Origin of the sequence: Leisingera sp. M523 (assembly GCF_025141335.1) — a bacterium.
In the GTDB taxonomy this organism is placed as follows: domain Bacteria; phylum Pseudomonadota; class Alphaproteobacteria; order Rhodobacterales; family Rhodobacteraceae; genus Leisingera.
On record NZ_CP081036.1, the window covers coordinates 1,613,538 to 1,670,153 of the forward strand.

The following is a 56,616-nucleotide window of genomic DNA, read 5'->3' on the forward strand; positions in this document are numbered from 1 at the left end:
CATTTCGGTGTTGAACTGGTCGCCGGTGTTATCGACATAGACGTTTTCGGTGCCATCGTTGATATTGCCGATCGAGGCGGTGCCGTTGCCGATGGAGACCTGGGCCTCGACCCCGTTCACCCATACGCCGACCACGTCATTGTATTGCGAATTGGCGAACTCGGGGTATTCCTCGGACGACAGCACAAAGTCGATGGTCAGCAAGTCGCCTGCAGGAGTGAAGTCGATCTCCAAAAACGAGGCATCGCGGGTGGCGGCACCGGCCAGAGCGTTGAAATCCGCGTCGTTGTTGGCGCCGGTGGTATTGGTGCTGGTGTTGCCGCGGACGTTTGTGTTGGTGGTGCCGCTGCTGTTGGTAAAGTCGCGGGCGTAACCGGTTGACAGGATCACGCCGGAATCTGCGGGCGCCACGCCAGGTGTGGTTGTATCAGCGCCGGAATAGATGCCCGATGACAGGGCATCGCCGCTGTAGCTGGCGTTTTCAACCGTGACGCCGTCGCCAAAAATTTCCTCCGCCATCTGGGTGGCAGTCGCAGAGGAGTTAATGTTCAGTTCCGTTGCCGTGGCCATAACAGACAGCGCGCCTCCGGGTGTGCGAGAATTTACGATCACTTACCGGAATGCTGGGGAACTGAGACAGAACTGTGGCGGACTGGCGCCGAAATCCTGGAGTTTACTCGAATTTTAGGGATATTTTAAGAAAGCCGGATAGCAAGAGGCGGCCCGGAACAGGCCGCCTGACAGGTCATTTGTTCAAAGCCTGCGGTTGAGGAGGCAGGCCTCAGCCGTTGCGGCTGCGTGTCTCAAACCGGGGCAGCATGGCGGAAAAGTCCATGCCTTTGCCGTCTTCGTCCTCGACGAATTTCTTGTACAGCGCCATGGCCAGTTCACCCATCGGCGTGTCGGCGTCGGCGCTGGCCGCGGCTTGCTGGCTAAGGCCCAGGTCCTTCAGCATCAGCTCAGCCGCAAATCCGGGCTGGTAATTGTTGTCGGCAGGCGATTGCGGGCCGACGCCGGGGGCGGGGCAATAGGCGTTCATGGTCCAGCTATAGCCGGAGGAGGTGGAGACCACATCGAACATCTTCTGCCGGTCCAGACCCAGCTTGTCCGCCAGCGCAAAGGCTTCGCAGGTGGCGATCATGGTGACGCCGAGGATCATGTTGTTGCAGATCTTGGCGGCTTGGCCAGCGCCGGCCTCGCCGCAATGCACAGCCTTCTGGCCCATGATATCAAACAGCGGTTCGGCGGCGGCAAAGGCATCAGCCGAGCCGCCGGCCATGAAGGTGAGCGTGCCGCCGGCCGCACCGCCGATGCCGCCGGAGACCGGGGCGTCCACGGACAAAAGACCTGCGGCGTCGGCCTGTTCGGCCACCGCGCGGGCCGAGTCCACATCAACGGTGGAACAGTCGATAAAGGCGCCGCCTTTGGTCATTGCCGGGATGATTTCGGCAGCAACAAGGCGCAGGATGGCGCCGTTGGGCAGCATGGTGATGACGGCCTCTGCACCTGCCGCGGCCTCGGGGCCGGAGGCGGCCATGGTCACGCCTTCGATGCTGACATCGGCCATATCAAAACCGGTGACCTCATGGCCTGCCTTGGCCAGGTTGGCGGCCATCGGCCCGCCCATGTTGCCAAGCCCGATAAATCCGATTTTCATTTGAGTTCCTCCTCGAATGTCAGCGCATCGGCGCCGAGCGGCGCCAGCATGTCTTCAATCGCCTGGGCCGGCACCGGCTGGCCCGCATATTGCCATTTCGGATTGCGGTCCTTGTCAATGATCTGGGCACGGATGCCCTCCAGGAAATCGCTCTGGTCCATGGCGCGGAAGGTGAAGCGGTATTCCAGATCCAGCGCCCGGCGGATGGCAGGGCCATCAGCACGCAGGCGGCGCAGCATTTCCAGCGTGCAGGCCATCGACAGAGGCGAGTTGCGGCTAAGAGGCTTCAGCGTCGCGGCGGCAAAATCGCTGCCCTCGGCCTGGAGGCTGGCTTGAATGTCTTCCAGTGAGTCCTTGGCGAAGTGGCGGGTGATATCCGCCAGTGCCGGGCGCAGCTTTCCTTGCGGAGCGGGCAGGGCGGCGTCCTCCACCAGTTTAGCGGCGCCGGTTTCTTCCAGCGCGGATATCAGCGCGGGCCATTGCTCTTGCGGGATGAAAAAGTCAGCAAAACCCGCAAGGATCGCGTCATCCGCGCCCATCCGGGCCGCTGTCATGCCAAGATATTCACCCAAATGGTCCGGCGCCAGCGCCAGCATCAGTGAGCCACCCACATCCGGCACCAGGCCGATGCCGACCTCGGGCATGGCGATCTGACTGGTCTCATTCACAATCCGGTGGGTGCCATGGCAGCCGATGCCTACGCCGCCTCCCATTGTGAAGCCCTGCATGAAGCTGATCACCGGTTTCTTGTATTCAAAAATCAGCGCGTTCAGCCGGTATTCATCCCGCCAGAAGGTGCGGCCATAGCTGTAGTCGCCCTTGGTGCCGGTGTCATACAGCTCGGCAATGTCGCCACCGGCGCAAAAGGCCTTGTCGCCCTCGGCGTCGATCACTACCAGCTTGACACTGTCATCCTGGGCCCAGCCGCGCATGGCGGCATCAATCGCCATGCACATCTCATAGCTCATCGCGTTCAGCGCCTTGGGGCGGGTAAAGGTGATGCGGCCGGCCTGGCCGGTCTTGCGGATATGGATATCACTCATCCTGGGTGCTCCATCGTGGTGTTGCGCCGGTGTAATTCTGTCGGCTGCAGGTTACTCAGCTATCAGCTGGCGGGCGACAATCAGGCGCATGATCTCGTTGGTGCCTTCCAGGATCTGGTGCACCCGCAGGTCGCGGACGATCTTCTCGACACCGTAGTCGGCCAGATAGCCGTAGCCGCCGTGCAGCTGCAGGCAGCCGTTGGCCACGTCAAAGGCGGTGTCGGTGACCATCAGCTTGGCCATGGCGCAAAACTTGGAGGCATCATGCGCGCCGGTGTCCAGTTTCCACGCCGCCTGGCGCAGGAAGGTGCGGGCAGCCTGCAGGCGGGTTTCATATTCCGCCAGCCGGAACTGCAGGGCCTGGAACTGGTTGATGGATTTCCCGAACGCCTTGCGCTCGGACATGTATTGCACGGTCTGGTCCAGCGCCGTCTGGGCGCCGCCTAGAGCACCCGCCGAAATGTTCAGCCGCCCGCCGTCGAGGCCTGCCATGGCGTAGGAAAAGCCCTTGCCTTCCTCGCCGATCAGGTTGTCCGCCGGGATCGCGCAATCGTCGAATTGCACCTGCGAGGTGGGCTGCGCCTTCCAGCCCATCTTGTCCTCCAGCGCGCCGAACGACAGGCCCTGTGCGCCATCCTCGACCACCACGGTAGAGATTCCCTTGGGGCCATCCTCGCCGGTGCGGCACATCACGACATAGGCGTCAGAATAGGAGCCGCCGGAGATGAACGCCTTGGTGCCGTTCAGCACATAGCCCTCATTGCTGCGCTCGGCGCGGGTTTTGAGGGCGGCGGCGTCGGAACCGGAACCGGGTTCGGTCAGGCAATAGGAGAAGATCTTCTCCATCGTGCAAAGCGCGGGCAGCCATTTCTGCTTGGTCTCTTCAGAGCCGAACTTGTCGATCATGCCGCCGCACATGTTGTGGATCGACAGGAACGATCCAATGGCGGGGTCCGCCATCGCCAGTGCTTCGAACACCAGGGTGGCATCCAGGCGGGACAGGCCGGAGCCGCCGTATTCCTCGGAGACATACAGCCCGCCAAATCCCAGCTCTGCCAATCGCGGCCACAGTGATTTGGGGATGGTGCCGTCTTTTTCCCACTGCCGGGAATGCGGCGCGATGTTTTCCTGGCCGAACGCATGGGCCATATCGAAAATGGCCTGCTGTTCCTCAGTCAGCGCGAAATCCATAAGCAGCTCCTCCCGTCGCTCAGATGAATTGAACAGTTGTTTATTTAATAGCGGGCAGGCGGCGCTGAGGCAAGCTGCGCAAATGCAAAGCTGCCGTGCAGTTGTAGCGGTGTAGCGGGACACTTCGCGTTGCAGTGCGGGACACTTCCTGTTGCAGCAACGTGTTTTCGCGAATTCCCTGATTTTTAAGCCTGAAACCGGGGTGTTGCTAGTCCGGAAATCCGCCGGTTCCGCGTTTTGACGCTGTGGTTTTGGGACACTTCCCGTTGCAATGCCCGGTAATCCGCCGCCCAAAACGTAAAAAAACGCCGGGCGGCGGAGGGTTTTAGAGGGTGTTTAAAGGGGTGTTGTAAGGCCGATTAGGACCGAGCCGCCGGTCACCGTATACCTAGCTTGGGCGACAAAAGCTGCCGCTCGGCGCATCTTTTGATCTTTGCAGACTCGGGTGGTTGCCCCACAGCGGTCTTTGGCAAGGGTGCAACTAAAGCTCGGTGAGATGAAGATTTTTCGACGCGGGCCATTGCGAGCGGCTTCAGCTGGGCGTGAGTGTGGCCCGCGTTGACAAACCTCTCAGGGAGGAAGCCGCGGGGTCTGGTTGCGGCCTATGGGGAAAGAGTGCTGTCCGCTGAGCTTGTGACTGGTAGGGATGCGCCCGCTCGGAGGATGAGGGCCACCGATTCCAGTTTCGGCCAGAGGGTTTGACCTGGATTTGATCCAGATCGAAGCCGTTTTGCGCCGTCCTTGCAACTTTCCGGACCGCTCCTGACGGGCGGGCTCGGCCGGTGTTGCTGAAGCAACCGGTGAGCGGTGGATGGGATGATCGGGCACTCGGTCATGCGGCCTGTTTCCTCGGTGGAGCGCGAGATTGCGGAACCTCGCCGCGCCGGAAAGTCTCCACGATGCGCATCGGCCCGCCGCAATCGGGGCATGGCTCTCGCAGGGTGAGCGGGACGATCTCGACCGAGGGTGCGTGTTCCTGCCTGGTCGTTTCCGCGCCCAGCAACGTGCGGATCTTCGCGATGCTGGTCTTGCGGGCGGCACTTGCCAACAAGCCGTAGTGCCGGATGCGGTGGAAGCCATCCATTGCCCGGCAGGCGATTTGGCGGCGCCAAATCTGCCGAGAGGGGGGAGCACATGGATCAGGAACCGGCGGATGAACTCGCCCGTGGACAGGCGCATAACCTTCATCCTGTCGCCGCGCTTGATGCGGTAATCTTTCCAGCGGAAAGCCACGGTGTCGGCATCGGCGCTGATCAGGCGGCTGTTCGAGATCGCCACCCGGTGGGTGTATCGGCTGAGATAGGCCAGCACCGCCTCTGGTCCGCCGAAGGGCGGTTTGGCATAGACCACCCATTCGGCCTTGCGCAGCGGTGCCAGCCAGGCTGCGAAAGCGCTGGCGTCGGTCAATCCGGCGAGGTCGCCGAAGAAGGAGAGCCGCCCGGCGCGGTGTAAGTTGCTCAGGCCCTCAAGGAACAGCCGCCGAAACAGACGCGACAACACCCGCACATGCAGGAGGAACCCTGGTTTGCAGCCAATCCAACGGGTGCCGTCCAGCGAGAGCCCGCCACCTGGGACGATCATGTGGATGTGGGGATGGTGCGTCATCGCTGATCCCCAGGTATGAAGCACGCTGGTCATTCCGACACGAGCACCGAGGCGCTTGGGATCGGCGGCGATAGTCATCACTGTTTCCGCAGAAGCGCGGAACAGCAGTCCATAAACCGCCCGCTTGTTCCAGTAGGCGATGCGGGCGATCTCGGCCGGGAGCGTGAACACCACATGGAAATACTCCACAGGCAGCAGGTCATCTGCCCGCGCCGCCATCCAGTCGCGCGCGGCCGGTCCCTGGCATTTGGGACAATGCCGGTTCTTGCAGCTGTTGTACGCGATATGCTGGTGTCCACACTTGGTACAGGCCGCCACATGTCCGCCGAGCGCCTCCGTTCGGCAGGCCTCGATCGCCCCCTCTCGGGATCTTGCTTTGCAAGACCCTGCCGGGCAGTGGACATCACCTTGAGCTGGCTCAGGCTGACATGCCCCTCATTGGCCCGCCTGAAAGCGGGGCCATGAGACCTGAAGATGTCCGCAATCTCCAGCGCGTGCCGTGGCACGCCAATCGCTCCGTCAGGTCACATCTCGCATATGTTCATACGGGCTGGCGACATTGCGCAACGTCTTGGTCGCCACGTGGGTGTATCGCGCCGTCGTGGTCAGCTTGGCGTGGCCGAGGAGCACCTGGATCACCCGCACGTCCGTATCGGCCTCCAGCAGATGCGTGGCAAAGCTATGCCTGAGCGAGTGCAGCGTGGCAGGCTTCTTGATCCCAGCCATGCGCTTGGCCGAGTTGAAGGCCCGATTCAAGGATCGGGGCGACATGGGCTCAACCCGGCTCTGGCCGGGGAATAACCATCCCTGAGGACGTGCCTCGCGCCAGTAGTCCCGCAGCAGCTCCAGCAACGACGGCGACAGCATCACGTCGCGATCTTTGCCGCCCTTGCCGCGCTCAACATGGATCAGCATCCGGTCGCTGTCGATGTCTCGCACCTTGAGATTGCTTACCTCGGAGGCGCGCAAACCTGCACCATAGCCGATCCCAAGCGCAGCGCGGTATTTAAGACCCGGCCCCGGTGCCGAGGCTAATACCGCAGAGACCTCCTCGAAGCTCAGCACAATCGGCAGCTTCCGTGGCTCGGTGCGGAACTGCATGTACTTCGTTTGGCGGGAAAATGATCCCCCGGATCATTTTCTACTCCGCCTGCACTTTCCTCCCGGTCACAGGTCATGCCGAAGAGTTGGAGGGGACCGTCGCCCCGGTGGGGCGGCGAAAGCCCCAGAAACGCGCAGCGCCGTAATCCGGGCGTTGTAGACCGAAGGCGTGACCTCCGTGTCGGTCATGTGAAGTTGATAGGCGCGCAACTCATCCGGTGTCGCCGTATTTGGCGACCGCCCCAGAAACGCAGTGAAATCCTTCAGCGCCCGGATATGCGCCTTCTGCGATGTCTCCGCCATCCCGCGAATGCGCATATCTTCGATCATCCGCGCACGCAGCGGGCTCATCTTCTCCTGTGTCATGGGACCCTCCTGTCCGATTGAGAAACCTCAATCGTCAGGCAGGTCAGTCACATCGCAAAATCCGAACACATTCAGGTGCGCGCGCTACAGCAGAAACAAGCGCCATTGCCGCGAGAGCGGCTTAGTCCGAGTCCGCCTCCTGGCCGATGGTGCATGTCGCTGCGAAGGTCTGCAATCATCGCTCCGAGATTCGGTGCCAGGGCCAATCCGGTCTGCGAACGGCCTTGCCTCCCGTTGCCGGGAGGCGGGTTGTTTCAGCTTTCAGCCACCGGGGCAGCCATGGCGGCATCAAAAGCAGCCCGCACGTCAAACGCCGCCAGTTCCGCATCGCTGAGTGCTGCAATCTGCGCCTCCACGGCTTCTTCCGCATCAAAGCAGCTCTGCACATGGGCCGCGACGGCAGCGGTGATCTGTTCCAGGTCCGCGCGCGTCAGCTTGATCCAGCCATCGGGGGCCTTCCAGGAGAACGGCTCGCTTTTGATGCCCAGTTGCAGAGCAAACAGCGCCTCAGTGAGGTCTTCGCGGGTTGTGCGGTCTGTGCGGGCGTGGAACCCGTTGGGCAGTGTGATGCCGCCGTTTTGGATCTGCCATCGGGTGTCGGCCAGATCGGACAGGAGCGCCGCGCGGGCCGCTGCAGCGACTTGCTCAGCCGTGGTGATTTTCAGGGAGAACGTCATGCTTCTGTTTCCTTTGTTTGCAGACGGATTACCGGGTCGGGGACCGGGCCACTGGCGACAGTGAACGTGGGCGGGACAGCAGGCTGGTGCGGTTCTGCCGTGGCCTCTGAATAGATCCAGCGCAGCTGAATATGCAGCTCGCCATTGATCCGCTCGATGCGCCCTATGAACGGATGGTTTTCGCCTTCCGGTTCGGCAAAGCCGCCATCGGGCACTTCGGACAGATCAAAGGGCACGCCGTCCACAGTGATCACATCGCCGCTCACGCTGGCGCTGGTTTCAGATTGGCCAGGAGTACCGGCCACGCAGATGCAGGTTACTTTCATGATGATCTCCTTTAATACCAGCGGCCTTCGGCCCTGAGGCTGCAAGGCGTTGCAGTTCGCACGCCAGCAGTGTCGTGCGCGTTCCAGGACACGGCCAAAACAGACGGCGCCCGCGCGCCACCAATGATGGCATTTGCAGAGGACCGGGCAGTGATATGAACGGTAAGATTTGTCGTCGTAGAGAAAGCTGCCGGGAAGTCCCAAACAGAGTCAGCGCCACTGTCCGCAGTGATGGCTTTAGTGCAGATCTGTGTCCCATCGGGGAAGCGCACATACTCGCCATTGGGGCCGCTGCCGCGCTCCGGGTCCATCCGCCGCCAAGCCTCGAACGAGACCGGACCCGCCCCGTCCTGAACGCGGATCCACATCTCGCCGTTGTTGCCGAACGCAATCTGGATCATGCCACCGGCAGCGCTGCTGGGGATCCGGTTCAGATGCATCACCACGCCCGCGGTGCTGGGCGCATCGGTGTGCGTGCTGGCATACCGGTAAAGGCCGGTGACAGTGATCGCCGAAAGCTCTGTGCCAGCAGCCGAGTTTGCCGATCCATTGGCGGCATCGTGCCCCCAGCCGAAAGCCCCCGCCGTCAACAGCTTTCCAATTGCCGCATCAAGCCAATGGTCCTGCACCGCCGCGCCGCTGGCAGCACCTTCCTTGAGGCGGAGCTGCCAGTCACCCCCGGCTTTCAGCGCCACCTCATTGCTGGACGGCCAGCCGAGGCCGGTGTCTTCATCGCCCAGCTTGACCACATCGGTGCTGAACTTGCCCTGTCCGGGGCCGTCCGCAACGGCTTGAAACGTGCCGGTCAGCGCCTGCACGCTGGCCACCACATCATGCGCGAGCGACATAGTGGGGAACAGCGCATAGATCTGCCCGGCCGCCGTTGCGCCCTGGTACACAGGGGTGATTGTCAGGAGCGTGCCGCTGCTGACCGCCAGCACCTCATAGACCCGCCCGTCCGGGCCGACAAAGCCCCAGCCCGCCTGCGCGCTGCCAAAGAAGCTGGTGCCGGTGCCGGTGACGATTGCGCTGCCGTTCACAACGCTGACTGTTCCTGCCTTTGGCCATGCCATAGGGCTGCTCTCCTTATGTTACCTGGAACACTGTCCATTCGATTTTCGGGTTGTTGAAATAGACGCCGCCCTGGGCCTCCAGATCGATTGCCAGGAACACCCGCTGATCGCTGCCGCTGGCCCAATGCGGATCCACCAGGGCGGAAGGGTCCTTGCTCCAAGACGCTGCCGGATCGGGGTTGGCGCCGCCAAAGCCATTCCAGCGCGCGCCGGGCTGGATTGATGTGTTGAGGGGGCGCTGTTGCACAAATCCGGGCCTGATCGCAGGGCCCCTTTCCCCGGACGGATTTACTCTACGGGCACTGTGACAGGTATACCGAGAGCGGTGTAGCCGTTTAGAACGGCGATGCGAACTTGCAGCTCGGCAACCTGGCGTTCGAAGTCTTTTGCCATCAGGGATTGGCCGAGCAGCTTGATGCAGTTCATCTTTGACTCGACCCGGCTCCGGCGGTGATATCCGCTCCACCGCCGCCAGATGGCGCGGCCGAGATACTTTGATGCGCGCAGGGCTTCGTTTCGTGCCACCACGCCCGGGCTCGTTGGCTTCCAGGGTGTGGCATTCTTGCGGGGCGGGATAACAGCGGCGGCACCACGGGCGGCGATCGCCTCGTGGCATTTGCGGGTGTCGCAGGCACCGTCGGCAGTCACCGAACCGATCTGCTCGTCAGCCGGGGTCTGGTCCAGGAGATCGGGTAAAATGGGCGCATCACCGATGTTGCTGCCGGTGACCCCGGTGGCCCGGACTTCCAGCGTTTCCTCATCGATTCCGATATGCATCTTGCGCCAGAGGCGCCGCTTGGGGCCTCCGTGCTTGCGCGTTTGTCGGGAAAACAGTCCCCCGGACTGTTTTCTGATCCTCCGCACTCCACTCACCTTCGCCTTCGGCCTTGATGCCGGTGCTGTCCGCTGCCCGGCAGTGCATCACGCAGTGATGTCACGAGAGGGGATCAGAAGGTTCAGCGGGCCCGCGCCACCGCGGAACGGGATACTCACGTTCCGCTTCCGCTGCCGACGGCACAGGGTGCTGAAGTCCGGCACGGCCCAGTCCAGACCGACCAGCCGCAGAAGGCTTTGCACGAAGCCCGTCGTCTGCCTCAGTGGCAACCCGAACAGTACTTTCAGGGTTAGACAGGTTTGGATCGCGGCGTTGCTGAATTGGCACCGGCGACCGCGCTTGCCAGTCGGCGGCGGCGTCCAGATCATCCTCGGATCAAACCAGATGGTCAGAGATCCGCGTTGCTTCAGTGCTTCATTGTAAGACGACCAGTTCGTGGTCTTGTATCTCGTAGCGGCCCAACTGCTCATGCATCCCAGCTACCACGCTGGATTCACGCAGTGAATCCCTCACCCGATTTGTGCAACAAGGCCGCGTAACTAACTGAAATCAGTCTCTGGCAAACCCGGTGCGGTTCAGGAGCATGCAGAGCCGGGTTGCCTGTTGTCACCAAAATTGGCAAACAGTTTGCGGCGCGTGTCGCTGCCAGTCTACTCCACAACGTTGGAATGCAGGAACTTGTAGCCAGTTCGCCTCAAAAATATCAGGCTCTTGCACTCAAACTGGCACGGGATCAAAAGTATCTTGCCGATGTGAAAGCAAGGGTCAAACAGGGGATCGCAGAAGGGCCTCTGTATGACACTCAAAAGTTTACTCGTAATTTCGAGGCCTTGATGGAAAAAACCCTTGAGAGGGTCAATGCAGGTCTGAAGCCGGAACACATCAGCTTGACCTGATCTCGGGTCAGCGGAATGCAACGGAGCGTAGTCACGTCTGCGCTCCGTTTGTTTTGCAATTTTGAACCCGGTCTTCTGGCTACAGCAACCGGACCTGGGTGCCGATCTGCACCATTTCAAACAGTTCCTCGGCGTGCTGATTGTACAGGCCGATACAGCCGGAGGAGCTTTGCCGTCCGATCTTGCGGGTGTCGTGGGTTCCGTGCACCAGATAGGCCGGCCAGTCCAGATACATTGCCCGGGTGCCCAGCGGGTTGCCGGGAACGCCGCCCTCGATCCGGACGGGCAGGGTCGGATCACGCTCGCGCATTGAGGCGGTCGGGGTCCAGGTTGGGTTTTCCCGTTTGCGCACCACTTTGGTATAGCCGCGTTTGGTCAGATCCTCGGTCATCGGCACAGAGGAGGGGAACAGCCGGTAGGTTTCCCCGTCCGCCCCCCAGTAGTGCAGCGCGCGGGAACTGATATCGGCGAGCAGGCAACCGGCGCCAAGCGTGTCGAAATGATCCTGCCAGTTCTGCTGGGTAAAGGCGGACAGGTTGCGCTGAACCGGCACTTCCTCACGGATTGCGGGTTCGTTTTGCGGAAAGGCGTCGGTGGATTGCGCGCGCAGGATGGCCGGGGTGGCCAAAGAGGCGCCGATGCCGGCCAGGGCGGCGCGGCGGGTGATGCGGAGTTTGGTCATTTTTCCTCTGCCAAGCTGCTCGAAAACTCCGCTGTAAGATAAGCAAGCGGACGGGTTTTCCTAGGGGCGGCATACTGGAATTGCCGCGCCTCACAAGCTTGTGTTGGGAAAAGCGGCGGAAGACCGCCGCCGGGGTCCGGGTTTCCCGCCTGGCTTCAGGCTTGCAGTTGGCGGGCCTGGGCGAAGGACAGCAGGCGCTTGCTGTCTTCATCCCACAGGTGCAGCCGCGCATTGGCCAGGCTTTCGCGGATGGTCATCCGGTTGCCTTCGGACAGTTCCGCATGATCGCGCAGCACTTCGGTCAGGCGGTAGAACGGGATGCGGCTGTAAAGGTGATGCACATGGTGGATGCCGATATTGGCGCTGATCCACTGCAGAACCGGCGGCAGCACATAGTGCGAGCTGCCATGAAGGGCGGCGTCATGCAGCTGCCAGTCTTCTTCCTGTTCCCATTGCGTGGTCTCAAATTGATGCTGCACATAGAACAGCCACATGCCCGCTGTTGCAGCGACCAGTGTTGCCGGCACAAAGATCAGCAGAAGCGGCATCAGACCGCCAAAGTACCAGATAATGCCGACAGCTGCGAGGATCACCGCATTGGTGCCCATCGCGCTGATCCAGTAGCGGGCCTGGTTCATCAGACCGTAGGGAATACGGTTTTGCAGGAAGAACAGGTAGCCGGGGCCAAAGCCGAACAGGGTCACAGGGTGGCGGTAGATCCGGTACATCAGCCGGTCCCAGCGTCCCAGTGCCCGGTATTCGGCCACGGTCATTGTGTGGATGTCGCCCATGCCGCGCTTGCCCAGGTTGCCATGGGTGCTGTGATGGATGGAATGCGTGCGGCGCCAAACGTCATACGGGGTGAGGGTCAGAACGCCGATGATGCGGCCGACCCAATCGCTGACATGGCGGTTGCGGAAGAAGGAACCGTGCCCGCAATCATGCTGAATGGTGAACAAGCGCAGCAGGAAAGCCGCGATCAGAATGGAGATCGCCAGCGTCAGCCAGTAGCTGACCGACAGCGACCACCAGGCCAGAGCCCAGAGCAGGAGAAAGGGGACAACCGTGACCGCCAGTTCAAACGCGCTGCGCCTGTGATCGGGTTCCCGGTACTGCGCGAGGACCTTCACCCAGTCGCGCGCCGTTTTCTCGGCCGCCTGCGGCCTGGTGGGGTCTGGGGAGTTGCTCATACGCCTGCCGTTTTATTTGTCTGATGCAGACCGGATAGACTACCAGACGCGTGGGGCAAGTGAAATTCTGCCGCAGGCCCGCCAAAACAGGGTCAATTCAGCCTAAACCGCAAAATAGTGATCGATTGGCCCCGGATTTTCGAAGTCTGATCAAAAAAATGAGGCCCCGGAAATCCGGAGCCTCAGAGTGTTTCCAGCCTGGCCGAAAGGTCAGTCCATCGCTTTGAAGTTGAACTCGCCGCCTTCTTTGATGCCCGAGGGCCAGCGCGAGGTCACGGTCTTGGTGCGGGAGTAGAACTTGAAGCTGTCGGGGCCGTGCTGGTTCAGGTCGCCGAACATGGATTTTTTCCAGCCGCCGAAGGTGTGATAGGCCAGCGGCACCGGGATCGGCACGTTGATGCCGACCATGCCGATGTTGACGCGGCTTGCGAAATCACGCGCGGTGTCACCGTCACGGGTAAAGATCGCGGTGCCGTTACCGTATTCGTGATCCATCGCCAGTTTCAGCGCGTCCTCGTAAGTTTCCGCGCGGACGGTGGACAGAACCGGGCCAAAGATCTCCTGCTTGTAGATCTCCATGTCCGGGGTCACGCGGTCAAACAGATGGGCGCCGACAAAGAAGCCGTCTTCATAGCCCTGCAGTTTGAAGTCGCGGTTGTCGACCACCAGTTCCGCGCCCTGATCGACGCCGGACTGGATCAGGCCCAGGATGCGTTCCTTGGAGGCGGCGGTCACAACCGGACCCAGATCCACGTCGTCGCCTGCGGTATAGGGGCCGACTTTCAGTTTTTCGATGCGCGGGATCAGCTTTTCGATCAGCTTGTCGGCGGTTTCCTCACCCACCGGAACCGCAACCGAGATCGCCATGCAGCGTTCGCCTGCTGCACCGAAGCCTGCACCGACCAGCGCGTCTGCTGCCTGGTCCAGATCTGCGTCGGGCATCACGATCATGTGGTTCTTGGCGCCGCCGAAACACTGCGCGCGCTTGCCGTTGGCGGTGGCGCGGGAATAGATGTACTGCGCAATCGGGGTGGAGCCGACAAAGGACACGCCTTGGATGATCTCGCTGTCGAGCAGGGTATCAACCGCTTCTCGGTCGCCGTTCACCACCTGGAACACGCCTGCGGGCAGGCCGGCCTCGACAAAGAGTTCAGCCAGCATCAGCGGCACCGAGGGGTCGCGCTCGGAGGGCTTCAGCACCACGGCGTTGCCGCAGGCAAGGGCCGGACCGACGTGCCACAGCGGCATCATCGCGGGGAAGTTGAACGGCATGATCGAGGCAACCACGCCCAGCGGCTGGCGCATGGAATACATATCGATGCCGGGGCCTGCGCTGTCGGTGAATTCACCCTTCAGCATCTGAGGCGCGCCAATGCAGTACTCGATCACTTCCAAACCGCGCTGCAGGTCGCCCTTGGCGTCGGGGATGGTTTTGCCGTGCTCGCGGCTCAGCGCTTCGGCCAGCTTGTCCATGTCGCGGTTCATCAGGCCGACCATGGCCATCATCACACGGGCGCGTTTCTGCGGGTTGGTGGCGCCCCAGGTAGGCTGCGCAGCGGCTGCTTTTTCAATGGCGTCAGTGGTTTCCGCAACGCTGGCCATCGGGCAGAGATACTGCACTTCGCCGGTTGCAGGGTTGAAGATATCGTCAAAGCGGCCCGAGGTGCCGGAGACCAGTGCGCCGTTAATAAAATGGCCGAGTTCTTTCATCGGATCCTCCTCTGTTCATCTTGCCTTAATCCTAGGCTTGCAAAAATCATCGGAAAAGAGGAAAGATTTCAAAGAGGCTTTGCAGGAACGCAAAAGGTTAACAGAACGTTAGCAGCAAGACGGAGGACCCGGGCCAATGGATCCGCAGTGGGATGATATGAAAGTGTTTTTGGCGGTGGCACGGGAGGCAAGCCTGTCGGGCGCCGGCCGTATCCTGAAAATGGACCCTGCCACGGTGGGGCGGCGGGTCGCCCGGTTTGAGGCCGCACTGGAAACACCGCTGTTTGTGAAATCGCCGCAGGGCTATGCGCTGAGCGCTGCGGGCGACCGTCTGCTGGTCCATGCCGAAGCGGCCGAACAGGCCATGCGCGCCGGAACCGAGGCGCTGAGCGGACCCAGCGACACCATGTCCGGGCAGATTCGCATCGGCGCCCCGGATGGCAGCGCCAACTATCTGTTGCCGCAGGTCTGCGCCCGGATCGCCGAGGAGAACCCGGATCTGGACATCCAGATCGTGGCGCTGCCGCGGGTGATCAACCTCAGCCGCCGCGAAGCGGATATGGCAGTGACCGTCAGCGCGCCGACAGCGGGCAAGCTGCTGGTGCAGAAGATCTGCGACTACCGGCTGCATCTGGTCGCCTCGCGCCATTACCTGAAGAACCATCCGCCGATCAACGGTCTGGCGGATCTGAAGGGCCACAAGATGATCGGCTACATCCCGGATATGATTTTCGACAAGGAACTGGACTACCTGAACGACATCGGTGTCGAACGGGTGGCGCTGGCGTCAAATTCCGTGTCAGTGCAGATCAAGATGGCAGCGCAGGGCACGGCGATTTGCATCGCCCATGATTTCAGCCTGCCGGCTCATCGGATGCTGCGCAAGATCCTGACCGACAAGGTCAGCCTCAGCCGCAGTTTCCATCTGGTGCGCCACCAGGGCGACCAGCGAAGCGAGCGGTTGAACCGCTTTGCCCAGGCGTTGTCGAAAGGCATCCGCGACGAGGTGGCCCGGCTGGAAGCCTTGACTTAAAGCTGCGTTGCGGCACACTTAATTGAAACGCGCCAATATTATGGAGGTCTGCAACGTGCTCGTTCAGGTCATTTTGAAGTCCAAAGCCACCAACGGTGTGGTCACGATCAAGCCGGATGCCAGCGTGTCGGAAGCAGCCAAGCTTTTGGCAGAGAACAAATTCGGTTCCGTTGTAGTTTCCGCGGATGGAGAAAAACCCGATGGCATTCTGTCTGAGCGCGATATTGTCCGCGAGCTTGCCGCCACCGGGTCCGGCTGCCTGAGCAAACCTGTCAGCGAATACATGACGCGCAAGCTGGTGACCTGCACCAGCCAGTCGAATGTCGGCGGTGTGCTGCAGCAGATGACCGAAGGGCGTTTCCGCCATATGCCGGTTGTCGAAGACGGAAAACTTGTTGGGATCGTAACACTTGGCGATCTGGTCAAAGCGCAGCTGGCGCAGGTGGCAATGGAGAAAGATGCCCTGCAAGGCATGATCATGGGGCACTAAGCCGCAGCGGCGGCGTCCGTATTTCTGCCCTCTTGCAATGATGGCCGCAAATATGTTTGCCTGTGCAAAAATTCTGACAAGGCAGGAGGCCGCCCATGCGTGTGGGTCTGTATCCCGGCACATTTGACCCGATCACCATCGGGCATATCGACATTATCCGCCGCGCCAGCGCGATGGTGGATAAACTGGTTATCGGCGTGGCAATCAACCGCGACAAGGGGCCGCTGTTTGACCTGGAAGAGCGGGTTGAGATGATCGAGGCGGAATGCGCCAAGCTCAGCACTGAAACCGGTACCGAGATTGTTGCGCATCCGTTTGAAAACCTGCTGATCAACTGCGCCCGCGACGTCGGCGCCCAGATCATCGTGCGCGGTTTGCGGGCGGTTGCCGATTTCGAGTATGAGTTTCAGATGGTCGGCATGAACCGGGCGTTGGACAGCTCGATCGAGACCGTGTTCCTGATGGCAGAGGCTCGGCACCAGGCGATTGCATCAAAACTGGTCAAGGAAATCGCCCGGCTGGACGGCGACGTGTCGAAATTCGTCACCCCGCTGGTCAATGACAAGCTGCTGGAGCGTCTGGGCAAGACCGCCTGAACCGGCGTGGCGCAATCCCGCTGCACAGTGCGGACCGCAAGCTGACCCGGCAGGGGCGCTGCCCCTCTTGGCCGCAGGCCAATTCACCCCGGGGTATTTTGGACCAGAAAGAAGCAAAACCGGCACAGGCGGCCGCGAAACCTGTGGCAGGCGGCCACGGGCCGGTCAGCGCCAGAAGGCGACCCAGTCGATCAGGGTAAACAGTTTCTTGCCCAGGAAGATCATGTGCTGATCGCCGAACATGGCAATGTCGATCACCGCGGCGGCAATCAGGAACACGCCGAGAGAAATGGCAATCCGGTTGGTCATCGGGGCTCCGCCGCAATAGAAAACGCCCGCCCAGATAACCTGAGCGGGCGTGAAGTCTCAAGGGGTTAGACCGAGATTAGCCCAGTTTGCCCATTGCAACGGCTACATCAGCCATGCGGACCGAGAAACCCCATTCATTGTCGTACCAGGCCAGCACCCGCACCATGCGGCCGTCCAGCACCCGGGTCTGATCCGGCGCAAAGATCGAGCTTTCCGGCGAGTGGTTGAAGTCGCAGGAGACCAGCGGCGCCGGCTCATAACCCAGCACGCCCTTCATCGGGCCTTCGGCGGCTTCCTTGACGGCAGCGTTGACCTGCTCAGCGGTCACATCGCGGCCTGCACGGAAGGTCAGGTCCACGGCGGAGACATTGGGGGTCGGCACGCGGATAGCAGAACCGTCCAGGCGGCCTTTCAGGTTAGGCAGTACTTCACCAAGCGCTTTGGCGGCGCCGGTTGAGGTCGGGATCATCGACATGGCGGCGGCGCGGGCGCGGTACAGGTCGCTGTGGCGGCGGTCCAGGGTCGGCTGGTCACCGGTGTAGGCGTGGATGGTGGTCATGATGCCATGCTCGATACCAAACGCCTCGTCCAGCACCTTGGCCAGCGGCGCCAGGCAGTTGGTGGTGCAGGAGCCGTTGGAGATCATGGTGTCGGCAGCGGTCAGCTGGTCATCGTTGACACCGAAGACGATGGTCTTGTCGACGTTTTTGCCGGGGGCGGACAGCAGCACTTTTTTGGCGCCGCGCTCAAGGTGCGCCTTGGCCTTCTCGCCGTCGTTGAACTTGCCGGTGCATTCCAAAACCACGTCGCAGCCCGACCAGTCCAGCGCGCCCATGTCGTAGGTGGAGAACATCTGCATGTCGCCGCGGCCCAGGTTCATGGTGCCGTCACCGATGGTGACCTCGCCGGGGAAACGGCCATGCACGCTATCGTATTTGATCAGGTGGGCTGCGGTCTCCAGCGGGCCGGTTGCGTTCACCTTGATCACTTCGATGTCGTCGCGGCCCGAGGCGGCGATATGCGACAGGGTGCAGCGGCCGATGCGGCCAAAACCGTTGATCCCGACTTTGATGGTCATGAGTTACGTCTCCAAGCGAGCAAAAACCTTTGACCGCCATATAGACCGGGGCTGATGTGGTCTAAAGAGGTAAAAGCGTCATTAAATGAAACTGTTAGCGCAAAAAGCGAGCGGTGGCGCTAACGGTTTGCGGCGGTGGCGTTAACGGAAATCTGCGGTTCGGCGGCGGTGGCGCTAACGCTTGTGCTGCGGCGCGGAAGCGGGCAGATTGCCCCCGAACGCGGACAGGATTTGAGGGATTTGGCATGAGCGGTTTGCTGGCGCTTCTGGATGATGTTGCAGGGATTGCCAAGGTTGCGGCGGCCTCGGTTGATGATGTGGCAGCGGCGGCGGGCAAGGCCGGCGCCAAGACCGCAGGCGTGATCATTGACGACGCGGCAGTGACGCCCAAATATCTGCAAGGCTTTGCGCCTGCGCGCGAGCTGCCGATCATCTGGCGCATCACCCGCGGCTCGCTGTTCAACAAGCTGATCCTGTTGATGCCGGTGGCGATGCTGCTGGCCAATTTTGCGCCATGGCTAATCACGCCCTTGCTGATGCTGGGCGGCTGTTACCTGTGCTTTGAGGGGGCCGAGAAGGTTTTTCACGTGCTGTTCCCCCATGCCAGCCACGCCATTGATGAGGACATGAGCATCAAGGATCCCGGCCATCTGGAGGAGCAGAAAATCAAGGGGGCGATCAAGACCGATTTCATCCTGTCCGCCGAGATCATGACCATTGCCCTGGCCGCTATCGAGGCGCCGAACGTCTGGATGCAGGCGGCCACGCTGGCTGTGGTGGCGATTGGTGTAACGCTGGCGGTCTATGGTTCTGTCGCGCTGATCGTGAAGATGGATGATGTTGGCCTGTATCTGGCGCAGAATGCGCCGACGCCCATCGGGCGCGGACTGGGGCGCGGGCTCGTCAAGTTCATGCCGGTGCTGATGTGGATCCTGTCGGTGGTCGGCACTGCGGCGATGCTGTGGGTCGGCGGCTCCATCATCATCCACGGGCTGGAGGTGCTGGGCTTTGGCTGGCTGGGCCATCTGATCCACGACTGGGCCTATGCCGTGGGCCACGCAGTGCCTGCCGCTTGGACCGGCTTTGCCGAATGGACCGTTAAGGCGGCAATGGACGGGGTGTTTGGCGTCGGGCTGGGACTGTTGCTGATCCCGCTGGCGACCAAGGTGATCGGGCCGGTTTGGGGGATATTTGGGAGCAAGAAAGCCGATCAATGAAAGCATCTTTTCCATGCTAGATGAGTGGCGGCATTGATACTGGAAACGCATTAAGTGGAACAATGCATGACTGGCGATTTTAAGATTTAGCACGACCACCATCTATTGTTTGCGACTATTTCATACCTTGAAGGTGAATCTGAATGTGTCGCCAAGTTCAAATTCAAATGAACCCAACTTACAATGAGGACGCTAAAAATTGCCGTGGCCTGTTGATGAAAGATACTTGGAGGAATGCGAGAAGGCACTGGGCCTTGCTTTGCCTACGTCCTACCGTTCATCGTTAATGTCTCAGAATGGTGGGGACGTTGTTTGCGATGGTGATATCTGGAAGATGCATCCTATTTGGGACAAGTCAGAAAAGAAACGACTTCAACGCACATCAAACGATGTGGTTCGCGAAACCAAAATAATGAGCGGCTGGTTTGGTTGGCCAAGTTCTGCTGTTTGTCTCGCGGCCAACGGCACTGGTGATGCGTTGGTCTTCTTAACAAATGAAGAGGTTTGCGGCCCTGAAGTTCATCGGTGGTTTCATGAAACTGGGCAAACAAAAAAGGTAGCAATCGATTTCTCGAAATTGAAACGAACCTAGCTCACGACGAATAATGGTTACTAAGTCGAGCCGCACGGTACATCAGAAAGAAAAAGGGCACCCAATTGGGTGCCCTTCTTTGCTTGCTGTTTTCGTTACTTAACCAAGCAGCTCTTTCACCTTGGCAACGGTGCCCTCGGCGGTGATGCCGAAGCGTTCGAACAGCTCGCCGGCGGGGGCAGACGCGCCGAAGCGGTCCATGCCGACAAATGCGGCCTTCTTCTCCTGGCCGCGCTCGCCCAGCAGCCAGCGGTCCCAGCCGCCGGCGCGCATGGCGGCCTCGATACCGACACGCACCGGGCCTGCGGGCAGGACCTTGCGGCGGTAGGCTTCGTCCTGCTGTGCAAACAGCTCCATGCAGGGCATGGAAACGACGCGGGTGCCGATGCCCATCGCTTCCAGCTTGGCCTTGGCTTCCATCGCGACGGACACCTCGGAGCCGGTGGCGATCAGGATCACCTGGCGCTTACCCTCGGCCTCGGCCAGAACATAGGCGCCTTTTTCGACCATGTTGGTCAGCTTGTGCTCGGTCCGGACGGTCGGCAGGTTCTGACGGGTCAGGGTCATCACCGACGGGGTGTCCTTGGAGGTCAGGGCGATTTCCCAAGCCTCGGCGGTTTCCACGGTGTCGGCGGGGCGGAACACATAGGTGTTCGGGGTCGCGCGGCAGATTGCCAAATGCTCCACCGGCTGGTGGGTCGGGCCGTCTTCGCCAACGCCGATTGAATCGTGAGTCATCACAAACACTGTCGGGATCTTGGACAGCGCGGCCAAGCGCATGGCCGGGCGGGCATAGTCGGTGAAGCAGAAGAAGGTGCCGCCGTAAGCCCGCACGCCGCCGTGCAGCACCATGCCGTTCATCGCGGCGGCCATACCGTGCTCGCGGATGCCCCAATAGACATAGCGGCCCTTGCGGTTGTCTGTGTCAAAGGTGCCGAGATCGCCGGTTTTGGTGTTGTTGGAACCGGTGAGGTCAGCCGAGCCGCCGACGGTTTCCGGCATCAAGGGGTTGATGACGGCCAGCGCCATTTCCGAGGATTTGCGGGTGGCAACCGATGGCTGCTCTTCGCTGACCTGCTTTTTCAGCGCCTTGATGGCGGCGGACAGTTTCTTGGGCGCGTCCAGCGCATAGGCGCGGTTGAAACGGTCCTGTTTCTGCGACGACAGCTCGGCAAAACGGGTTTCCCAGGCTTCACGCTCGGATTTGCCGCGCGCACCGATCTCTTCCCACTGGGACTTAATCTCGCTCGGCACTTCAAAGGCGCCGCCGGTCCAGCCATAGGCGTCTTTTGCCGCCTTCAACTGGTCCGCGTCGGTCAGCGCACCGTGGCCCTTGGAGGTGTCCTGCGCGGCGTGGCCCAAGGCGATATGGGTCTTGCAGGCGATCATCGACGGTTTCTTGGACTTCTTGGCGGCCTCGATGGCTTCGTCGATGGCCTTGGGGTCGTGGCCGTCGATTTCCAGCACCTGCCAGCCCGACGCCTTGAAACGCTGCACCTGGTTGGTACGGTCGCTGAGTTCAACAGTGCCGTCGATGGTGATGTTGTTGTTGTCCCAAAACACAATCAGCTTGCCCAACTGGTGGCGGCCGGCAAGGCCGATGGCCTCTTGGCTGATGCCTTCCATCAGGCAGCCGTCGCCGGCGATCACATAGGTGTGGTGATCGACAACCTTGCGGCCGTAATGGGCGCGCTGCATTTCTTCTGCCATGGCAAAGCCGACGGCGTTGGAGATGCCCTGGCCCAGCGGACCGGTGGTGGTTTCAACCGCGTCCAGCAGGAAGTTTTCCGGATGGCCCGCAGTCAGCGCGCCGGTCTGGCGGAAATTCTTGATCTGATCCAGGGTCACCTGGCGGTCGCCGGTAAGATACAGCAGCGAATAGATCAGCATCGAGCCGTGGCCTGCCGACAGGATGAACCGGTCGCGATCCGGCCACTGCGGGTTGGATGCATCAAATTTGAGGTGCTTTTCGAACAGCACGGTCGCCACATCGGCCATGCCGATCGGCATTCCGGTGTGGCCGGAATTGGCGGCGGCGACGGCGTCCAGTGCCAGCGCGCGAATGGCGGCGGCCTTGTTCCAATGGTCGGGATTGGCGGTGCGCAGGGCTGTCAGGTCCACTTGGATCGTCCTTTGGCGTTAACAGGCAATTGCTGCGCTCAATAACAGCGATGCCGCAAAGATCAAGCATGGTTGCGCCTATGTCTGCTATGTTGCGCGAAGTTGGCGCGGCAAGTGGTTGAAAGACAAGGGGGGGTGTTTTATCCCTGAAAGGGAAGAACTGGCCCATGTCGGCGGCAGATGCGCGATTCGCGCGGGCGCCGGAATGAATATGGCACTGATGTGGACGGGTGAGGGACAGGCATGAACCAGATTGAAGAATTGCAAGGCCGCATCCAGGCGGCGCTGGAACGTATCGGCACCGGCACGGCTGCGCTGCAAGAGGCGCGCGAAGCGGATAAGGTCAAGGCCGCAGAGGTTGCTGCCGAAGCCGCTAAGGCGGCGGAAGCGGCTGCTGCCGGGGCTGCGACGGCTGAGATTGAACAGGCGCTGGAAGAAGAAAAGCTCGCCAATGCCCAGCTTGAAGAGCGGGTGAAGGTGCTGCGCGCACGGCTGCAGGAAGCCGGAAACCAGGCTCCCGCCGCAAATGAAGATATTGCGGCGATGGAAGCCGAGCTGCAGTTGTTGCGCAACGAAGCTGGCGATCCGGCGGAAAAAGAAGCCCTGCGCGGTGAAGTTGCGCGCCTAAAGGGCGAGCTGGAGGCCGCGGCAAATACCGCCGCCAGTGACAAGGAAGCGCTGGAAGACCAGCTGTCTGAAGCCCAGGCTGCCACTGACAGCCTGAAGGCCCAGCTGGAGGAGGCGTCGGCTGCTGCGGCAGCACCAGCGGAAGCGGCCCCGGCCCAGGACAGGGGTGCAGAGATTGAACGCCAGAATGAAACCCTGCTGCGGCTTGATACGGAATTGCAGCAGTTGCGCCAGGCCAACGAGGAACTGCGGGCCTCCAACACCGCGCTGCGCGATGCAAATGCCCAAAGCCTGGGCGATGCCGGGCTGATCAACACCGCTATGGAAGCCGAAATCGTGGGGCTGCGCGCGGCGCAGGCCAGCGATCAGGCTCAGGTCAACGCGGTGCTGGCCAAGCTGGAGCCGCTATTGGCCAATGCCCGCAACCTGCCGGAAGGGGAGGAAGTCTGATGCCCGAAGTAACGATAATGATCGGCGGCCGCGGCTTTGAAGTGTCCTGCCAGGAGGGTGAGGAAAGCTATCTGCATTCTGCTGCCAAGATGCTGGACGACGAGGCGCAAGTGCTGTCGGACCAGATCGGCCGGATGCCCGAGGCGCGGATGCTGCTGATGGCCGGGCTGATGCTGGCCGACAAAACGGCGGCGGTTGAGGACCGGATCAAGGAAGTTGAGGCCGTCCTGGCTGAGCGTGACCAGGAGCTGGCGGATCTTCGCGCCATGCCGGCACCGGAACCCGAACGGATCGAAGTCCCGATCGTGCCGCCACAGGTCGCCGAGAGCCTAGCCGAACTGGCCGCCCGGACCGAAGCGCTGGCACAGGAAATCGAAGAAAAAGCCCAGCCTGCCGGTTGAGGTTGACCCGCGCCTGAGCAAGAGCGGAGGAAAGCGGCAAAATATTGTTCGTTTTCCGGCCTTTGCCGGACCCGCCGGAAACACTGTTTTTCATGTAATCAGGCCGCCCGGTGCTCGTCCGTGGCGGGTGTTTGCGGTAGCTTCATCGCACGGGCAGAAGTCCTGACGCAGTGGAGCCGCACAGAATGTACGAAGCATTGATCCTGGGAGTCTTGTTGCTGGCCGGCGCCTCGGCAAGTGCTTATGACTTTGACCTGCCGCTGCCGGAAGAAGAGCAGCCCGATACAGAACCCACGGAAAATTCCGACCGCCTGCTGCTTGGCGATGAGGCGGACAGCATTGATGCCGGCAGCGGCAATGACCAGGTGCGTGCCGGTGGCGGTGATGATACGGTCTCCGGCGGCCTGGGGCTGGACATCCTGCAAGGCGAGGGCGGCGCAGATCTTCTGTCTGGCGGCGAATTCCACGACATTCTGCTGGGCGGTGCGGGCGCGGATGTGCTGGACGGCGAAGGCGGCAAGGATATCCTGTTCGGCGGCACCGGCGACGACACGCTGATAGGCGGGGACTGGGATGATGTGCTGGCAGGCGGCGAAGGTTCGGACGACTTGTCCGGCGGGCGTGGCAACGACAATCTCTTTGGCGTCAGTGTTGACCCGGAGCCGGACGCCGGGACACTGAAATCTCTGCGCGACGGCAAGGTGCTGGCAGAGAATATTTTTGCCCTGTCCGCGGATGATGAGGCTGACACGCTGGACGGCGGCGATGGCAACGACTTCCTGGCCTTGGGGGCAGGGGATACCGCCATTGGCGGCAGCGGCAAGGACGTGTTTGAGCTGCACCTCGATCAAGGCACAACCGGCGTTATCACGATCGGGGATTTTGAGGCCGGCACCGATACCGTTCGGGTCGCTGGCGGCAATACCGGCGGCTTCAGCATCCAGCGGGAGGAAGACAGCGGCGATGCTCTTGTCCTGGAGAACGGCAAACTGGTTGCAAGGCTGCTGGGGGCCGGCGACAGTTTTGCCTTGGAAAACCTGGGCTTTTTGGGCAATGCATCCGCGAATGCAGGCTGACCCGGCCTGAATAGCCACCGGTTTCGCGGCTGTGATTGCAGACCTGATTTCACTGTTTCCCCTTGGAGAACAAACCGTTTACGGCAATTTTTAGGCAAAATAACAACAAAATCTGGACCAATTTGAAGAATTCCCGTAGCTGAGTTGTGATGTATTTCTGCTTTCTACTTTTGGGGGACTAAATGATTGGCGCACTTGTTCTAAGCACATTGGCAGTTGCCGGCCTGGCGATCAGCTTTGATGACGGCGATGATAACGCGCCCGAGCCGGATCCCATTGATGAAAACCCTGAACCTGTACTGCCGGGAACCCTTCCTACGGATGGGCCGGACGATCTGGTCCTGGGGGATGAAGACGATGTTCTGGACGCAGGAACCGGGGCCGACCGGGTGCAGGCCGGCGGCGGCAATGATCAGATCTCGGGCGGCGAGGGCAAAGACACAGTTCTGGCAGGCGACGGCAGCGACACGGTGTCCGGCGGCGCGTTTCATGATCTGATTTACGGTGGCAACGGCAATGACCTCCTGTCCGGCGACGGCGGCCTCGACACGATTTTCGGTGAAGGCGGCAACGATACGCTGGACGGCGGCGACTGGAACGACTCGCTGGTTGGCGGCCTGGGCTATGACAGCCTGACAGGCGGCATCGGAAACGACGTTCTGATTGCCGGCGCCGGAAAAGACGTGGCCTATGGCGGCGAAGGCAACGATACTATCTCCGGCGGCGAATTTCACGACATTGCCTATGGCGGTGCCGGAAACGACTCGATTTCCGGCGATGGCGGTATTGATGTTCTGTTCGGCGACGGCGGCGACGATACGCTGGACGGCGGTACCTGGGATGACGACCTGATCGGCGGCGATGGCGCGGATGTTTTGAATGGCGGCGCCGGCAATGATGCTCTGAGCGGGGTAAACCTGACGCGGGACCTGACACCGGAAGAGGTTGCCAGCCTGCGTGACCAGGATGAGGGTGCAACGCTTGAGGGCGTCGGATTCTCCAACGCGGCAGATGGCGCCGATACGCTGGATGGCGGTGCCGGCAATGACTTCCTGCTGATGGGCGCCGGCGATACCGGAACCGGCGGCGAAGGTCAGGATGACTTCGGCCTGTATATGTCGCAGGACGCAACCGGTGTCATCACCATCACCGATTACACAGCGGGCGAAGACGTGGTTCAGCTGGTTTTTGACAATGGCAGCGAAACCGTGAATGCCGACGACTACAGTGTTGAAAATGATGCGGAAACAGGCGATGCGCTGATCCTGCAGCAGGGCGAGGTTGTGGCCCGGTTGCAGGGGGCCGGCGATACCTTTACCGCCGATGACCTGGTGCTGATCGACGCGGCGTAAAACCCCGCATCCGTCACGAAACAAAAAAGGCCTGCCGCAACAGAATGCGGCAGGCCTTTGTGATGAAAAGAGCCTTCAGCTTTTAACCGTTGGCTTCGCGGATCTTGTCGGCAGCATCCTTGTCAAAGGCGATGCTGTTCTGTTCGAACATGCCGTCCAGCTCGCCTGACAGGGTCATCTCGGTGATGATGTCGCAACCGCCGACGAATTCGCCCTTGATGTAAAGCTGCGGAATGGTCGGCCAGTCGGAGTATTCCTTGATGCCGGAGCGGATGTCCTCATCCGCCAGCACGTTCACATCGGTGTAGTCAACGCCGATGTAGTTCAGCACGCCCGCCACGCGCGAGGAGAAGCCGCACTGGGGCATTTCCTTGGTGCCTTTCATAAAGAGCACCACGTCGCTGGCTTTGACGGTTTCGTCGATGCGGGATTTTACGTCGGTCATTGGTTCATGTCCTTTTCGTCGTGCCGCCGTGGGTGGACCGGCAGAAAGTCGTTGAGCGCGAGATATGCCACAATTGGCAGCAATAAAAGGGCCGCAGCCGGAGAAACTTGATTTCCCGCAAATTCAAGCAGCCAGCCCAAGCGGATTACTCCGGCGCTTTTGTCGTCAGGGCCAGGGCGTGCAACTCGCCATCGGGGCCGTCCATCTTGCCTTTCAGCGCGGCATAGACGGCGCGCTGCTGCTGGACGCGGTTCTTGCCACGGAAGCTTTCATCGACGACCATGGCGGACATATGCACGCCGTCGGTGCCAGCCACTTGGATTTCAGCGTCGGGGAAGCTCTCGCGCAGCAGTTCTTCGATTTCATGGGCTTGCATAGGCATCCGGGGAAGTCCTTTGTCTTGTTTGGTAAAAATGTAGGTTGGTGCCGGTTGCTGTGCAAGCGGGATTAGCCGCGGTCTTGTGCAAAGGGCGCGATTGTCTCGACGAATTCCGGCACCGCCGCCAGGGCGTCCTGCACCGCATCCTCCTCAAAATCCCAGATGGAGGAAGCCTCATCCGGGCACATTGCTGCAGTCAGTTGGTTGCAACGGTTGCGCAAGTCCTGGGGCAGCTGCAGCGCAGCGGCCTCCTGCAGCACCAGAAGCGCTTCGTGGATGGGCCGCAGCACCCGCAGGGCGTGGGTCATATGGCTCAGCAGGTCGGGGTCATCCTGCCAGGTTTCGCCGTCAAACAGCACTTGCGTAACCCTCTGGCCGGCCCCGGCGCAAGAATAGGCGACGCAGCCGCCAAAGCCGCAGGCAGCCAGGCCGGAGTGAATGCTGCATCGGAAATCCGGAGCGAGGTTGGGGCAGGGGGTATCTGCCTGTTTCAGCAGGCCAAAGTCCTCATGCGCCTCAAACGGATAGGCCACACAGCACAGACCTGCGCAGCGGCTGCAATCCTCTGTCAGCTCAGGAAGGGTCATGGGCCGGTCCCCGGTTCAAAACAAAGGGCGGGACGGCTGTGCCACCCCACCCTAAGCATCAGTCTGCTGCGGCGCCGGATCAAAGGCGCCGCGTGTTTCCATCAGGCGACAGCAGCGGCAAAGCTGGAGCGGAAGATGTCCTTCAGCTCGGCCAGCGGCGCCTCGGATCCGCCGATCTTGACCATGTCGCCGCCGAACTTGCCGACAGTAACCAATGGCACACCGGCCTGGCCGGCGGCCAGCATCAGCGCCTCGGCCTGATCAAAGTTGCAGGCGATCAGGTAGCGCGCCTGGTCTTCGCCGAAGACAGTCTGGGTGTCGCCCGCGTCAATCTGCACGCCGACGCCGGCTTCCTCGGCCAACTCGAACGCCGCCAGCGCCAAGCCGCCGTCGCCAAGGTCGGTGCAGGCTTTGATGAAATCGCGGTTGGCGCGGATGAATTCGCCGTTGCGCTTCTCAGCCTCCAGATCGACCGCCGGGGCGTCGCCGTCCTCGCGGTTAAAGACCTCGGCCAGCAGCGCCGACTGGCCCAGGTGGCCAATGGTTTCCCCCACCAGCAGGGCGACATGGCCTTCGCGGGCTTCGCCGGTGATCGGCTCTTCGCCCGCGGCAATCAGGCCGACGGCGCCGATGGTCGGGGTCGGCAGGATGCCCTTGCCGTCGGTCTCGTTGTACAGCGACACGTTGCCGGAGACGATCGGCATATCGAGCGCCGCAACCGCCTCGCCGATGCCCTTGATGGCGCCGACGAACTGGCCCATGATCTCGGGTTTTTCGGGATTGCCGAAGTTGAGGTTATCTGTTGTTGCCAAAGGCTTGGCGCCCACAGCTGTCAGGTTGCGGTAGGCCTCGGCCACCGCCTGTTTGCCGCCCTCATAGGGGTTCGCCATGACATAGCGCGGGGTCACGTCCGAGGTGAAGGCCAGCTTCTTATCCGTGCCATGCACCCGGACAATGCCGGAACCGGCGCCGGGCCGGCGGGCGGTATCGCCCATCACGGTGGTATCGTATTGCTCATAAACCCACTGCTTGCCCGCGTAGTTGGGCGAGGTGAGCAGCGCCTTGAGGCCATCAATCGGGTCGATGGTGGGCACGTCGGCGTCGGTCAGCGGTTCAGCCGCCGGGGTCGGGACCCAGGGGCGGTCGTATTCTGGCGCGGTGGAGGCCAGTTTGGACAGTACCAGATCCGCCTTCACGTCACCGTTGTGCAGGATCAGGAAACGGTCTTCGGCAATGGTCTCGCCGACGATGGCAAAGTCCAGGTCCCATTTCTCGAACACCGCACGCGCTTCGGCTTCCAGCGACGGCTTCAGCACCATCAGCATGCGTTCCTGAGATTCCGACAGCATCATCTCATAGGCTGTCATGTTCTCTTCGCGCTGCGGCACGTCTTCCAGGTTCAGCTTGACGCCCAGCTTGCCCTTGTCGCCCATTTCCACGGCCGAGCAGGTGAGGCCAGCCGCCCCCATGTCCTGGATCGAGATCACAGCGCCGGTCTGCATCAGCTCCAGCGTGGCCTCCATCAGGCGCTTTTCGGTGAAGGGATCGCCAACCTGAACGGTGGGGCGTTTTTCCTCGATGGTGTCATCGAATTCTGCCGAGGCCATGGTGGCGCCGCCGACGCCGTCACGGCCGGTCTTGGCGCCCAGGTACACAACCGGCATGCCAACACCCGACGCGGCGGAATAGAAGATGGCGTCGGTTTTTGCCAGGCCCGCAGCAAAGGCGTTCACCAGGCAGTTGCCGTTATAGGCGGGATGGAAGCGGACTTCACCGCCCGCGCAAGGCACGCCAAAGCAGTTACCATAACCTCCGATGCCCTCAACCACGCCGTTGACCAGCTGACGGGTCTTGTGGTGGGACGGCTCGCCAAAGGACAGCGAGTTCATCGAGGCGATGGGCCGCGCGCCCATGGTGAAGACGTCGCGCAAGATGCCGCCAACCCCGGTTGCCGCGCCCTGATAGGGTTCGATGTAGGAGGGGTGGTTGTGGCTTTCCATCTTGAAAACAACGGCGTCGCCGTCGCCGATATCGACGATGCCGGCGTTCTCGCCGGGGCCGCAGATCACTTGCGGGCCGTCGGTCGGCAGGGTGCGCAGCCATTTCTTGGAAGACTTGTAAGAACAGTGCTCGTTCCACATCGCCGAGAAGATGCCCAGCTCGGTGAACGTCGGCTCGCGCCCGATGATTTCCAGGATCAGATCGTATTCGTCGGGCTTCAGCCCGTGATTGGCAATCAGTTCAGGCGTGATGGCGGGTTCCTGCATCCGTAAACGTCCCCAATGGCTGCGATTGCGCGCCTTTTAGGGCAAGGAGGGGCGCGGGGGAAGCGGAATTAGACGAATTCCGGCCAGATGCCGGCCAAGGCGTCTTTGCGCCGCAGCGGCTGGCCTGCTGAGCCGGGTTAAGCTTTAGTCTTTTCAAAGCGGTAGAATTGCGGGCGCGGAGCCGGACGGGCGCTGAAATTACAAGCATGACGAAAGTCCGCACTGGTTGGAAAAAGAAAGGAAAAGACTTTGTTTTTTTCGTGCTGCTATCCCAAAGCATGTCCGGACCCAATGGCGGGCCGCCGCAAGCTGTCAGGATCAGGGCACGCTTATCCAGACCGCCTGTCGATCAATACCCCTTTGGGGCCAATGTGTTACGGTCAAAAAAAAGGCCGAGCACTAAGCTCGGCCGAAGTCCAACAGGGAGGTATGAAGGGGGGCGAAGCCGCCGCCTCCATGAGCTTCATTTAGGGCGCCGGGCCTGCCCCTTCAAGGGGATTAATGTCAAAGAAGGGTCAATGCTGGTATGCGGAAATTGCATGGCTTGGGGTGCTGCACCGGTTCAAACAATTCAAAACGGGCCACGCCGCTGCATTGCAGCGCGAGTTTAGCCCGTTGATGCGCTGGTTCAGTTCAGAGTTTGCCCAGCTCTTTCATGTGTTTCCGGTGCGCCATGATTTCGGATTGCACAAAGTCGCGGAACGCGCCGACCCGCTGCGAATGGCGCAGTTCTTCGGGATAGGCGAGGTAGACCGGAACGCTGTGCTGATCCTCTTCCGGCAGCACCTCGACCAGTTGCGGGAATTCCTCGGTCACATAATCCGGCAGGATACCGACACCCAGATTGTGCAGCACCCCCTGCAGCACGCCGAAGTAATTGTTCACCGTCAGCAGCGATCCCGGGTTATGCGCCATCAGCATTTTACCCAGCACCGCGGCTGAGCCCACCTGTGCGGACCGCTGGTTCTGGCAGATCAGCCGGTGCTGGGAAATATCTTCAACGGTTTCCAAGGTGCCGCGCTGTTCCAGATAAGACGGCGAGGCATAAAGCCCCATCCGCACCGTCATCAGCCGTTTGCGCACCAGATCTGCCTGGCTCGGCTCCTTCATGCGGATGGCCACATCAGCCTCGCGCATCGGCAGGTCCAGAACACGTTCCTCCAGCATCAGGTCGATCTTCAGATTGGGGTATTGTTCATACAGTTTGGTCAGCCGTGGCGCCAGCCAAAGGGTACCGAAACCCACGGTGGTAGTGACACGCAGTTCGCCGAACACTTCCTCCTCGCTGTCGCGGATGCGGGCAGAGGCGGCTTCAAGCCGGGTGGACATGGATTGGGTGGCGTCAAACAGCAGCTCACCCTGTTCGGTAAGAATCAGTCCGCGTGCATGACGGTGGAAAAGCGTCGCATTCAGGCTTTCCTCCAGCGCCCGGATCTGACGGCTGACCGCCGATTGCGACAGATTCAGCCTGTCACCGGCATGGGTCAGGCTGCCCGCATCGGCCACCGCGTGAAATATTCTGAGCTTATCCCAATCCATATGCGTTACTTTCTGTGCGTTTGGGGCCGACTGTATGAAATCTTAGTTATGTATCAGTTTCGCTGACGCAAGCGAGCAAAAACGAAAAAAAAGCGGCTATTCAGGTCAGTATTTATGACCTATTCTTGGGGGCAGAAAGTGCAAGCTAATCCCGGTTGAGGAGGCCACGATGAGCACGCCGAAAATCTCACTTAATGATAAATACGACCTGACGAAATCGCCGGTGCTGCTGAACGGCACCCAGGCGCTGGTGCGGCTGATGCTGATGCAAAAGCACCGCGACCAGGCGGCAGGTCTCAATACCGCCGGGCTTGTCACCGGCTACCGCGGTTCGCCCTTGGGGGCGGTCGATTTGCAAATGAGCAAGGCCGAAAAGCACTTGAAGGCGGCGGATGTCACCTTTCAGTACGGGCTGAACGAAGACCTGGCTGTGACCGCCCTGTGGGGTGCGCAGCAGGCCGAGGTCCGCGGCGAAGGCAAATACGACGGTGTCTTTGGCCTGTGGTACGGCAAGGGGCCGGGTGTCGACCGCTCGGGCGATGCGATCCGCCATGCCAATATGGCCGGCTCGTCAAAACATGGCGGCGTGCTGTTGGCGATGGGCGATGACCACACCGGCGAAAGCTCCACCGTGCTGCACCAGTCGGAATGGTCGCTGCTGGACTGCTACCTGCCGATCGTCAGCCCGGCGGGTGTTCAGGAAATCCTGGACTACGGCATCTATGGCTATGCGTTGTCGCGCTTCTCGGGCCTGTGGACCGGCCTTAAGACCATGAAAGACACGATTGAGGTCACCTCGGTTGTGGATGCAAACCCGGACCGGATGCAGCTGGTCACACCGGAATTCGACATGCCGGCCGACGGGCTGAACATCCGCCTGGACGACGACCGCTTCCGCCAGGAAGACCGGATTATCGACTACAAGCGTTTTGCGGCAGAGGCCTTCAGCCACGCCAACAAGATGGACAAGCGCATGTGGGGCAAGCCCGGCGCCAAGATCGGCTTTGTGGCCGCGGGCAAGAACTGGCTTGATCTGGTGCATGCGCTGAAGCTGCTGAACATCGACGAAAACATGGCCGAACGGTTGGGGCTGACCACCTATAAGGTGGGTCAAACCTGGCCGATGGACATGAAGGGTTTCCACGATTGGGCCGAAGGGCTAGATCTGATCGTAGTGGTCGAGGAAAAGCGCAAGCTGATCGAGATCCAGATCAAGGAAGCGATCTTTGACGACCGCCAGGGCCGCCGGGTCTATGGCTGGTACAAGGGCGGCGCCGGCAGCATGCACCGCGAGGAGCTGTTCCCAACCCGCTATGCGCTGGACCCGATCATGATCGCCGAAAAACTGGGCGGCATCCTGATTGAGGAAGGCCGCGAGACCGAGGCCATCCGGGCCGGCCTCGAAAACCTGTCAGAGGCCCGCCGCGCCGACAACGCCGAGGAAATCGCAACCCGCTTGCCCTACTTCTGTTCCGGCTGCCCGCATAACTCGTCAACCAAACTGCCGGACGGTTCCCGCGCCTATGCCGGCATCGGCTGCCACTTTATGGTGCAATGGATGGACCGCGAGACCACCGGCTTCACCCATATGGGCGGCGAAGGTGTCAACTGGGTGGGCGAGGCGCCGTTTTCCAACCGCAAGCATGTGTTTCAGAACCTCGGCGACGGCACCTATAACCACTCCGGCGTGCAGGCGATCCGGGCCGCATTGGCCGAAGGCACCAACATCACCTACAAGATCCTCTATAATGACGCGGTGGCGATGACCGGCGGGCAAGCTGCCGAGGGCGGGCTGACCGCGCAACAGATCGCGCATGAGCTGACCGCGATGGGCGTCAAAACCATGGCCGTGGTCTATGACGAGAAGGAAGACGTCGACGCGTCCCTGTTCCCGGCGGGCATGCGGATGCATGAACGCGCCGAAATGATGAAGATCCAGCGCGAGTTCGAAGAGGTCGAGGGCGTTTCTGCCATCATCTACATCCAGACCTGCGCGGCTGAGAAACGCCGCCGCCGCAAGAAGGGCCAGTTCCCGGACCCGGATCAGCGGGTGTTCATCAATACCGACGTCTGCGAAGGCTGCGGCGATTGCGGGGTGCAGTCGAACTGCGTCTCCATCGTGCCCAAGGACACCGAACTGGGCCGCAAACGCGCCATTGACCAGTCGTCGTGCAACAAGGACTTCTCCTGTGTCAACGGCTTCTGCCCGTCCTTCGTGACGGTCGAGGGCGCCAAGATCCGCAAGGAAGCTACCGCCGACATCGACCTGCCGCATCTGCCAAAGCCGGAACTGCCGGAGATTGACGGCACCCACAACGTGGTAATCACCGGCGTCGGCGGAACCGGTGTTGTGACCATCGGCGCCATTCTGGCACAAGCCGCACAGATTGACGGCAAGGGTGCTGGGCTGATGGAAATGGCCGGCCTCGCCCAAAAAGGCGGCGCAGTGCATATCCATTGCCGGATTGCCAACTCACCCGATGATATCTCGGCGATCCGCGTCGCCACCGGCGAGGCGCATGCGCTGATCGGCGGTGACCTGGTGGTGAGTGCGGGGGCCAAGACCCTTGGCCTAACCTCTACCGGCCAGACCGGCGCAGTGGTGAACAGCCACGAAATCATCACCGGCGAGTTCACCAAGAACACCGAGTTCAAGGTGCCGTCGGACCGGTTGGAAGTGGCGCTGCAGGCCCGCTTGCGCGACCGGGTCGATTTGTTCGACGCGTCCGAACTGGCCCGCGCCACCATGGGGGATTCGATTTTCTCCAACATGATGGTGTTCGGCGGTGCCTGGCAGCGCGGCCTGGTGCCTGTCAGCCATGAGGCGGTCGAGCAGGCCATCACGCTGAACGGTGCTGCTGTGGAGCGCAACCTGCGCGCCTTCGATATCGGCCGCTGGGCGGTTCTGCACCCCGAAGACGCAGCCCGTCTGAGCCAGCCGGACGCATCAGAAGAGCCGAAAACCCTCGAGGAGAAGATCGCTTTCCGTGCCGATCATCTGGTCGCATATCAGGGCAAAGGTCTGGCCAAGCGTTATGCCAAGCTTCTGGAGGGCGTCAACGATCCCGCGCTGAAAGAGGCGGTGGCAAAGGGCTATCACAAGCTGTTGTCCTACAAGGACGAATACGAAGTCGCCCGCCTGCTGCTCGACAGCCGCGCCAAGGCGGAGGCGGAGTTTGAAGGCGACCTCAAGCTGTCCTATCACCTGGCTCCGCCGATGTTGGGTGGCACCGATGCGGACGGACGCCCGAAGAAGCGCAAGTTCAGTGCAAGCATGGAGCGCGGGTTCCGCCTGCTGGCCAAGCTGAGATCCTTGCGCGGCACACCGCTCGACATTTTCGGCTACACCGAGGAACGCAAGATGGAGCGCGCCCTGATCAAGCAATATGAAGCGGACATGATGAAGTGGCTGCCGAAAGCGGCGCCGGACATCATGGAGCCTCTGCTGGCATTGGCTGAATTGCCGCTCTCGATTCGCGGTTTTGGTCCGGTGAAGATGGCAAATGAGCAGAAAGCCGCGAAGCGCCGTGAGGAGCTGCTGGCAGCCCTGCGCCAGGGCGGCGTGCCGCTGAAACAGGCGGCAGAGTAACCAGGGGCAGGGCGGGACACTCCCGCCCGCTCCGGACCATCCGCAGGATGATCCTTCCCGGTTGGGCCCGGCGCCGCGCTGACGCGCGGCGTTTGCCGTTCCGCCGCTTCTTTCTGGTCCTGAATACCCCGGGGTCCGGGGCAGCGCCCCGGTCTGGCTTTGCAGCAACGATAGTTGCGGCGTTCTGGCGCCAATGGCCAAAGACACAAAAGCACTTATGGATTTCTTTCGCAAAGCGACGTATGAGCTTTCTTCAGTACCGCTCAAATCCTACGGGTACGGGGTTGAGTTCGAAGAGAAACACCACGCGTGAGAAGGCGACATGGCTGTAGGCATCTTTGATTCAGGACTGGGCGGGCTGACCGTCCTTGACGCCGTGCAGAAACGTCTGCCGGATTTGGATTTCCTTTATTACGGCGACAACGCCCGCGCGCCTTACGGTGTGCGCGATGCCGAAGATGTCTATCAGCTGACCAGGGCTGCGGTCGAAGATATGTGGAGCAAAGGCTGCGATCTGGTGATCCTGGCCTGCAACACGGCCTCTGCGGCGGCGCTGCGCCGGATGCAGGAGGGCGGGCTGCCCAAGGGCAAACGGGTGCTGGGGGTTTTTGTCCCTCTCATTGAAGCGCTGACAGAGCGGCAGTGGGGCGACAATTCGCCACCGCGCGAAGTCGAAGTGAAACACGTTGCGCTGTTTGCCACGCCTGCAACTGTCGCCAGCCGCGCCTTTCAGCGGGAACTGGCGTTCCGCGCCATCGGCGTCGATGTCGAGGCCCAGGCCTGCGGCGGTGTGGTGGACGCAATCGAGGACGGCGACATGATCCTCGCCGAGGCCCTGGTGCGCTCCCATGTGGATGCCCTGCAACGTAAAATGCCGCATCCGCAAGCCGCCATTCTGGGCTGCACCCATTACCCGCTGATGGAGCAGACTTTCCAGGCGGCATTGGGGCCGGGGGTCAAAGTGTTCAGCCAGGGCAATCTGGTTGCGGACAGTCTGGCGGATTACCTGGCACGGCATCCCGACATGCACGGTACTGGTGCCGGCGGTTTCTTCACCACCGGAAACCCGGGCCGTGTCAGCGACCGGGCGACCCAGTTTCTCCGACGGGAAATCACCTTTCAGGCCGCCTGAGACCAGACCGTTCGGAACCTTGTTCCAGGTCAAAGTGCACGGGCGCATTTCCACCTAATTCTCTCCGCAGATGGCTGCGGAACGGCATATCACATCGAAAGACGAGGTCTGACATGACCCATAAAGTGGCTATTCTTGGCGCTTCCGGCTACACTGGCGCCGAACTGGTGCGGCTGATTGCCCAGCATCCGAACATCGATATTGCGGCGCTCTCTGCCGACCGCAAGGCTGGCATGACGATGGCGGAAGTTTTCCCGCATCTGCGCCATTTGGAACTGCCGGTATTGTGCAAGATCGGCGAGATTGACTTCTCCGGCATAGATCTGTGCTTCTGCGCTCTGCCGCATAAGACCAGCCAGGAAGTGATTGCGGCACTGCCCGCAAACCTGAAGATCGTGGATCTGTCGGCAGACTTCCGGCTGCGTGATCCGGCGGAGTATGAGAAATGGTACGGCAACCCGCACAGTGCCCTGGAACAGCAAAAAGAGGCTGTCTATGGCCTGACCGAGTTCTACCGGGATGAGATCAAGTCCGCGCGTCTGGTGGCCGGCACCGGCTGCAACGCAGCCACCGGTCAGTTTGCCCTGCGCCCGTTGATTTCGGCTGGGGTCATTGATCTGGACGACATTATTCTGGATCTGAAATGCGCCGTCTCAGGCGCCGGCCGGTCGCTTAAGGAAAATCTGCTGCACGCAGAGCTGAGCGAGGGCTACAATGCCTATGCCATCGGCAGCACCCACCGGCATCTGGGCGAATTCGATCAGGAGTTCAGCAAGATCGCGGGCCGCCCCGTAAAGGTGCAATTCACCCCGCATCTGCTGCCAGTCAATCGGGGCATTCTGGCGACCGTCTATGTAAAAGGTGACGCAAAGGCGATTCATGAGACCTTTGCCAAGGCTTACGCAGATGAGCCCTTTATCGAACTGCTGCCCTTTGGCGAGGCCCCCAGCACCCACCATGTGCGCGGCTCCAACTTCTGCCATATCGGTGTGGCACAGGACCGGATCGAAGGCCGGACCATTGTGATCGCCGCACTGGATAACCTGACAAAAGGTAGCAGCGGCCAAGCCTTGCAGAACGCAAACCTGATGTTAGGTGAGACTGAGACCGAAGGTCTGATGATGGCGCCGCTGTTCCCCTGATCCGGGGGGCGGCGCAGGCAGGGACCTTGAAGTGAGGACACCATGAAGAACCTGAAGAAACAGCGCCGGATCCAGGTCATTGCCGTTGCCGCAGTGGCTTTGGTGGTTGCAACCGCCCTGATCGGCTATGCCATGCGCGACGGGATCAACTATTTCCGCTCGCCCAGCCAGGTGGCCGAGGCACCGCCGAAACCGTCCGAAGTTTTCCGCATCGGCGGGCTGGTTGAGGAAGGCACGCTGCAGCGCGGCCAGGGTGAAACCGTGCGCTTTGCGGTCACTGATGGCGGTGCGACGGTACAGGTTGCCTATACCGGTGTGCTGCCGGATCTGTTTGAAGAGAACCAGGGCATGGTCGGCACCGGGCGTTACGTGAATGGTGTCTTTGAAGCCTCTGAGATTCTGGCGAAACATGACGAGACCTATATGCCCAAGGAAGTCATGGACGCGTTGAAGGCGCAAGGGGTCTATCAGGAGCCTGAAACCTGAGACCGGTCTCTGAGCAAATGGCTCCCGCCCCAAATGCGCCTCCCTTCGGGGAGGCGTATTGCGTTGGGCCGGGCGCCGCGCGGTGCGCGGCGCGGCAGCGTTCCTGAGGCGGTGTTGCGCAGTATGCGTACGCCGCTGTCAGGAGATCTTTTCGTATTGTCACGATGATTGCCTCACCAGAAAAGGGTGAGGTTCGATGCAGAGTGTAAAGGAAATCGCCGCTGAGATTGTGGCGCGGGAAGGCGGCTTTGTGAATGATCCGGATGACCCCGGCGGCGTCACCAAATACGGTGTGACCATTGGAACCCTGCGGCGGCTGGGGCTGGATGTGACCGGCGACGGGGATGTGGACGCCGGGGATGTGAAGGCGCTGACCCGCGCGCAGGCCGTGGCCATTTTCATCCGCCACTATTTCGAAGCGCCCCGTATCGCCAGCCTGCCGGAGTGCCTCCAGGCCACGGTCTTTGATATGTATGTGAATGCCGGCAGCAACGCGGTGCGCATCCTGCAGCGATTGCTGCGCGATATGGGGTACAGGGTTGCGGTGGACGGCACAATCGGACCGCAGACGGCAGGCGCCGCCGCCGATGCTGCCACCGTTGATGCGATGGGCCTGCGCGACGCCTATGGCATCGCGAGGCGCAATTATTACTTCCGTCTAGCGGACCGTCGGCCGGCCAGCCGGAAATATGCCCGCACCCGTGCCGGCGGCAAAGGCGGCTGGATCAAACGGGCCGAGGAATTCATCTCGCCGAACTACCATCTGAACCAGCAGGCCTTTCAGGAAAGGATCGCGGCATGGGGATGATCTCAGACATTCTGGGGCTTGTTTTTGGCAGCCAGCGTAATGTCTTGCGGGAAACTGCCGAAGTCTTTCGCGAAAACGCCGAAGCCGGCGCCGGCCGCGCGCATGAGGTGCAGATTACAGCGCTTGGCCAGTTTGGCACCGAATTCCAGCAACCCGCAAAAGGCTGGTTTGACCGCCTTATGGATGGGGTGAACCGGCTGCCGCGCCCAATGCTGGCATTGGGGACGCTGGCGCTGATGGTTTCGGCGCTGAGCGACCCGGTGTGGTTCGCCGCCCGGATGCAGGGGCTCGCGCTGGTGCCGGAACCGTTGTGGTGGCTGCTGGGCGTTATTGTCTCCTTTTATTTCGGGGCGCGGCATCAGGTGAAGGCACAGGAGTTTCAGCACGGACTGGCGGCCAGCATGGCCCGGGTTCCCCAGGCCGTCGAAAACATCGCCGCGCTGAACAGGCTGCGGGCCGCTTCACCTGCGGCGGCCTCCACCGGAACTGACGCCGCAGCGCGTCTTCAGGCCACGGGCGCAGAGGAGAATCCGGCGCTGGAAGCCTGGAAAGCCCGTCGCGGCTGATCACATTTTAGCGGCTGCGGCGGCATGGCGCGGCGAATGCCATTGGCGCCCGCAACAGACAGGCGTATAGGAAAATACATGATTACAGAGCTTGGCCACTTCGCCCTTATCCTCGCCTTCATGATTGCCATCGTGCAGGCCGTTATCCCCTTGATCGGCGCGCATAAGCGCTGGCCCGGCTGGATGGCCGTGGCGGAACCGGCGGCACAGGCGCAGTTCCTGTTCACCGCCTTTGCCTTTGGGGCGCTGACCTGGGCGTTCATCACCTCTGATTTCTCGCTGAAGCTGGTGACGCTGAACAGCCATTCGGCCAAGCCGATGCTTTACAAGATCTCCGGCACTTGGGGAAACCACGAGGGATCGATGCTGCTGTGGGTGCTGATCGTTGCCCTGTTCGGGGCCATGGCCTCGGTGTTCGGCGGCGGGCTGCCGCCGACGCTGAAGGCGCGGGTTCTGGCGGTGCAGGCAGCGATTGGCGTGGCGTTTTATGCCTTTATCCTGTTCACGTCGAACCCGTTCCTGCGTCTGGCAGTGCCGCCGTTTGACGGCCAGGATCTGAACCCGCTGCTGCAGGATCCGGGCCTCGCCTTCCATCCGCCGTTCCTCTACCTTGGTTATGTCGGGCTGAGCATGGCGTTTTCCTTTGCCGTGGCCGCCCTGATCGAAGGCCGCATTGATGCCGCCTGGGGCCGCTGGGTGCGGCCCTGGACGCTGGCGGCCTGGATCTTCCTGACCATCGGTATCGGGCTGGGCTCCTGGTGGGCCTATTACGAGCTGGGCTGGGGCGGGTTCTGGTTCTGGGACCCGGTTGAGAATGCTTCGTTCATGCCCTGGCTCTTGGCGGCTGCGCTGCTGCATTCCGCCATCGTGGTGGAGAAACGAGAGGCGCTGAAGAGCTGGACCATCCTGCTGGCCATCCTGGCCTTTGGCTTCTCTCTGATCGGGACGTTTATCGTGCGCTCGGGTATCATCACCAGCGTGCATGCCTTTGCCAATGACCCGGAACGCGGCGTGTTCATCCTGTTCATCCTGGCCTTTTTCACCGGCGGCGCGCTGACGCTGTTTGCCGCCCGCGCACAGGCGATGGAGGCGAAGGGCGTCTTTGGCATGGTCAGCCGCGAAAGCGCGCTGGTGGCCAATAATATCCTGCTGGCGGTCAGCTGCTTTGTGGTCTTCTTCGGCACTGTCTGGCCGATCCTCGCGGATATGCTGCTGGACCGCAAGCTGAGCGTCGGCCCGCCGTTCTTCAATTCTGCCTTCACCCCCTTCATGATCGCGCTGGGGCTGATCATGCCGGTTGGCGCCATGCTGCCGTGGAAACGCGGGCGGATCGGGCGCACCGCTTGGCAGCTGCGCTATGTGTTTGTGCTGGCAGTGTCGCTGGGCGTGCTGGCCTGGGCGATGCAGACAGGCAAGTCCGCGCTGGGGCCGGTCGGGCTGTTCCTCGGATCCTGGATGGTGTTCGGCGCGCTGGCCGACCTGTGGCTGCGCAGTGGCAAATCGGGCCGCCTGCAACGGATGCTGCGGCTGCCGCGCGCCGATTGGGGCAAGGCCGTGGCCCATGGCGGGCTGGGCATAACCATCTTTGCCATCGCCGGCCTGACCGCCTGGGAGCAGGAGGATATCCGCGTGGCCCGCATCGGCGAACCCTTTGACGTCGGTGCCTTTACCCTGATGCTGACGGATGTCAGCCGCGAACAGGGGCCGAATTACTTCACCACCAAAGGCCGGGTCGAGGTGACACGCAACGGCCAGCCCGAGGCAGTGATGTTCCCGGAAAAACGCGACTATCCGGTCAGCCGGATGCCAACCACCGAGGCTGCGATTGATTACCGTGTCACCCGCGACCTTTATGTGGTGCTGGGCGATCAGCAGGCCGATGGCAGCTGGACCATGCGCACCTATATCAAACCCCTTGCCAACTGGATCTGGGGCGGCTCGATCCTGATGGCGCTTGGCGGGCTGCTGAGCCTTAGCGACCGGCGCTTCCGCGTCGCTGCCGGTGCGCGCAAATCACCCGGAGCAGGAGTGCCGGCAGAATGATGCTGCGAATAATGATCCTGGCCGTGGCCGCGTTGCTGGCCGTCTCGGTGCTCGCACCGGCGCCTGCACTGGCGGTGGAGCCGGATGAGGTCCTTTCGGACCCAGCGCTGGAAAGCCGTGCGCGGGAGCTGTCCAAGGACCTGCGTTGTCTGGTTTGCCGCAATGAAAGCATTGATGAATCCAATGCCGAACTGGCCCGCGATCTGCGTGTCCTGGTGCGCGAGCGGCTGGTGGCGGGCGACAGCGACGGCGAGGCGATGAGTTTTATCGTCGACCGTTACGGCGAGTATGTGCTGCTGCGCCCCACCACCGGCGGCGCCAACTGGCTGTTGTGGGCTGCAGGTCCGCTGATGCTGCTGGCCGCCCTTGTGATCGCCGTCTTCTATGTGCGGGGACGCGCCCGCGCGCCCAAGGCTGCCGAGCAGGGGCTGAGCGCCGACGAGCAGGAGCGGTTGCGGAAAATCCTGAAGGATTGACGCCGGGTCCGGCTTTCCGGCAGGCGGGCTTTCCGTCACCATACCGGCAAACGGCCAGGCACACGCGTTTCTGGCCCCTGAACGCAAGTTACGTGAGGCACTCCGATGGACTATAAGGAAATCCTGTTTTCTCTGCAGGACGGGCTGGCGGTTGTCACCCTGAACCGCGAAGCGCGCAAGAACGCGCTTAACAGCCGGATGCGGTCCGAGATCACCCATGCGATGCGCATGGCGTCTTCCGAGGCCCGCGCTGTGGTGCTGACCGGGGCAGGCGATGCGTTCTGCTCGGGTCAGGATCTGAGTGACGCAGGCAGCAATGGCGGCCAGCTGGATCTGGAGCGCACGCTGCGCGACGAATACCTGCCGATGCTGCAGGCGATTTATGACTGCCCGGTGCCGGTTGTGGCAGCCGTCAATGGCGCCGCTGCCGGGGCAGGGGCCAATCTGGCGCTGGCCGCCGATGTGGTGATCGCCACCGAGAGCGCGTTTTTCATGCAGGCCTTCAGCAAGATCGGCCTGATCCCCGATGCCGGCGGCACCTGGTTTCTGCCGCGTCAGATCGGCCTGGCAAAATCGATGGGGGCAGCCCTGTTTGCCGACCGCGTCAGCGCCCGGCAGGCCTGCGACTGGGGGATGATCTGGGAAGCGGTGCCGGACGCCGAGTTCGAAGCGCATTGGCGCGCCCGCGCGGAATATCTGGCCAGCGGCCCCAGCAAAGCCTTTGCCGCCACCAAATCCGCCCTGCGCGAAAGTTTCGGGCGCACCTTGGCCGAGCAGCTGTCGGAAGAAGCGCATCTGCAGGGCCAATGCGGCAAGACCCGGGATTTTCTGGAAGGCGTGACCGCCTTCATGGAAAAGCGCCCCGCGAAGTTCGAGGGGCGCTAAGGGGCTGGGGGACCTGGGGCGTTCGGCCCCGGTCCGCTCCTTACTCGATTATCCGAACCTGGACGGAATTCTCTGAAACCAGCCCGCCAGCACCTTGCAGCCGGGCAAAAACCTCGCCATTGGCCAGCAACAGCGCGTCCTGCGCGTCGCTGGTTTCGTCCTGTTCGGATTCAACGGTGATTTCGGGCGCTGGTCCAACCCCATCGTGATAATAGACGATCATGTCGTGATCGCGGTCATAGTCAGTCACAACCACAGGATCATCGCCCGCCTCGATCCAATCACCCAAAGCCAGATCATCATAACCTTCGCCCAGCGTTACGGTATCGCCTCTGCCTGCGACAACATTGTCGTCGCCGAACCCAGCCCGGATAACATCGGGGGCCTCGTCTATATCCTGGCTGACGTCGTATTCCAGTATGATGCGGACGTCCGGGTCGTCGTTGGCGACCCATTCTCTGCCGGCTTCCAGTACATTGTCCGGATCAAAGGCGCTGGTCGACACAATGAAGTCGTTGCCTGCATCCCCAATCAAGGTGTCGCTGCCCTTGCCGTCAATGATCGTGTCATGGTCGGAGCCACCCCGCAGGAAGTCGTCGCCTTCGCCGCCAACCAGCAGATCCTGTCCGCCTTGGCCGAATAGCCGGTCATCCCCGCCATTGCCAGCCAGAATGTCGTGACCTTCATTGGCAAAGATCGTGTCATCCTTGGATGCACCGGAAAGGTCGTCGTTGCCCTTGGTTGCATCTGCGGACGTGTCGGCGGCAGGTTCTGAATCGTCATCCGAGTCCAGAACTGCAAATGTGCCCGCGGCTAGGGACAAGCCAAGCATAACCAGTAGTTCCATTCCGTGAATCCCGTTTTTCTTTGGCGCGCAGCCTGGAGCATTCCGCTTGCATGCCATTCCGCCAAAGCGTGAAATTTGTTAAAAATAAATATTTAATTGAGGATTATTAGTCAATATTTTCAGGGTATTGTGCGATTTATGCAAAAAATTGGCCGGGATCTCCAGCATTGTCGCCACTCACGCAAGAATTCTACTGACAAGTAGGCGGTGCCAGGCCGGGATCAAACCTTGTCAGCCGCCAGTTCAGAAACAGTTCAGAATAAAAAACGCCCCGCAAAATGCGGGGCGTTTGGACGTTCATTGCAACTGGCGGTCAGCGTTTTTCGATGTCGATGTAATCGCGCATGGTCTCGCCCAGATACAGCTGGCGCGGGCGGCCGATCTTGTTCTGAGGGTCAGCGATCATCTCTTTCCACTGCGAGATCCAGCCGACAGTGCGCGACAGCGCAAAGATCGGGGTGAACATCGACGTCGGGAAGCCCATCGCCTCAAGAATGATACCCGAGTAGAAATCGACGTTGGGGAACAGTTTCTTCTCGATGAAGTAGGGGTCGTTCAGCGCGGTCTGCTCCAGTTCCTTGGCAACCTGCAGCAGCGGGTTGTCCTCGACGCCGAGCAGGTCCAGAACCTCGTCCGCGGATTGCTTCAGCACGGTCGCACGCGGGTCAGTGTTCTTATAGACGCGGTGGCCGAAACCCATCAGGCGGAATGGATCGTTCTTGTCCTTGGCGCGTGCGATAAATTCAGGGATGCGGTCGACCGAGCCGATTTCCTTGAGCATTTCCAGGCAGGCCTGATTGGCGCCGCCGTGGGCCGGACCCCAGAGGCAGGCAATGCCGGCCGCGATACAGGCAAACGGGTTTGCGCCCGAGGAGGATGCCAGGCGCACGGTTGAGGTCGAAGCGTTCTGTTCGTGATCCGCGTGCAGGGTCAGGATGCGGTCCATCGCCCGGCTCAGAATCGGGTTCACGTGGTATTCCTCAGCCGGAACCGAGAAGCACATGTGCAGGAAGTTGGCCGCGTAATCCAGATCGTTCTTCGGATACACAAACGGCTGGCCGATCGAGTATTTATAGGCCATCGCGGCAATGGTCGGCAGCTTGGCGATCAGACGCACGGCGGCAACTTCGCGCTGCCACGGATCGGTGACGTCCAGCGAGTCGTGGTAGAAGGCCGACATCGCGCCGACCACGCCAACCAGCGTCGCCATCGGATGCGCATCGCGGCGGAAGCCGCGGAAGAAGTTGTGCATCTGCTCATGCACCATGGTGTGACGGGTCACACGGGTCTCGAAATCCTCCAGCTGGGTGACGGTCGGCAATTCGCCGTATAGCAGCAGATAGCAAACCTCGAGATAATGGGACTTCGATGCCAACTGGTCGATCGGGTAGCCGCGGTGCAGCAGTTCGCCCTTGTCGCCGTCAATATAGGTGATGGTGCTGTCGCAGCTGGCGGTCGAGGTGAAGCCCGGGTCATAGGTGAACACACCTGCCTTCGCGTAGAGCTTGCGGATGTCGAGAACATCGGGCCCGGCCGTTGGCGAGAAAATGGGCAGCTCGTAGGTTTCGCCATTCAGGCTGAGCGTGGCAGATTTCTGTGTCTCGGTCATGGATGTCCCTTCCTGTTACAGGCACGAGAGCGGCCGTGCAGGCGTCTTCATGCGGGGCAGCGCCTGCGCGGAGTCGCGCAGGGGTTGTGTTATCAAAACAGGCTTACCCGGGAGTTAAGGACCGGTCTCAGCCTGTTGCGTCTTGGAGCCGGGCAATGGTTTCATCGCGGCCCAGAATCAGCATCATATCGAACACCGAAGGCGTTACCGCCCGGCCCGCCAGTGCTGCCCGCAAAGGGCCTGCCAGCTTGCCGAACTTGGTATCATGGGCTTCTGCAAATGCGTTCAGAAGCGCCTCCAGATCGTCACGGACCCAGCTAGCATTTTGCAGCTGCGGCGTCAATTCACCCAGTATACCATCGGATACAGAAGATAGCGCCTTTTCCGCCTTCGCATCCCGGTCAATTGGCCGTGAGGTAAGGATAAAATGCGCTTTTTCAAGCAGTTCAGGGAAGGTGCGCGCCCGGTCCTTGAGGCAATACATCGCAGCCTCCAAACCCTGTGACTGCGCGTCATTCAGGGCAGTTTCTCCGGCTGCGTCCAGATAAGCGCTGATTTCATGCCGCAGTGCGGCGTCGTCGCTAACGGCGATATGCTGACCGCTGAGATTCTCCAGCTTCTTGGTGTCGAACCGGGCCGGGCTTTTGCCGATACCGTCAAAGTTAAACCACGCCTTGGCCTGATCGTCCGTAAAAAATTCGTCATCGCCATGCGACCAGCCCAAACGGGCCAGATAGTTGCGCATGCCTGCCGCCGGATAGCCCATTGCCTGGTATTCCTGCGCGCCCAAGGCACCATGACGTTTGGACAGTTTTTTGCCGTCCGGCCCGTGGATCAGCGGGATATGCGCCCAGACCGGCACGTCCCAGCCCATCGCCTCATAGATCATCATCTGGCGGGCGGCGTTGTTCAGGTGGTCGTCGCCGCGGATCACATGGGTGACGCCCATATCGTGGTCGTCGACCACAACCGCCAGCATGTAAACCGGCGTGCCGTCCGAGCGCAGCAGGATCATGTCATCAAGCTGATCATTCCTGATGGTGACGTCGCCCTGAACCTCATCTTTGATAACGGTAACGCCGCTTTGCGGCGCTTTGATGCGGATCACAAAAGGTGCATCCGGGTGGCTGGACGCATCGGCGTCGCGCCAAGGTGAACGGTAGAGGGTGGATTTGCCCTCGGCCTTGGCTTGTTCACGGAAGGCGGCAATTTCGTCCTGGCTGGCAAAACACTTATAGGCTTTGCCTTCGGCCAGCAGCTGTTTCGCCACTTCGGCGTGGCGCGCAGCACCTTCAAACTGGCTGATCACCTCGCCGTCATGGTCCAGGCCCAGCCATTCCATGCCCTGCAGAATGGCGGCGGTTGCCTCGGGCGTGGAGCGCTCGCGGTCGGTGTCTTCAATGCGCAGCAGGAACTTGCCGCCGCGGCCCCGGGCATACAGCCAGTTGAACAGCGCAGTGCGGGCGCCGCCGATGTGCAAGAAGCCGGTGGGAGACGGCGCGAAACGGGTGACAACCGGTTGGGTCATGAGCAGGATTTACCTTTTGGAAACCATGTGAGGTTTAGAGTTTCAGCCTGTCTACCGGGCCAGAAGGCGGGGGGCAAGCATGCGGCCGACCACAGCCATCGCAGACCTGCTGCAGGCGCAGCGGGGACATCTGTTCCCCTGGACCCCGGTGTTTCTAGGGGCCGGGATCGGAGCCTATTTTTCTTTGAAGTTTGAGCCAGGCGCCGCCGCGTTTGCCGGGCTGGCGATCTGTGCGCTGTTGATGGCAGCCGGTGCTATGTCCCGGTGGTCGCTGGCATTTTTGCTGTGGGCGCCGGCACTTGCAGCAGCGGGGCTGTGCCTGGCCGGGGCACGGGCGCACCGGGTGTCGGCTCCGGTCCTGGATTTCCGCTATTACGGGGCGGTAGAGGGACGTGTCGTGGCTGTCGACCGCTCGCCGACCGACGCCCTGCGGCTGACTCTGGATCAGGTTCGGCTGGACCGGGTGGCGGCGGAAAATACACCGTCCCGTGTCCGCATATCATTGAAAGCGCTGGAACAGGTGCCGCCGCCCGGCGCCAGGGTCATGACCACCGCGCATTTGCTGCCGCCGCAAGGGCCTGCCGAGCCCGGCGGGTTCGATTTCCGCCGCCATGCCTGGTTCAAGCAGTTGGGCGGTCTGGGATACACAAGGGTTCCGGTGCTGCTGGCAAAGCCACCCGGCCAAGGCCTGCCTGTGGACCGCCTGCGCCGGAATATGGCGCAGGGCTTGCAAGACCGTATAGCAGGTGAGACGGGCGGGTTTGCAGCCGCAATTACCACCGGCGACCGCAGCGGCGTGGGGCAGCAAACGCTGACTGCCCTGCGGCAAAGCAACCTGGCGCATCTGTTGGCCATCTCGGGATTGCATATGGGGCTGCTGACCGGATTTGTCTTTGCTGCGCTGAGAGTTGCGTTCAATCTGATACCTGTCCTGGCCCTGCGCTGGCCGGTCAAGAAATTGTCAGCGCTTGCGGCGCTGATTGCCGGCGCGGGGTATCTTGCCTTGTCAGGCGGCAACGTGGCGACAGAGCGGGCCTTTGTCATGGTGGCGGTGATGTTTGGCGCTGTGCTGCTGAACCGGCGTGCGATTACCCTGCGCGCGGTGGCGGTTGCCGCATGGATAGTGCTGCTGCGGCGGCCGGAAAGCCTGCTGAGCCCTGGTTTCCAGATGAGTTTTGCCGCGACGGCTGCGCTGGTCGCGGTCTTTGCCGCGTTGCGGGACGGGGAGGTTCCGCTGGGGCCGCGATGGCTGCGGCCGGTTCTGGCGCTGGTGATTTCCTCTGCAGTGGCCGGCGCGGCAACCGCCCCCTTTGCCGCCGCGCATTTCAACACGGTGCCGCATTACGGTCTGCTGGCGAACCTGCTGTCGGTGCCGGTCATGGGGTCGGTCGTCATTCCGGCTGCGGTTCTGGCGCTGTGCCTGGCGCCGTTCGGCCTGGAAATGATCGGGCTGACAGTTATGCGATGGGGGCTGGACTGGATCCTGGCAGTTGCGCAGGCCGTCTCGGAATTTGAAGGGGCGCTGTCGCATGTGCCTGCGCCCAGCCACTGGGTGCTGCCGCTGTTTGCTGCGGGCATGTTGTTTGCGGTGATCTGGCAAGGGCGGCTGAGGCTGGCAGGGCTGCTGCCGGCAGCATGCGCGCTGCTGATGTGGAGCGCGGCAGAGCGTCCTGTTGTCCTGATTGCGGATTCCGGCGGGCTGATTGGCGTGATGGCGCCGCAAGGCCGGGCCTTGTCCCGGGCCAAAGGGCAGGGGTTTACTGCGAAAATCTGGCTGGAGAATGATGGCGACCCGGCAGGACAGATCGCCGCCGCGGCGCGCTGGAGGCGTGAAACAGAGGCTTTGCCGATTTGGCAAGGGCTGGGATTCCGGCTGGTTCATGCGCCTGGGAAACGTAAGCTCGTGCAGGCAAGTAACTGTAAAAAGGGAGATATCATCGTTTCCACGGTCACGGCGCAAACGCCGGAAAACTGTCTGTTGCTGACACCGGCAGTGATGCGTCAAACGGGCAGCATTGCCATGACCGCAACAGGCGGCATACAGACATCCCGCAGTGTGTCGGGACAGCGGTTGTGGACTGGATGGCAGCCGGAGGGGGTTGAAATCAGCCGCCTCCGGAGGATTCTTGGCCAGGAAAACCCTTAATAAGTGCGGATCAGCCCAACCAGCTGGCCCTGGATCTGCACCTGATCTTCCGGGTAGCGCCGGGTTTCATAGGCCGGGTTGGCGGCTTCCAGCGCGATCATGCTGCCCTGGCGCTGGTAGCGTTTCAGCGTGGCCTCGTGCCCCTCGACCAGTGCAACAACGATATCGCCGTTATCTGCAGTACCGGTTTCACGGATCACCACGATGTCGCCGTCATTGATACCGGCCTCGATCATTGAGTCGCCCTTTACCTCCAGCGCGAAATGCTGGCCGTTTGGTGCGATCATGCCGCCCGGAACCGCCACCTGGTGTGACACCTGGCTGATCGCCTCTATTGGCACACCTGCGGCGATGCGGCCCATAACGGGCAATTCCACCGCAGCCAGGCGCATTGGGTCTGCGGCGGCAGGGGCAGGCGCCGCGGGCTGCGCTTGGCCGCCGTCGATCACCTTTGGTGCAAAGCCTTGCGGGTCCGGCCCGCCGCCCAGGCTTTCCGGCAGGCGGATAATCTCAATCGCGCGGGCACGGTGCGGCAGGCGGCGGATGAAGCCGCGTTCTTCCAGTGCAGTGATCAGCCGGTGAATGCCTGATTTCGATCTTAGGTCCAGTTCGACCTTCATTTCATCGAAACTGGGCGGCACACCGTCACGCTGCAGGCGTTTGTGAATGAATTCCAGCAGTTGCAGTTGCTTTTTTGTGAGCATCGCCGCTCCCTCCGCGCCTCGGGTTTTCTTTTGTTCTACGCATGTTCCCGTTTTGTGTCAATATCGCAGTCCCTGGCGTGGTGCAGAAGAGAACGCGCCTGGGGCGCGTGCCTCCGGCGGGAGTATTTTTGCAAAGGTGAAGGGGAGTTAGATCGGCAAGTATTGCACAGTATCGCCTATCCTGCGCGCGCCGTCCTTGGGCGGGCGGACCAGCAGGGCGTTGGCCTCAGCCAGAATGGTGAGCAGGGAGCTGTCCTGGTTGTCAAACGCTTGCAGCTGGCCGTTTTGCACATTTGCGCGCATGTAATGCTCGCGCGGGCCATTGGCCGTCAGGGGGGCGCAAAGGGCGGCCGTCAGCAGCTGTTCCTGCGCCGGTGCAGGCAACCCCAGCATGGATCGCACCATCGGGGCCAGAAACACGTGGCCGCAGACCATGGCCGATACTGGGTTGCCGGGCAGGCCAACCATAGCAGCGCCATTCATCCGGCCGGCCATCAGCGGTTTGCCGGGGCGCATCGCAACCTTGTAGAAACTGCGCTCCATCCCAAGATCCTGCGCCACCTTGCCGACCAGATCATGATCGCCAACCGAGGCGCCGCCGATGGTGACAACCAGATCAGCGCCCTCGGCCAGTTCAAAGGCTGTGCGCAGCGAGCTTTCGGTGTCACGGGCGATGGGCAGGATGCGGGCACGGGCGCCAATGTCTTCGAGCATCGCTTTGAGGCCAAAGGTGTTGGAGGCGATGATCTGGTCCGGTCCAGGGGTGCCGCCGGGCATCACCAATTCGTCGCCAGTGGAGATCAGGGCAATCTCCGGGCGGCGGGTGACGGGTATCGCGGGGATGTTCATAGCGGCCAGCAAGGCAATGTCAGCCGGTGTCAGGCGCTTGGGGGCCGTGACGGTCTGGCCATCGGTGAAATCGCCGCCGCGGGGACGGATATTGTGGTTGCTGCCGGGGGCGCCGGTGATGGTGATAAGGTCCCTGTTGCGGGTTGTATCTTCTTGTATAACAACGAAACTTGCGCCTTCAGGCACCGGTGCACCGGTAAAGATACGCACGGCCTGGCCCGCGCCGGCGCGGCCCTGAAATGCGTGACCGGCGGCGGCTTCGCCGATCACCTTGAACATGGCGTGCAGTTCGACTTCCGCGGCGTTCACAGCGTAACCGTCCATTGCGGAGGCGGAGAACGGCGGCTGATCACGGCGCGCTTGCAGATCGGCCGCCAGCACCCGGCCTGCAGCCTGCGCCAGCGGAACCTGTTCGGTTTCAAGCTGTTGAACAAGCGATAAAAGATGCGCGCGGGCTTCGCTGACCGGGATCATTTACACCTCGTACTTACCTGATTTTCCGCCATCTTTCAGCGTCACACGGATGCCGCCGATCTGCATCGCCTTGTCCACGGCCTTGGCCATATCATAGACGGTGAGCGCGGCAGTGGAGACGGCGGTGAGCGCCTCCATCTCAACCCCGGTCTGGCCGGTGGTCTTGACCGTCGCCTCAACCCGCACGCCGGGCAGGTCCGGGTCCAGCGTCAGCTCTACCGCAACCTTGGTGACCGGCAGCGGATGGCAGAGCGGGATCAGATCCGGCGTCTTCTTGGCGCCCATGATGCCGGCCAGGCGGGCCACGGACAGAACATCGCCCTTCTTGGCACGGCCTTCGGCAATGATATCAAAGGTTTCCCGGGCCATGGTAATGTGGCCCTCAGCGGTGGCGATGCGCGAAGTTACCGCCTTATCCGAGACATCAACCATATGGGCGTCGCCCTTGGTGTCGAAATGGGTGAGGCTCATTGCGGTCCTCCTTTACATCATACCCGGCATCAAGGGATTGGCGAGCAGCGCACGGGTGGCACCGGCGACATCGTCCTGCCGCATCAGGCTTTCGCCGATCAGGAAAGTGCGCGCACCATAACGGGCCATGTCGCTGAGGTCCTCAGGCGTGGACAGCCCGCTTTCGCAAACGATGGTGCGGTCGGCTGGCACCATGCGCGACAGTTCCCGGGTGGTGTCCAGTGTGGTCTCAAACGTCTTGAGGTTGCGGTTATTGATGCCCATCAGCGGCGATTTCAGGTTGCAGGCGCGCTCCAGCTCGTCGGCGTCATGCACTTCCAGGAGCACATCCATACCCCAGTCAAAGGCGCCTTGCTCCAGTTCCTGCGCTTGCGCGTCCGAGACCGAGGCGAGGATGATCAGGATGCAGTCCGCCCCAAGTGCGCGGGCCTCGGCCACCTGATAGGTGTCGTACATGAAATCCTTGCGCAGCGCGGGCAGCGAACAGGCCGCGCGGGCCTGGGTCAGGAACTCCTTGGCGCCCTGGAAGCTGGGGGTGTCGGTCAGGACGGACAGGCAGGTCGCGCCGCCGTCCTCATAAGCCTTGGCCAGTTCGGCGGGTTCAAAATCAGGGCGGATCAGGCCCTTGGAGGGGCTGGCCTTCTTGATCTCGGCAATCAGACCGTAGCCGCTGCGGTTGGCCTGCATCAGGCTGTCGGCAAAGCCGCGCACCGGGGAGGCTTCGCGCGCCTCGGCCTCGACCGCCTCCAGCGGTTTGGCGGCCTTGTCTGCGGCGACTTCCTCAAGCTTGTAGGCCTTGATCTTGTCGAGCACGTTTTTGGTCATGCCAGTTTCACTCATGCCTGGGCCTCCGTTCCTGCGTTCCAGTCTATGGCAGTTTCACCGCGGGCGGCGAGCCAATTGTTTACTTGTGAAAAGGGCCGGGACCCGAAGAAGCCGCGCCGCGCCGACAAGGGCGAGGGATGGGCGGTTTTCAGGATCAGGTGATCGCCCGGTTTGATATGTTTTTCAAGCTTTTGTGCAGCATTTCCCCAGAGAATGTACGCGGTCGGGCGCGCGGAGGTCAGTTCCAGCACCTGATGCACCAGATGGTGCCAGCCAAGGTGCTTGTGACCGTTTGCCTCGCCTGCGGGAACTGACAGGGCTGTGTTCAGCAGCAGCACGCCTTGACGCGCCCAGCCGCGCAGGTCTGCATTCGGGCGGGTGACACCAAGATCATCCTCCAATTCCTTGTAGATATTGGACAATGAGCGGGGAAAGGGGCGGACGTCCGGCTCTGCTGAGAAGGCGAGCCCATGGGCGTGGCCCGGCGTCGGATAGGGATCCTGCCCCAAGATCACAACGCGGGTGTTTTCCGGCTGGGTCAGCTCCAGCGCAGCGAACCGCTGGTGCGCGGGCGGCAGGATGGTCCGGGGATCTTCAGAAATTGCGGCTGAGATCCCGGGCCATTGGTTGGTGAAAAAGGGAAGACTGGACCAGGCGCCCAGCCCCGGCGGAAGATCGGTCATGCGGCTGAGGTGATCCGCGCCAGTGCCTCGACCTTTGACTTGGCCGCGCCGCTGTCGATGGACTCGGCCGCGCGCGCGACACCTTCCTTGAGGTCGGCAGCCTTACCCGCGACAACCAGCGCAGCGGCGGCGTTCAGCAGCACCGCATCCCGGTAGGCAGAGGGCGTGCCTTGCAGCAACACCCGGAAGGCCATTGCGTTTTCTTCAGGGCTGCCGCCGATAATCTTGTCAAAACCGTGCACCGGCAGGCCTGCGTCCTCGGGGTGGAGTTCGGCATCGCGGATGCTGCCGTCTTCCTCCAAAGCGGAGACCCAGCTGACGCCGGTAATTGTCAGCTCATCCGTGCCGTCAGAACCGTGCACCAGCCAGGCGCGCTCGGACCCCAGGGCTTTCAGCGTTTCCGCCATCGGCCGGATCATCGCGCGGCTGAAGGCGCCGGTCAGCTGGCGTTTCACGCCGGCCGGGTTGGTCAGCGGGCCAAGGATGTTAAAGATAGTGCGGGTGCCAAGCTCGGACCGGGTGGGCATGACATGCGCCACCGCCGGGTGATGCATAGGCGCCATCATGAATCCGATACCGGCCTCATTTATTGCCTTTTCAACCACTTGCGGGCCAACCATCACGTTAATGCCCATCTGGGACTGCATGTCCGCAGTACCGGATTTGGAGCTGAGGTTGCGGTTGCCGTGTTTGGCAACCACCACGCCTGCGCCGGCCGCCACAAAGGCAGTGGCGGTGGAGATGTTCAGAGTGTTCTTGCCGTCACCGCCGGTGCCGACGATGTCCATGGCACCTGCCGGAGCTTTCACCGGATTGCATTTCGAGCGCATCACGGCGGCGGCAGCTGCGTATTCATCCACGCTTTCGCCGCGGGTACGCATCGCCATCAGCAAGCCGCCGATCTGGCTGGGTGTGGCTTCACCCTCAAACAGCAAGGTGAAAGCGGTTTCAGCCTCATCGCGGGTCAGCGACCGTTCCGCCGCGGCGCCGATAAGCGGTTTCAGGCGGTCGCTCATGCGGGCACCTGCATCACGTCGAGAAAGTTTTTCAGCAGTGCGTGGCCGTGCTCAGACGCAATCGATTCCGGGTGGAACTGCACACCGTGGATCGGTAGGTCTTTATGCCGCAGGCCCATGATAGTGCCGTCTTCCAGTTCAGCGGTGATTTCCAGGCAATCCGGCAGGCTGTCGCGCTCAACCACCAGAGAATGGTAGCGGGTTGCGTCAAAAGGCGTCGGCAAGCCTTTGAAAACACCGGTATCCTTGTGGTGCATCTTACCCATCTTTCCGTGCACGATCTCGTGGCAGCGGATCACCTTACCGCCAAACACCTGGCCGATGGTCTGGTGGCCGAGGCAGACACCCAGCAAGGGGGTGCCGGTTTCGGCTGCGGCTTCGGTCAGCGCCAGGCAGATGCCGGCCTGATCCGGGGCGCAGGGACCGGGCGACAGCAGAATGCCTGAGGGCTTCATCGCCATGGCTTCCTGCACGTTGATGGCGTCGTTGCGGCGGACTTCCATTTCCGCGCCCAGCTCACCCAGATAATGGACGAGGTTGTAGGTAAAGGAATCGTAGTTGTCTATCAGCAGCAGCATCGTAGCGGGCTCTTTTAAGGGTGGCGGGCCGGGGCCGCGCCGCAGTATAGTGGTCGAAACATACATGTTCAGGGATACGGGGCAGCGTCAAGGGCAGGATAGGCGAATGCCGGAGTGAACAGAAACAGGGTTCGCTCAGGCACGCTGGTAAGGCGCGGCACCGAAAACGGATTGAGAGGCAAAACAGGCATGCGTGGATTTCTGGGCGGCGTGAGTGTCGGGGCATTGCTGGCCGCGGGCGGGCTGGCGATGCTGTCTTTGTCGGTGCCCTTGCCGGACAGCGGTGTCGATACCGCAGCGGTGCCGGCACCTGCCGCGCATGATCCTGGCGATGCACCGCAAATGCCAAACGGCGGCACGGACGCCACGGACGCCGCCGGAGCGCCCGCCAGCAGCCAGGGACGTGATGCAGATCTTGTTGAGGCACAGCCGACGGCGCCGGCCGAAACCGGTGGCAGCGATGACCTGAACGCGCTTGCAGGGGCGGATACCGCGCCGGCCGGCAAACCTGAGGTCGGGCAGTCAGCGGCGCTAATCGCTTCCGGCGATCCGGAAACAGCGGCAGCACCCGGTTTGGCTAAGGGGCCAGATGCGCCTCTGCCGCAGGCCGTTCAGCCGGCGGTGCCGCAGGCCCCGGGCGCTGAGGCTGCCGTAATAGCCGCCACCGAGCCAGCACCGGAACCCGCGCCCGAGGCGCCCGACAATGCACAAGAGGATACAGCTGAGGCTGCGCAGCCTGAGGCCAAGGCGGTTCCGGTTGAGACACCGCAGTCCGCTGCTGTTCTGGCGCCGGATATCGGCAGCGCGCCGCAGGCAATCACGCTGCCGGTAATCGGTGCGGCACCGGTTCTGCCAGAGGCTGGCGGCGACAGCGGTGAGAGTATTTCTGACAGCGAAACTGTTCCGGAATCTGCGGTTGCAGGGCAAGAGGCATTGGCACCAAGCATCGGCACACCTGTTGTTCCGCTGACTGACCGGGACAAGCCGCAGGACGCCGGGTTTACCACTGCGGGGGTATCCGGCCAGCCGCCGTTTACCGCCTATGCCGAACCTTTTGACAATCCGGAAGACCGGCCGCTGATGTCGATTGTACTGATCGACGACGAGGGGGCGGTCGGGGCCGAAGCGCTGGCGGAATTCCCCTATCCGTTGAGTTTTGCCATTGATCCGGAAGACCCGCAGGCTGCATCCAAGATGGCCGCGCGCAGGGCGGCGGGGTTCGAAGTTCTGTTGCTGGCGGATCTGCCGCGATCTGCCTCGCCGCAGGACGCGGAGACCGCGCTGGAGGTTTGGCGCGGCAAACTGCCGGAAGCCATGGCGATCCTCGAAGGGATCGGGACCGGGGTGCAGGGCAACCGGGCGCTGGCGGATCAGGTTGCAGCAGTTGCGGCCTCGGCCGGCTACGGGCTGGTGACCCAGGACAGCGGGTTGAACACGGTGCAGAAACTGGCGTTGCGCGACGGCGTGCCGGCCGGTGTTGTGTTCCGCGACTTTGACGGCGCCGGTCAAAACCCGCGGTCGATCCGGCGGTTTCTGGATCAGGCGGCGTTCCGGGCCGGGCAGGAAGGCGCGGTGATCATGCTGGGACGGTTGCGCCCGGATACGATTTCAGCGCTGCTGATCTGGGGCCTGCAGGACCGGGCTGCCCGGATTGCGCTGGCGCCGGTCTCGGCCAGTTTGGAAGCGAACCTGCCGGCTAAGTGAAAACGGCGCCCAAGGCGGGTGCCGTGCCTTCGGCGAGGGTAATTTGAACCAGAAAGAAGCCGCAGCGCAGTCCTGCACTGCAAGTCCTAGCGGTTGCCGTTGCCGGTAAAACGGGCAGCGTCCGCTGCCGCGCGGCGGATGGCATTGGATTTATGGACGGTCTCCATGTACTCCGCCTCTGGGTCGCTGTCATAGACCACGCCGCCGCCGGCCTGGATATAGAGGGTCTGATCCTTGACGATGGCGGTACGCAGCGCGATGCACATATCCATGTCGCCGCCTGCCGAGAAATAGCCGACACCGCCGCCGTAGACGCCGCGTTTTTCCGGCTCCAGCTCGTCAATGATTTCCATCGCCCGAACCTTGGGGGCGCCGGAGACGGTGCCTGCGGGCATCCCGGCAAAGAAGGCGTCGAGCGCATCCTTGTCCTCAGCCAGCTCACCCACGACGTTTGAGACGATGTGCATCACGTGGCTGTAACGCTCGATGATGAATTTCTCGGTCGGACGCACGGTGCCGATTTTGGCGACCCGGCCGGTGTCATTGCGGCCCAGATCCAGCAGCATCAGATGCTCGGCCAGTTCTTTTTTGTCGGCCAGCAGGTCTGCTTCCAGCGCCTTGTCTTCTTCAGGTGTGGCGCCGCGGGGGCGGGTGCCTGCGATCGGGCGGATGGTGACCTCTTGTCCAAACACGCGGACCAGGATTTCCGGGCTGGCGCCCACCACCTGAAAGCCGCCGAAGTTGAAGTAGAACATGAACGGCGACGGGTTGGTGCGGCGCAGGCTGCGGTAGAGCGCGAAAGGCGGCTGGCGGAAGGCTTGCGTCCAGCGCTGTGCCGGCACCACCTGGAAGATGTCACCTGCACGGATGTAGTCCTTGGCCTTTTCCACCGCGGCCATGTATCCCTCTTTGGTGAAATTGCTGACCGGCGGCGCGACCTCATCCGCGTCACCCAGATCGCGGCTTTCGGCAGGCATGGCACGTTCCAGATCGCGCACCGCGTCCATCACCCGCTCGGCGGCTTGGGCATAGGCGGCCTTGGCGGTCTGGCCGTCGCTGGACCAGACCGGCGACACCACGGTGACCTCGCCCTTGACCCCGTCCAGGACGGCAATCACCGAGGGGCGCAGCATCAGCGCGTCGG

Annotated in this window: 52 protein-coding genes and 4 pseudogenes (2 of these 56 running past the window's edge); 22 read left to right on the forward strand and 34 right to left on the reverse strand. The window is 61.7% G+C overall.

All coding sequences use genetic code 11. The features are described 5' to 3' along the window. From K3557_RS08030 to K3557_RS08080, 11 genes and pseudogenes are all read right to left on the reverse strand, one after another. Positions 1-570: the start of a Hint domain-containing protein gene (locus K3557_RS08030; RefSeq protein WP_259998977.1), read on the reverse strand. It extends 1,002 nt beyond the left edge of the window; only the first 570 of its 1,572 coding nucleotides appear in the window; its start codon is at positions 568-570; its stop codon lies off the left edge, out of view. A gap of 211 nt (positions 571-781) precedes the next feature. Further along, a complete protein-coding gene (mmsB, locus tag K3557_RS08035) occupies positions 782-1,657 on the reverse strand; it encodes a 3-hydroxyisobutyrate dehydrogenase (RefSeq protein WP_259998979.1) in 876 nt (291 codons plus the stop codon). Beyond that, positions 1,654-2,700 (reverse strand): enoyl-CoA hydratase/isomerase family protein, encoded by a 1,047-nt coding sequence (locus tag K3557_RS08040; protein ID WP_259998981.1) that lies wholly within the window; start codon positions 2,698-2,700, stop codon positions 1,654-1,656. The genes mmsB and K3557_RS08040 overlap by 4 nt, the downstream gene beginning before the upstream one ends. 51 nt (positions 2,701-2,751) lie before the next feature. After that, positions 2,752-3,891 carry an acyl-CoA dehydrogenase family protein gene (locus tag K3557_RS08045; protein ID WP_259992014.1) on the reverse strand — a complete coding sequence of 380 codons (1,140 nt, stop codon included), beginning with the start codon at positions 3,889-3,891 and terminating at the stop codon, positions 2,752-2,754. 832 nt (positions 3,892-4,723) lie between these two features. Then, positions 4,724-6,002: pseudogene (locus K3557_RS08050) on the reverse strand (IS91 family transposase). 13 nt (positions 6,003-6,015) lie between these two features. Further along, positions 6,016-6,963: pseudogene (locus K3557_RS08055) on the reverse strand (tyrosine-type recombinase/integrase). 254 nt (positions 6,964-7,217) lie between these two features. Then, entirely contained in the window at positions 7,218-7,640 is a 423-nt protein-coding gene (locus K3557_RS08060; RefSeq protein ID WP_259998983.1) for a DUF4376 domain-containing protein, read from the reverse strand. Beyond that, on the reverse strand, positions 7,637-7,966 hold the full coding sequence (locus K3557_RS08065) for a hypothetical protein (RefSeq protein ID WP_259998984.1): 330 nt from the start codon (positions 7,964-7,966) through the stop codon (positions 7,637-7,639). The genes K3557_RS08060 and K3557_RS08065 overlap by 4 nt, the downstream gene beginning before the upstream one ends. 11 nt (positions 7,967-7,977) lie before the next feature. Continuing rightward, on the reverse strand, positions 7,978-9,039 hold the full coding sequence (locus K3557_RS08070) for a hypothetical protein (RefSeq protein WP_259998986.1): 1,062 nt from the start codon (positions 9,037-9,039) through the stop codon (positions 7,978-7,980). 13 nt (positions 9,040-9,052) lie between these two features. Then, a complete protein-coding gene (locus K3557_RS08075; protein ID WP_259998988.1) occupies positions 9,053-9,286 on the reverse strand; it encodes a hypothetical protein in 234 nt (77 codons plus the stop codon). Between the two features lie 41 nt (positions 9,287-9,327). Beyond that, a pseudogene (locus K3557_RS08080) lies at positions 9,328-10,344 on the reverse strand (IS5 family transposase). Between the two features lie 126 nt (positions 10,345-10,470). Here K3557_RS08080 and K3557_RS08085 point away from each other — a divergent pair. After that, entirely contained in the window at positions 10,471-10,770 is a 300-nt protein-coding gene (locus tag K3557_RS08085) for a hypothetical protein (RefSeq protein WP_259998990.1), read from the forward strand. Positions 10,771-10,849: 79 nt separating this feature from the next. Here K3557_RS08085 and K3557_RS08090 read toward each other — a convergent pair whose 3' ends face one another. The 3 genes from K3557_RS08090 to K3557_RS08100 all read right to left on the reverse strand — a co-directional run bounded on the left by K3557_RS08090 (position 10,850) and on the right by K3557_RS08100 (position 14,352). Then, entirely contained in the window at positions 10,850-11,452 is a 603-nt protein-coding gene (locus K3557_RS08090) for a L,D-transpeptidase (RefSeq protein ID WP_259998992.1), read from the reverse strand. A 155-nt stretch (positions 11,453-11,607) separates the two neighbouring features. Further along, positions 11,608-12,642, reverse strand: coding sequence for a fatty acid desaturase (locus tag K3557_RS08095; protein WP_259992026.1), 1,035 nt, complete (start codon positions 12,640-12,642; stop codon positions 11,608-11,610). 210 nt (positions 12,643-12,852) lie between these two features. Next, on the reverse strand, positions 12,853-14,352 hold the full coding sequence (locus tag K3557_RS08100; RefSeq protein WP_259998994.1) for a CoA-acylating methylmalonate-semialdehyde dehydrogenase: 1,500 nt from the start codon (positions 14,350-14,352) through the stop codon (positions 12,853-12,855). A 136-nt stretch (positions 14,353-14,488) separates the two neighbouring features. Between K3557_RS08100 and K3557_RS08105 the strand changes: the two genes are divergently transcribed. From K3557_RS08105 to coaD, 3 genes are all read left to right on the forward strand, one after another. Further along, positions 14,489-15,385 (forward strand): LysR family transcriptional regulator, encoded by an 897-nt coding sequence (locus K3557_RS08105; protein ID WP_259992030.1) that lies wholly within the window; start codon positions 14,489-14,491, stop codon positions 15,383-15,385. Positions 15,386-15,440: 55 nt separating this feature from the next. Continuing rightward, the gene (locus K3557_RS08110; RefSeq protein ID WP_259992032.1) at positions 15,441-15,875 is read left to right on the forward strand and encodes a CBS domain-containing protein; all 435 of its coding nucleotides are present in this window, start codon (positions 15,441-15,443) and stop codon (positions 15,873-15,875) included. 95 nt (positions 15,876-15,970) lie between these two features. After that, complete coding sequence (gene coaD / locus K3557_RS08115) at positions 15,971-16,471, forward strand: pantetheine-phosphate adenylyltransferase (protein ID WP_259992035.1); 501 nt, start codon at positions 15,971-15,973, stop codon at positions 16,469-16,471. A 165-nt stretch (positions 16,472-16,636) separates the two neighbouring features. Here the strand turns inward: coaD and K3557_RS08120 are convergent, their stop codons facing one another. Both K3557_RS08120 and gap read right to left on the reverse strand, forming a co-directional pair. Then, positions 16,637-16,780, reverse strand: a complete 144-nt coding sequence (locus tag K3557_RS08120) for a hypothetical protein (protein WP_259998996.1) — start codon at positions 16,778-16,780, stop codon at positions 16,637-16,639. Between the two features lie 76 nt (positions 16,781-16,856). Continuing rightward, on the reverse strand, positions 16,857-17,858 hold the full coding sequence (gene gap, locus K3557_RS08125; RefSeq protein WP_259998998.1) for a type I glyceraldehyde-3-phosphate dehydrogenase: 1,002 nt from the start codon (positions 17,856-17,858) through the stop codon (positions 16,857-16,859). Between the two features lie 245 nt (positions 17,859-18,103). Between gap and K3557_RS08130 the strand changes: the two genes are divergently transcribed. Then, a complete protein-coding gene (locus tag K3557_RS08130; protein ID WP_259999000.1) occupies positions 18,104-19,075 on the forward strand; it encodes a DUF808 domain-containing protein in 972 nt (323 codons plus the stop codon). Positions 19,076-19,274: 199 nt separating this feature from the next. Beyond that, positions 19,275-19,667, forward strand: coding sequence for an SMI1/KNR4 family protein (locus K3557_RS08135; RefSeq protein ID WP_259999002.1), 393 nt, complete (start codon positions 19,275-19,277; stop codon positions 19,665-19,667). Positions 19,668-19,766: 99 nt separating this feature from the next. Here K3557_RS08135 and tkt read toward each other — a convergent pair whose 3' ends face one another. Next, positions 19,767-21,788, reverse strand: a complete 2,022-nt coding sequence (tkt, locus tag K3557_RS08140) for a transketolase (protein ID WP_259999004.1) — start codon at positions 21,786-21,788, stop codon at positions 19,767-19,769. A 243-nt stretch (positions 21,789-22,031) separates the two neighbouring features. Here tkt and K3557_RS08145 point away from each other — a divergent pair, with 243 nt between their 5' ends. The 4 genes from K3557_RS08145 (at position 22,032) to K3557_RS08160 (ending at position 25,694) form a co-directional block, all read left to right on the forward strand. Next, positions 22,032-22,865: a colicin transporter gene (locus K3557_RS08145; protein WP_259999006.1), complete on the forward strand. Its 834-nt coding sequence runs from the start codon at positions 22,032-22,034 to the stop codon at positions 22,863-22,865. Next, positions 22,865-23,266 carry a cell division protein ZapA gene (locus K3557_RS08150; protein ID WP_259992050.1) on the forward strand — a complete coding sequence of 134 codons (402 nt, stop codon included), beginning with the start codon at positions 22,865-22,867 and terminating at the stop codon, positions 23,264-23,266. Before K3557_RS08145 ends, K3557_RS08150 begins: the two co-directional genes overlap by 1 nt. Positions 23,267-23,451: 185 nt before the next feature. Next, positions 23,452-24,342, forward strand: a complete 891-nt coding sequence (locus tag K3557_RS08155; RefSeq protein ID WP_259999008.1) for a calcium-binding protein — start codon at positions 23,452-23,454, stop codon at positions 24,340-24,342. Between the two features lie 182 nt (positions 24,343-24,524). Beyond that, on the forward strand, positions 24,525-25,694 hold the full coding sequence (locus K3557_RS08160; protein WP_259999010.1) for a calcium-binding protein: 1,170 nt from the start codon (positions 24,525-24,527) through the stop codon (positions 25,692-25,694). A gap of 82 nt (positions 25,695-25,776) precedes the next feature. On the opposite strand, the gene grxD is transcribed toward K3557_RS08160, so the two are convergent. From grxD to K3557_RS08190, 6 genes are all read right to left on the reverse strand, one after another. Next, entirely contained in the window at positions 25,777-26,139 is a 363-nt protein-coding gene (gene grxD, locus K3557_RS08165) for a Grx4 family monothiol glutaredoxin (RefSeq protein ID WP_259999012.1), read from the reverse strand. Continuing rightward, the gene (locus K3557_RS08170; RefSeq protein WP_259999014.1) at positions 26,136-26,279 is read right to left on the reverse strand and encodes a hypothetical protein; all 144 of its coding nucleotides are present in this window, start codon (positions 26,277-26,279) and stop codon (positions 26,136-26,138) included. Before K3557_RS08170 ends, grxD begins: the two co-directional genes overlap by 4 nt. Before the next feature lie 5 nt (positions 26,280-26,284). Next, complete coding sequence (locus tag K3557_RS08175; protein WP_019297755.1) at positions 26,285-26,521, reverse strand: BolA/IbaG family iron-sulfur metabolism protein; 237 nt, start codon at positions 26,519-26,521, stop codon at positions 26,285-26,287. Between the two features lie 65 nt (positions 26,522-26,586). Beyond that, positions 26,587-27,105 (reverse strand): hypothetical protein, encoded by a 519-nt coding sequence (locus K3557_RS08180; RefSeq protein WP_259999016.1) that lies wholly within the window; start codon positions 27,103-27,105, stop codon positions 26,587-26,589. 101 nt (positions 27,106-27,206) lie between these two features. Next, complete coding sequence (gene purL / locus K3557_RS08185) at positions 27,207-29,372, reverse strand: phosphoribosylformylglycinamidine synthase subunit PurL (RefSeq protein WP_259999017.1); 2,166 nt, start codon at positions 29,370-29,372, stop codon at positions 27,207-27,209. A 633-nt stretch (positions 29,373-30,005) separates the two neighbouring features. Next, positions 30,006-30,911: a LysR family transcriptional regulator gene (locus K3557_RS08190; RefSeq protein ID WP_259992063.1), complete on the reverse strand. Its 906-nt coding sequence runs from the start codon at positions 30,909-30,911 to the stop codon at positions 30,006-30,008. Positions 30,912-31,080: 169 nt separating this feature from the next. Here K3557_RS08190 and K3557_RS08195 point away from each other — a divergent pair, with 169 nt between their 5' ends. The 10 genes and pseudogenes from K3557_RS08195 to K3557_RS08240 all read left to right on the forward strand — a co-directional run bounded on the left by K3557_RS08195 (position 31,081) and on the right by K3557_RS08240 (position 42,038). Beyond that, positions 31,081-34,500, forward strand: a complete 3,420-nt coding sequence (locus K3557_RS08195; protein WP_259999019.1) for an indolepyruvate ferredoxin oxidoreductase family protein — start codon at positions 31,081-31,083, stop codon at positions 34,498-34,500. A gap of 181 nt (positions 34,501-34,681) precedes the next feature. Then, positions 34,682-34,813: pseudogene (locus K3557_RS08200) on the forward strand (acyltransferase); the annotation flags it as partial. Between the two features lie 9 nt (positions 34,814-34,822). Then, entirely contained in the window at positions 34,823-35,632 is an 810-nt protein-coding gene (gene murI, locus K3557_RS08205; RefSeq protein WP_259999022.1) for a glutamate racemase, read from the forward strand. A 113-nt stretch (positions 35,633-35,745) separates the two neighbouring features. Continuing rightward, complete coding sequence (gene argC, locus K3557_RS08210) at positions 35,746-36,774, forward strand: N-acetyl-gamma-glutamyl-phosphate reductase (RefSeq protein ID WP_259999024.1); 1,029 nt, start codon at positions 35,746-35,748, stop codon at positions 36,772-36,774. A gap of 42 nt (positions 36,775-36,816) precedes the next feature. Then, positions 36,817-37,260, forward strand: coding sequence for a cytochrome c maturation protein CcmE (gene ccmE / locus K3557_RS08215; protein ID WP_259992070.1), 444 nt, complete (start codon positions 36,817-36,819; stop codon positions 37,258-37,260). 196 nt (positions 37,261-37,456) lie between these two features. Further along, positions 37,457-38,068: a holin-associated N-acetylmuramidase gene (locus K3557_RS08220; RefSeq protein WP_259999026.1), complete on the forward strand. Its 612-nt coding sequence runs from the start codon at positions 37,457-37,459 to the stop codon at positions 38,066-38,068. Beyond that, positions 38,059-38,634, forward strand: a complete 576-nt coding sequence (locus tag K3557_RS08225) for a holin family protein (protein WP_259999028.1) — start codon at positions 38,059-38,061, stop codon at positions 38,632-38,634. The genes K3557_RS08220 and K3557_RS08225 overlap by 10 nt, the downstream gene beginning before the upstream one ends. Before the next feature lie 78 nt (positions 38,635-38,712). After that, positions 38,713-40,677, forward strand: a complete 1,965-nt coding sequence (locus tag K3557_RS08230; RefSeq protein ID WP_259999030.1) for a heme lyase CcmF/NrfE family subunit — start codon at positions 38,713-38,715, stop codon at positions 40,675-40,677. After that, positions 40,674-41,153, forward strand: a complete 480-nt coding sequence (locus K3557_RS08235; protein ID WP_259999032.1) for a cytochrome c-type biogenesis protein — start codon at positions 40,674-40,676, stop codon at positions 41,151-41,153. Before K3557_RS08230 ends, K3557_RS08235 begins: the two co-directional genes overlap by 4 nt. Before the next feature lie 105 nt (positions 41,154-41,258). Continuing rightward, entirely contained in the window at positions 41,259-42,038 is a 780-nt protein-coding gene (locus K3557_RS08240; protein WP_259999034.1) for an enoyl-CoA hydratase-related protein, read from the forward strand. Positions 42,039-42,078: 40 nt separating this feature from the next. Here K3557_RS08240 and K3557_RS08245 read toward each other — a convergent pair whose 3' ends face one another. The 3 genes from K3557_RS08245 to gltX form a co-directional block, all read right to left on the reverse strand. Continuing rightward, positions 42,079-42,885, reverse strand: a complete 807-nt coding sequence (locus tag K3557_RS08245) for a calcium-binding protein (protein ID WP_259999036.1) — start codon at positions 42,883-42,885, stop codon at positions 42,079-42,081. A 313-nt stretch (positions 42,886-43,198) separates the two neighbouring features. Beyond that, positions 43,199-44,494, reverse strand: coding sequence for a citrate synthase (locus K3557_RS08250; protein WP_129370948.1), 1,296 nt, complete (start codon positions 44,492-44,494; stop codon positions 43,199-43,201). A gap of 127 nt (positions 44,495-44,621) precedes the next feature. Next, positions 44,622-46,022, reverse strand: coding sequence for a glutamate--tRNA ligase (gene gltX / locus K3557_RS08255; RefSeq protein WP_259999039.1), 1,401 nt, complete (start codon positions 46,020-46,022; stop codon positions 44,622-44,624). Positions 46,023-46,101: 79 nt separating this feature from the next. On the opposite strand from gltX, the gene K3557_RS08260 reads away from it, so the two are divergent. Beyond that, the gene (locus tag K3557_RS08260; RefSeq protein WP_259999042.1) at positions 46,102-48,168 is read left to right on the forward strand and encodes a ComEC/Rec2 family competence protein; all 2,067 of its coding nucleotides are present in this window, start codon (positions 46,102-46,104) and stop codon (positions 48,166-48,168) included. Here the strand turns inward: K3557_RS08260 and lexA are convergent. The 7 genes from lexA to K3557_RS08295 all read right to left on the reverse strand — a co-directional run bounded on the left by lexA (position 48,165) and on the right by K3557_RS08295 (position 53,768). Beyond that, complete coding sequence (lexA, locus tag K3557_RS08265) at positions 48,165-48,872, reverse strand: transcriptional repressor LexA (protein WP_259992086.1); 708 nt, start codon at positions 48,870-48,872, stop codon at positions 48,165-48,167. The two genes, K3557_RS08260 and lexA, sit on opposite strands and share 4 nt — an antisense overlap. Positions 48,873-49,019: 147 nt before the next feature. Next, a complete protein-coding gene (gene glp / locus K3557_RS08270; protein ID WP_259999044.1) occupies positions 49,020-50,195 on the reverse strand; it encodes a gephyrin-like molybdotransferase Glp in 1,176 nt (391 codons plus the stop codon). Further along, positions 50,196-50,666, reverse strand: a complete 471-nt coding sequence (gene moaC / locus K3557_RS08275; RefSeq protein ID WP_259999046.1) for a cyclic pyranopterin monophosphate synthase MoaC — start codon at positions 50,664-50,666, stop codon at positions 50,196-50,198. Between the two features lie 12 nt (positions 50,667-50,678). Beyond that, positions 50,679-51,491: an indole-3-glycerol phosphate synthase TrpC gene (gene trpC / locus K3557_RS08280; protein ID WP_259999579.1), complete on the reverse strand. Its 813-nt coding sequence runs from the start codon at positions 51,489-51,491 to the stop codon at positions 50,679-50,681. An 11-nt stretch (positions 51,492-51,502) separates the two neighbouring features. Then, complete coding sequence (locus K3557_RS08285) at positions 51,503-52,174, reverse strand: uracil-DNA glycosylase (protein WP_259999048.1); 672 nt, start codon at positions 52,172-52,174, stop codon at positions 51,503-51,505. After that, positions 52,171-53,190 (reverse strand): anthranilate phosphoribosyltransferase, encoded by a 1,020-nt coding sequence (gene trpD, locus K3557_RS08290; RefSeq protein WP_259999050.1) that lies wholly within the window; start codon positions 53,188-53,190, stop codon positions 52,171-52,173. Before trpD ends, K3557_RS08285 begins: the two co-directional genes overlap by 4 nt. Beyond that, positions 53,187-53,768 carry an aminodeoxychorismate/anthranilate synthase component II gene (locus tag K3557_RS08295; RefSeq protein ID WP_259999052.1) on the reverse strand — a complete coding sequence of 194 codons (582 nt, stop codon included), beginning with the start codon at positions 53,766-53,768 and terminating at the stop codon, positions 53,187-53,189. Before K3557_RS08295 ends, trpD begins: the two co-directional genes overlap by 4 nt. A 189-nt stretch (positions 53,769-53,957) precedes the next feature. Here K3557_RS08295 and K3557_RS08300 point away from each other — a divergent pair, with 189 nt between their 5' ends. Then, entirely contained in the window at positions 53,958-55,472 is a 1,515-nt protein-coding gene (locus K3557_RS08300) for a polysaccharide deacteylase family 2 protein (protein WP_259999054.1), read from the forward strand. Positions 55,473-55,558: 86 nt separating this feature from the next. Here the strand turns inward: K3557_RS08300 and trpE are convergent, their stop codons facing one another. Then, a protein-coding gene (trpE, locus tag K3557_RS08305; RefSeq protein ID WP_259999056.1) for an anthranilate synthase component I crosses the window boundary here: on the reverse strand, positions 55,559-56,616 show its 3' portion. It continues 454 nt past the right edge of the window; 1,058 of the gene's 1,512 nt are visible here — the last part of the coding sequence; its start codon lies off the right edge, out of view — the gene reads right to left on this strand; its stop codon occupies positions 55,559-55,561.

Bases quoted from the DNA above. Each gene is read 5' to 3' on its own strand.
- K3557_RS08130 (WP_259999000.1), top strand. From the start codon at position 18,104: ATGAGCGGTTTGCTGGCGCTTCTGGATGATGTTGCAGGGATTGCCAAG.
- K3557_RS08150 (WP_259992050.1), top strand. From the start codon at position 22,865: ATGCCCGAAGTAACGATAATGATCGGCGGCCGCGGCTTTGAAGTGTCC.
- K3557_RS08240 (WP_259999034.1), top strand. From the start codon at position 41,259: ATGGACTATAAGGAAATCCTGTTTTCTCTGCAGGACGGGCTGGCGGTT.
- K3557_RS08040 (WP_259998981.1), bottom strand. From the start codon at position 2,700: ATGAGTGATATCCATATCCGCAAGACCGGCCAGGCCGGCCGCATCACC.
- K3557_RS08295 (WP_259999052.1), bottom strand. From the start codon at position 53,768: ATGCTGCTGCTGATAGACAACTACGATTCCTTTACCTACAACCTCGTC.
- K3557_RS08175 (WP_019297755.1), bottom strand. From the start codon at position 26,521: ATGCCTATGCAAGCCCATGAAATCGAAGAACTGCTGCGCGAGAGCTTC.
- K3557_RS08180 (WP_259999016.1), bottom strand. From the start codon at position 27,105: ATGACCCTTCCTGAGCTGACAGAGGATTGCAGCCGCTGCGCAGGTCTG.
- gap (WP_259998998.1), bottom strand. From the start codon at position 17,858: ATGACCATCAAAGTCGGGATCAACGGTTTTGGCCGCATCGGCCGCTGC.
- lexA (WP_259992086.1), bottom strand. From the start codon at position 48,872: ATGCTCACAAAAAAGCAACTGCAACTGCTGGAATTCATTCACAAACGC.
- ccmE (WP_259992070.1), top strand. From the start codon at position 36,817: ATGAAGAACCTGAAGAAACAGCGCCGGATCCAGGTCATTGCCGTTGCC.
- glp (WP_259999044.1), bottom strand. From the start codon at position 50,195: ATGATCCCGGTCAGCGAAGCCCGCGCGCATCTTTTATCGCTTGTTCAA.
- K3557_RS08060 (WP_259998983.1), bottom strand. From the start codon at position 7,640: ATGACGTTCTCCCTGAAAATCACCACGGCTGAGCAAGTCGCTGCAGCG.
- mmsB (WP_259998979.1), bottom strand. From the start codon at position 1,657: ATGAAAATCGGATTTATCGGGCTTGGCAACATGGGCGGGCCGATGGCC.
- K3557_RS08195 (WP_259999019.1), top strand. From the start codon at position 31,081: ATGAGCACGCCGAAAATCTCACTTAATGATAAATACGACCTGACGAAA.
- K3557_RS08220 (WP_259999026.1), top strand. From the start codon at position 37,457: ATGCAGAGTGTAAAGGAAATCGCCGCTGAGATTGTGGCGCGGGAAGGC.
- K3557_RS08155 (WP_259999008.1), top strand. From the start codon at position 23,452: ATGTACGAAGCATTGATCCTGGGAGTCTTGTTGCTGGCCGGCGCCTCG.
- K3557_RS08045 (WP_259992014.1), bottom strand. From the start codon at position 3,891: ATGGATTTCGCGCTGACTGAGGAACAGCAGGCCATTTTCGATATGGCC.
- K3557_RS08245 (WP_259999036.1), bottom strand. From the start codon at position 42,885: ATGGAACTACTGGTTATGCTTGGCTTGTCCCTAGCCGCGGGCACATTT.
- grxD (WP_259999012.1), bottom strand. From the start codon at position 26,139: ATGACCGACGTAAAATCCCGCATCGACGAAACCGTCAAAGCCAGCGAC.
- K3557_RS08190 (WP_259992063.1), bottom strand. From the start codon at position 30,911: ATGGATTGGGATAAGCTCAGAATATTTCACGCGGTGGCCGATGCGGGC.
- K3557_RS08260 (WP_259999042.1), top strand. From the start codon at position 46,102: ATGCGGCCGACCACAGCCATCGCAGACCTGCTGCAGGCGCAGCGGGGA.
- trpC (WP_259999579.1), bottom strand. From the start codon at position 51,491: ATGACCAAAAACGTGCTCGACAAGATCAAGGCCTACAAGCTTGAGGAA.
- K3557_RS08285 (WP_259999048.1), bottom strand. From the start codon at position 52,174: ATGACCGATCTTCCGCCGGGGCTGGGCGCCTGGTCCAGTCTTCCCTTT.
- K3557_RS08065 (WP_259998984.1), bottom strand. From the start codon at position 7,966: ATGAAAGTAACCTGCATCTGCGTGGCCGGTACTCCTGGCCAATCTGAA.
- K3557_RS08090 (WP_259998992.1), bottom strand. From the start codon at position 11,452: ATGACCAAACTCCGCATCACCCGCCGCGCCGCCCTGGCCGGCATCGGC.
- K3557_RS08300 (WP_259999054.1), top strand. From the start codon at position 53,958: ATGCGTGGATTTCTGGGCGGCGTGAGTGTCGGGGCATTGCTGGCCGCG.
- argC (WP_259999024.1), top strand. From the start codon at position 35,746: ATGACCCATAAAGTGGCTATTCTTGGCGCTTCCGGCTACACTGGCGCC.
- K3557_RS08250 (WP_129370948.1), bottom strand. From the start codon at position 44,494: ATGACCGAGACACAGAAATCTGCCACGCTCAGCCTGAATGGCGAAACC.
- K3557_RS08235 (WP_259999032.1), top strand. From the start codon at position 40,674: ATGATGCTGCGAATAATGATCCTGGCCGTGGCCGCGTTGCTGGCCGTC.
- K3557_RS08095 (WP_259992026.1), bottom strand. From the start codon at position 12,642: ATGAGCAACTCCCCAGACCCCACCAGGCCGCAGGCGGCCGAGAAAACG.
- purL (WP_259999017.1), bottom strand. From the start codon at position 29,372: ATGCAGGAACCCGCCATCACGCCTGAACTGATTGCCAATCACGGGCTG.
- K3557_RS08145 (WP_259999006.1), top strand. From the start codon at position 22,032: ATGAACCAGATTGAAGAATTGCAAGGCCGCATCCAGGCGGCGCTGGAA.
- K3557_RS08100 (WP_259998994.1), bottom strand. From the start codon at position 14,352: ATGAAAGAACTCGGCCATTTTATTAACGGCGCACTGGTCTCCGGCACC.
- K3557_RS08070 (WP_259998986.1), bottom strand. From the start codon at position 9,039: ATGGCATGGCCAAAGGCAGGAACAGTCAGCGTTGTGAACGGCAGCGCA.
- gltX (WP_259999039.1), bottom strand. From the start codon at position 46,022: ATGACCCAACCGGTTGTCACCCGTTTCGCGCCGTCTCCCACCGGCTTC.
- K3557_RS08230 (WP_259999030.1), top strand. From the start codon at position 38,713: ATGATTACAGAGCTTGGCCACTTCGCCCTTATCCTCGCCTTCATGATT.
- K3557_RS08160 (WP_259999010.1), top strand. From the start codon at position 24,525: ATGATTGGCGCACTTGTTCTAAGCACATTGGCAGTTGCCGGCCTGGCG.
- murI (WP_259999022.1), top strand. From the start codon at position 34,823: ATGGCTGTAGGCATCTTTGATTCAGGACTGGGCGGGCTGACCGTCCTT.
- trpD (WP_259999050.1), bottom strand. From the start codon at position 53,190: ATGAGCGACCGCCTGAAACCGCTTATCGGCGCCGCGGCGGAACGGTCG.
- coaD (WP_259992035.1), top strand. From the start codon at position 15,971: ATGCGTGTGGGTCTGTATCCCGGCACATTTGACCCGATCACCATCGGG.
- K3557_RS08120 (WP_259998996.1), bottom strand. From the start codon at position 16,780: ATGACCAACCGGATTGCCATTTCTCTCGGCGTGTTCCTGATTGCCGCC.
- moaC (WP_259999046.1), bottom strand. From the start codon at position 50,666: ATGAGCCTCACCCATTTCGACACCAAGGGCGACGCCCATATGGTTGAT.
- K3557_RS08105 (WP_259992030.1), top strand. From the start codon at position 14,489: ATGGATCCGCAGTGGGATGATATGAAAGTGTTTTTGGCGGTGGCACGG.
- K3557_RS08225 (WP_259999028.1), top strand. From the start codon at position 38,059: ATGGGGATGATCTCAGACATTCTGGGGCTTGTTTTTGGCAGCCAGCGT.